We start from the raw sequence: 57,671 nt of genomic DNA on the forward strand, positions 1-57,671 counted from the left end.
CATACAACTGTGCAGGGATCATTGCTCCCAAAGCAGGCTCTACTCTCAAGGGGGAGGGTGAAACAACGACGAACCTCGTCTTCACCCGCGACGGTCGGATCAACGTCGACCGTGAGTACGTGACCCTGGACGGGTTCCACGTCAAGGGCAGCGGCTACAGCAGCAACGTCAAGTGGCTCGGCGTGCTGACCGTCCGGGCCAGCCACGCGAAGGTCCACAACATCACGGGAACGGCGGACGCGAGCATCCAGGCGGTCTACCTCCTGATCCACGACCCGACCGTGTATGCCCCGACCCTTCAGGACGTCGAGTTCGTCAACTGCAAGGCCGTGGACACCGGGACCTACGGGTTCCTCCACAACGCCTGGGGCACGACGAACAAGGTGATCCGGGACGTCCGCTACGAGAACTGTGCCGCGATCAACTGCGGCAAGTACGGGGCGTTCAACCCCTGGATCACCGGGTTTGACTTTGCGGAGTTAAACGATATGGACGGGCTCCGGGTGACGAACTGCCTGGCGGAGGGCACGCTGGAGTCCGGGTTCCACTTCGAGTTCGACCCGAAGGTGACAAACGCCGTCCTTGAGAACTGCGTGAGCAAAAACAACGGGCAGAAACCCTTCCCGACCCGGGCCTACAACCCCAACGACATGTCGACCCACTACTTCGGGTGCGGCTACTATGCCCCGAACTGTGACGCGACGTTCATCAACTGCACGGCGGAAGGCAACTCCATGAACGGGTTCTACACAACGAACGGCGGGAAACTCTACAACTGCGTTGAGAGGGAGACCGGCATCGGGCGGACCGACTTCTCCTATCGGGTGCCGGCCGGCTACTACAGCGTCCCGACCCGCTCGACGAACCCCTCCCTGGTGATGGAGAACTGCACGAGCATCAACTCGAACAGCTACGGCCTCCAGGTCGACCTCGCGAACAACGTGAAGATCCGTAACTTCCACCTGGTCGATCCGGTCGGATACAACGGCAAGGGCGCAAGCCTCGGCGGCACGAACGGTCAGTTCGACAACGCCGAGGTGAGCATCTATGCGTCGGGCAACCGTGTGGAGACGCTGGTCTGGGCGAAGGAGAACGTGAATACCGTCTTCTCCGGCCAGATCGTCTCCGATGCCGCAAAGCCGTTCGTGATCGAGGGGTATAGAACCAAAAACGTCCTCGTGAAGGATATGGAGATCGTCTCTAAGACCCTCCCTGCCGGATCCTCCGGCGTGACCGTCGTCAGCACGGTTCCGGCCGGCCAGGCGACCCTCCAGAACGTGAAGGTAGTATCCTCCGGCTCGCCGGTGCCAACCCCGACCGTTCCGGGTCCCGCCCCGACCCCCACGACACCGGCTCCCTCCGGGAAGCCGGATCTCGTCGTGACCGATATCTCCTGGGAGCCGGCGAGCCCGGCCCCGGGGAGCGCGGTGACGCTCCGGGCGACGATCAAGAACCAGGGCGATGCCCCCACGCCTGCGGGCACAAAGCACGGCGTCCTCTTCACGTTCGATGACGGGGCCGCCGGGCCCGGTGTCTGGTCCGACACCCACACAGGGTCGATCGCGCCGGGTGCATGGGTTACGGTGACCGCAAACGGCGGCTCGGCCGGCGCAACCTGGAAGGCGGTTGCCGGCACGCACACCGTGAAGGCCCACGTGGACGACGTCAACCGGATCGCCGAGAGCGACGAGGCGAACAACGTCAGGAGCGAGCAGATCACGGTCTCGGGCGCTGCAGCCACCCCGACGCCGACCCCCACGACACCGGCTCCCTCCGGGAAGCCGGACCTCGTCGTGACCGGCGTCTCCTGGGAGCCGGCGAGCCCGGCCCCCGGGAGCGCGGTGACGTTCTCGGCAACGGTCAAGAACCAGGGCGATGCCCCCACGCCGGCGGGCACAAAGCACGGCGTCCTCTTCACCTTCGATGACGGTGCGGCGGGTCCCGGTGTCTGGTCCGACACCCACACGCAGGCAATCGCGCCGGGTGCCTCCGTCTCCCTGACCGCGAACGGCGGTTCGGCCGGTGCGACCTGGAAGGCGGTCGCGGGCACGCACACCGTGAAGGCCCACGTGGACGATGTCAACCGGATCCTGGAGAGCGATGAGAACAACAACGTTATGAGGAAGGAGATCGTCGTCGGAACCAGCCCGGCTCCCGTCAGGGGAGACCTCAACGGAGATGGCAGCGTTGACTGGGCCGACGTAATGGTCGCCGCCGAAATGGCACATGGGAAGGCTAAACCCACTACGGCCGCTGATTTCGATGAAAACGGCGCCGTTGACTGGAAGGATGTCGCCCTGCTGGCCGACTTCTTCTTCGGCAGGACCGCCTCCCTGTAACGTCTGGAGCGGGGGACCGGGGACGATCCCCGCCTCCCGCCCTGTTTTTGCCGCGATCGTCACCCCGCGTTTTGCCGGTCCCCGGGAGATAGTGCGAACGATCCTGAATTATCAGGTCCTGCCTCGCGCTCGCCCTCACCCCAGATGCGACCTTCCGGAACGGGCCGGGAGGGTGTCAATCGTGCGAGAACCGACCGGTACCCTCTTCCTTTGAGTGCACCGGTTATCGGGAATCGATGCAACGTGGTCTCCTGTCCGGGCGAAGATCCCCGGGCTCGTGGCGGGGAGCACGGCCTCGAAGAACCCCCCTCGCGCGCCCCACAATCCGCAGGCGGCCGGAGCGGTGGATACATCTATATAGGTGCCGTCCGATAGTGGCGGCCGATGGCAGTAACCCTCCCTAAAAACTTCAACGAGGTCCGACAGCACTTCCAGGAGCCGCTCATCAGGAACTCGTTCTTCATCATGGCATCATCGTTCGTCGCGGCGGGATTTGGGTTCTTCTTCTGGATGATCGCGGCCCGGCTCTACTCGCAGGCCCAGGTGGGCGTTGCAACCGCCCTGATGTCGTCCATGGGGCTCCTTATCCTCATATCCCGGCTCGGCCTGGACCAGTCGGTGATCCGGTTCTTTCCCAGTCGCGACAAGAACAGGGTGCTCGGGACCGCCATCATCGTCCCGACCGCGGTGGCGCTCGGCGCGGGGCTGATCTTCATCGCCGCGATCGATGTCATATCTCCCGAGCTCGCGGTCGTCAGGACGGTCGCGCCACTCTATCTCATCTTTCTTGGGGCTTACTCCATCACCTGGGTGCTTGAGGGTGCGCTCAACGCTCTCCGGAAGTCCGAATACTATTTCACCCTGAACCTGCTCTACGGGTCGCGGATCCTCTTCCTCGTCCCCCTGGTCTTCCTCGGAGCGATGGGGATCTTTTCCGCCTTCGGTCTCTCGTTCGTCCTCGGGCTCGCCCTCGCCCTTGTCCTCCTCGCCCGGTGCTCCGTACGGCCGGCACCGGGTATCGACCGGGCCTTCCTGCGGGAGGCATGGCAGTTCTCTGCCGGCGCATACGTCGCCGGGATACTGATGTCCGCCCCGAACATGGTCATCCCGATCATGGTGCTCCACGTGCTCGGGGCCGAGAGCACCGCCAACTACTACATCACCTACGCCATCGTCTCGATCCTCTTCATGATCCCGTATGCGTTCACGACATCGCTCTTCGTCGAGGGGAGTCACGGCGGGGAGATGAAGAAGAGCGTGCTCCGGACGCTCGCGGGCATGTTCGCCCTGCTCATACCTGCGATCATCGGGCTCTCCCTCTTTGGGGAGCAGATCCTCGACCTGATCGGCAAAGACTACGTCGAAGGGGCGGCCCTGCTCCAGGTGCTCGCGCTGTCCGCCCTGTTCGTCTCCGTCTGCCAGACCTTCATATCCATCGCCAAGGTCCGAAGCGATATCCGGAGCCTCATCATCCTCAGCGGGTTCGTCAGTGTCGCCCTGCTCGGGCTCGGCTACACCCTGATGCACCGGTTCGGCCTCATCGGCATGGGGTACGCGTGGTTCGGCACGTATGCGGCAGGCACGCTCCTTGTCGGCCTGATCCTGAAGAGGAAGGGGTGGATGTAACTCCCTTTGGGGTGCAGGCCGGGAGGTCTCTTCCCCGTTGCCGGTCTGGCTCCCGGTCATACGAGCGCCAGACCGGCGCCGTCGGGGTCCGCGAGATCCCTGCTCCGGTCACCCCTCTCACCGGTAGTAGACGACGGAACCGGCGTTATCATAGATCCGGTTCTGGTTCCGGGTGAACCTCCCGGCATCGGCGTAGTCCGCCGCGGTCACAGCGTGCTCCTGCACCTCGATCCGGACGCTGTCCCGCACGAGGTTATACGTGCCGAAGTAGAGGTAGGAGCCCGGCTCCACAAGCGACGCACTTGCCGGGAGGTATCGCTGGTGATCCGGATTAAACCCGAGAAGGAGCCACCAGCGCGTACCATCGACGTAGATGGGACGCTCGTTCCCTTCCGACAGGAGCCATCGCGCTCCCTGCACCTCTTTGCCGTTGAAGACCGGTTTGTCCCCGGAGGTTTCGAGCGCCATCGATGTAGGGTTGTCGTCCGTGACCTGGTAGATGAGGCCGGTGTTGAAGAGGAGGAACACGACGAAGAATGCCGAGAGCGCCTGGAAGGCTGTTCCCATGAGCGGCAGGGCCGTGGCCGCACGGATCCTCCCGGCGACCGCCTCGTAGAGCGCTATGCCGCCGATGATCGCGAACGGGGCAAGGAGGATCAGGGTGATGTGATAGAGCCGGCTGGTGTTGAGCGAGCTTGCAAAGAAGGGGACGGCGATGCCGGCTATGTTGATGAGGAAGAAGACGAGCGAGACGGCGAGATACTCGGGCTCGATCCGCCACCGGTCGCGCCTGGTGAGGGTTGCAAACAGTCCCACGGCGATGAGCCCCTGGGTTGCGATATGGACGATCTTTGCCAGGCTGTGCAGGGGTGTGACGGACTGGCTGGTGAGGATGTGCATCCCCTGGACAGTCGCCGGGTTGAAGGACTCCGCAAAGAGGGTGCTTACTATCTTGTCCCCGATGCCGGCGATGGTGGCAAACGCCGTGCCTTCGGCTACCGTCGAGTACCAGAGGTAGGTGAGGACGGCAAAGACAAGGATGTAGGGGAGGACGAGCGTCCGGAGCCCTGATCGGGAGGCGGTTTCCTGCGGGGCAAGCGGGTCGCGCACCAGGGCGCCTGCCATCCCGCGGAGCCTCTCCAGGATGCCGGACGGCAGGTAGTCGGGGAGGATCAGCAACAGCCACGCCGGTATGAGCGAGAAGAGGTAGATGTACGAGAGGCCGTAGTGCGAGACGATCATGGCAAAGCCGAAGGTGACCATGAGGAACGTGCGCCGACCCCGGTCCATGGACTTGTCGACCATCGCAAGCACGGTCAGCGCGAGGAAGAGTTCCGCGATCTGCTGGCGGGCGAGGGAGATCATCTCGGTGTAGAACGTGAAGAACGAGACGAAGAAGAAGACCGAGAAGAACCCGATCTTTGAGTTCGTCTGCTTCTCGACCACCCGGTAGAGCCCGAGCGGCACGAGCGCGAAGAGGAGAGGGTAGAGGATCTTGAAGACCCAGACGGGGTCGAGATCGCATATGAGCGAGTAGGTGGGGACGAGCATAACGACCGAGAGCATCGCGTTTGTGTTGTAGGGGATGGTCATATCCCAGATCCCCGGCATCAGCACGTTGTTTGCAAGGTGGAGCTCGTGGTGGATGTCGTAGCCCCAGATGTACTCCGATATGAGCGAGGTATGGTAGAGGAGCGAGAGCGCGATGGTGTAGACAGCGAGCGGGTAGCAGGATGCCGGGATGAGCCGGTCGAACCCGACGGCGAGGCCGATGATGGCGATCAGGACGAGGAGCAGGAAGAGGAGCGTGACCATGTGGTATTCGTTGCGGATGTATGTCCCGACGATCGCAAAGAACGGGAGCAGCGCGAGAAACGGTGCCGCGGGCGGGGGGATGGAGACCTCCAGCCCTGCATGGCTCGCGCCGGTGTGTTCCCGGTCGCGGGTGAGCGCGAGGTAGAGCAGGACCTGTACGACGCCGACGATCGTCAGAAAGAGGATCTCAAAGGAGAACGGCCGTGCATAGCCAAGCAGCGGGTAGGCGGTGTTGGCGAAGAGGCCGGTGATCATGAGGACCGCAAGGCTCAGCCCGACCGAGTAGAGCGCCGTCTCGATCGTGCCGAGATCGTGGAGCCTGAGCGCCTTCAGTACGAGGATGCCCGGCAGGAAGGTGAGGTAGACGAAGGCCAGGACCTCCCGTGCGATCGGTATATGGTAACCGATGAGGTCGAGGCAGACTACGCCGACGAAGGCGAGCTGGAGCGCCTGGAATGCCCAGAAAAACGTCTTGTTGTCCCAGTCGTTCATCTGAAGCGGGTTAGGCAGGTGCATTGTACCTCCGGGGATTGATCAGGAACCAGCTTTGCGCGTGCAGGGGGCAACTCCCTCTTTCCGGTCTTTGTCGGGCCTCTGTATCGTGCACTACTACGGGCCCGCCTATTAATACCTTGTGCCGGATGGGCCGCCCCCCGGGGGCTGTCTCTGCCCCTATCGAGATCTGCCGGTACTCTGCCCGGGCTACCGTGCACCACCGGTCGAGCAGGGCCCCTGCCTGCGGTCATCGCTCTTTCCCGGCGGCCGGGGCCGTCCCGGTGAAGGTCCTGTCTGCAGGGGTCTTTCCCCCCTCCGGAGTGGGTGCGAGGTCGTTATAGACCGCGAGGATGGACCGTACGATTGTAGACCATGCCATATCCGTCTTCAGTTTCATGTAGCCCTGCTCTCCCATGCGCCGGCACGCGTCCGGATCCTTAAGCAGGCTCACGATCGCATTGGCGAGCGCCTCCGGGTTGCGGGAAGGCACGATATACCCGGTCTTTCCGTCGTCCACGACCTCGGGCAGACTTCCTGCGTCGGTGACCACCACCGGTTTCCGGAACCCGTATGCGGTCGGTATGACGCCGCTCTGGGACGCTTCGACATACGGGAGCACCACAACGCTCGCCTGCTGGAAGAGCCGGGCACCCTCTTCATAGGGTATCCTGTAGTTGTAGACCTCGAATGCGTCCCGGTTCGCCATCATAGCCTCGTACCTCCCGAAGTCTTCGCCTGTGCCGGCGATGACGATCCGGGCGCCCGGAACCTCCCGGGTGATGAGCGGTTCCGCCCGGATCAGGCAGTCGAGCCCCTTGTAGCGGTGGATACGGCCGAAGAAGAGGACCCGGGGGATACCGGGCTCCCGCCCCTCCTCTCTGAACTTCACAAACGGCGCCACCTCGTGCTCGCCGATCGGGATGACGTGCACTCTCTCCCCGGGAACACGGTAATTCTCTACCAGGGTCTTCTTGAGAGCTCTCCCGTGCACGAAGATCCGGTCGGTCAGGGCCCGTGACATGAACAGGGTGAGCCGGTAGAGCAGGGGACCGATATCCAGGAGGCGGTCTTCGCCGGGGTGCGGCTCGATGTCGTGGAACGTCGCCACCAGCGGGTACCTCCGGAGCATCGGGATGAGCGGGCAGAGCATGGGGTTGTTCACCTGGAAATGAACGATATCGGGCTCGAAGTCATGGATTGCATCGACGATATCCCGGATCAGCGGGTAACAGGACGGGCCGATCCTCCCCGCGTACCGGGAGTAGCCGAAGATGTGAACCTTCACCCCCGGGTCGATGCTCTCCAGGTACTCGTCCGTCCTGTAGTCCGGGAGGAGCAGCAGTACCTCGGTGTGCCGGGCGAGCTCGTTTGCCATCTGGATGGTGTAGTCGTAGAACCAGAAGGTCAGGCATGCCACTCGCATAGGGGCACTCTCTGCGGGGATGTTCTATATAGGTATTGCGTCCCGGGGGGCCGTTGGCCCGGACGATGTGCGACCGGTGGCGGTGAGCCCAACAGCGCCCATAGAGGGGATCCCTCGCCCCCCGGCGGTCTCCCGCACGCCCCCGGAGAGTATGGTCCCTGTATCCCGGTATACCGGGTAGCCCGGGGGTACCGGGGGATTTGCCGGGCCGTTGCCGGATGATAACGGTCGGAGCCCCCGGACCATGCCGGCGCACGAACCCGAATTTCCATCCGCTTCGCGTGAATGCTTCCCGGGGATGGCCGATCCCGGCAATCGGTGTCGAAAGGCGCGAATATTAATACGTTTTGATTTTAATTTTGATGGGCATATAATATTCTTTTGCATTACCCGGTCTCCTTTCTCGAATAACTCTCTCCATATAAACCGGTTATAATAGGGTTATATGGCCAAATCTCTCTTTTCAAGAATTTTATTTTCTCAAAAAAATATTTATAGTGTAATCAAAAGACGGTAGTTCTACCTCACAGAGAGGCTGAATGGCATGACAGATAGGCGAAAGATACCAAGACTCGTTGCACTGCTCCTGGTGTGCTGCCTTATCCCGGCATTCTCTCCGGTAAGTGCTGCCGGGTCTGCAACGGAGGCCACGCTCACCGTGGCTGCAAGCGATAGCACCGAACTGTCGAAGACCCAGGCAGACTATGTCTGTGACGGAGTCGACGACCATGCTGAGATCCAGGCAGCGCTTGCCGCACTGCCGGAAGGCGGTAAGGTCGTCCTCTCGAACGGTACGTTCAACTGTGCGGGTGTCATCGCTCCGGCAGGCGGCACGACGCTCTCCGGCCAGGGCTCCGATGCGACGAACCTTGTCTTCACCGGCGACGGTCGCATCAGCGTCGACCGTGAGTACGTGACCCTGGACGGGTTCCACGTCAAGGGCAGCGGCTACAGCAGCAACGTCAAGTGGCTCGGCGTGCTGACCGTCCGGGCCAGCCACGCGAAGGTCCACAACATCACGGGAACGGCGGACGCGAGCATCCAGGCGGTCTACCTCCTGATCCACGACCCGACCGTGTATGCCCCGACCCTCCAGGACGTCGAGTTCGTCAACTGCAAGGCCGTGGACACCGGGACCTACGGGTTCCTCCACAACGCCTGGGGCACGACGAACAAGGTGATCCGGGACGTCCGCTACGAGAACTGTGCCGCGATCAACTGCGGCAAGTACGGGGCGTTCAACCCCTGGATCACCGGGTTTGACTTTGCGGAGTTAAACGATATGGACGGGCTCCGGGTGACGAACTGCCTGGCGGAGGGCACGCTGGAGTCCGGGTTCCACTTCGAGTTCGACCCGAAGGTGACAAACGCCGTCCTTGAGAACTGCGTGAGCAAAACAACGGGCAGAAACCCTTCCCGACCCGGGCCTACAACCCCAACGACATGTCGACCCACTACTTCGGGTGCGGCTACTATGCCCCGAACTGTGACGCGACGTTCATCAACTGCACGGCGGAAGGCAACTCCATGAACGGGTTCTACACAACGAACGGCGGGAAACTCTACAACTGCGTTGAGAGGGAGACCGGCATCGGGCGGACCGACTTCTCCTATCGGGTGCCGGCTGGCTACTACAGCGTCCCGACCCGCTCGACGAACCCCTCCCTGGTGATGGAGAACTGCACGAGCATCAACTCGAACGGCTACGGCCTCCAGGTCGACTTCGCCAAAAACGTCCAGATCAAGAACTTCCACCTGGAAAATCCGGCCGGGATCAACGGCAAGGGCGCAAGCCTCGGCGGCACGAACGGTCAGTTCAGCGACTCATCGGTCGATATCATCGCCTCCGGCGACCGGGTCGACACGCTTGTCTGGGCAAAGAACAACCAGAATGTCAGGTACTCGGGCGAGATCACCTCCGACTCCCCCAGGGCATTCCTGGTTGAGGGCGGCGGGAACGTCCAGACTTCGGGCATGAAGGTTACGCCTGCCGGCGAGTAAAACTGATATCCGGACCTGGATCGAGTCCGACCCCAATTCTTTTTTGGTTTTTGCAGAGGGCGTTTTGCGTCTGCGGGAGAGCAGGTTTCAGTACTTTACTCAGTTGCCATCCGATATCGAGCACTGCAGCCTCGCGTGATGACTTAGAACGGAGTTAGTAGCATCTGGACACCGGGCTTCGCAGCTTCGTGCCCAACGCGAGAGGCTGTATTGTTATCCTCATCCACTACTGCATCGACTCTCAATTACCGGCACTCTCACCAGAGGAGATCATCGATCGTGTTTCGCACCGTCCGGGCGTTTGCATCCCCGGGCACGGATTTTCCCGGGTATTCCCATGCACCGTCCCTGCCCCGGGAGGGGGGCGGGGGCTTTGAGGAGGAACGCATGGTGCCCCGCCTGCGGGGAGGAGAAACCCTCCCGGTCCCCTACCCCATGGCGATAGCCACCACGGTCCACTCCATGGGGGAGATCCCGGAGGAGGACCGGATACGGCTCATCCCCGGGTATCCCCACGCACTGCCCCCGATCCTCGCGGTGGGGCGGGGAGGAGCACGAAGCGCGGGCGGGGTGGGGGGACAGAGGAGCGCTCTGTGGGGATGGGGCGAAGGCCAGATATGGCCCGTTCGTTTGGAATCACTGCACTAACTCTCGCGTTGCCGCGAAGTTCACGAAGTTCGGTAGATGGGTTTGCAACTCCCCTTCGCGGATCTTCGCGAGAGGCTCGATCGCTATGCACACCCGTTAACTCTCGCGTTGCCGCGGAAATTTGCGAAGGAAAGTCGATAGTTTGATCTCCTGAGGGTGGTCTCAAACAGGTGAGCGATACCTGGGTTTTCGGGCCTCTTAGAGGCTGCAGCATAATCAGATCCCCGCCGGTGAGCGCTTATCTGCCCCGCGGCCTGCGGCAGCCCGGTCGCCGTTTGCTACGGTCGTATACAGGGCCTCGATATCATGGACGATCGCCCGCCAGTTGTACCGTGTCCGGACGAGCTCCTTCGCCTGCTCGCCGAACCTGGTCCGCAGAGCGTCATCGGCAAGCAGGCGTCCGATGGCACCGGCAAGCGCCTCCGGCGTGTACCCGGTGTTGAACCCGACGGTATTGTCGACCCATCCAAGGAAGTCCCCGTATCCCGTCGTCACGATGGGCGTTCCGCAGAGGCATGCCTCGAGGAACGTGACGGGAAAGCCGGTGAAACTCGGCGTCACAAAGACGTCGGCGTCGGTGAACGCAGCCATCTTGTCCTCCCTGCTCACAAACCCGGTAAAGATCACCCGGTCGTCGAGGTTAAGCGACCGGACCCGCTGCCTGAACTCCTCGTTGTGACCCATGTCGCCGCCCACCAGCATGAGGACGGCATCATCGAACTCCCGCCTGACCTCTCCAAACGAGCGGATCAACAGGTCGATCCCCTTTGTTGGGTCGAGTCGCCCAAGGTAGAGCACGACCTTTGTGGCGTCATCGATGCCCCACGCTGCACGGAACCTGCCGCGGGTAGGAAGGTCAGGGTACTCGGCGAAGTCAATGCCGTTCGGTATGATGGCGATCCTCTCTTCATCGACGCCTAGCTTGCGGTAGCGCTCCGCCTCCGTCTCGTTGAGCGCGATCACCCCCGCGGCGCCGAGGATCACCTTCTTCGCCCAGAGGATGTCGAACAACCGCTTCATCCGCGCAGAGCCGGTGTCATCAGGGAGTGCCCCGTGCGCCTGGAGCACATAAGGCACGTTGTACTTCTGCGCGTAATGCGAGGCGATGACGGTGAGGAGGGTGCGGTGGTCGTGGATGTGGACAACATCAAACTGCGCAACCTCTCTCTTCGCGACCGCCGGCATGCGGTAGGGCATCACCGGCGGGGTCACGCCGGGGACGTACTTGCGTAAGTTCTCGAAGTAGTAGACGTTCATACCATCGACGCAGGTTGCCCGGTTTGTCGGCAGGTCGCTTGGGTAAATGCTCCGGTTCGTTGTATAGACCGTGACAGAGTGCCCGTTCTCGTGAAGATTCCGGGAGATGTCGTATGCAACCCGCGCCACTCCCCCCGACTCCCAGAGCGGTTTGAAGAACGGCGTGACCTGTAATATTTTCATGCATGTCCCCCTGCATATCTTTGTTTCAATCGTCTCCTGATCGCGCCCGCATAACAGTTCAGGCAGAACGGGGTCACCAGCCAGACCCCGCATTCGATCAGGGGGGCGAGCCCATGCCGCCGGATGCGGTAGCGGTAACTCTCCAGATTGTACACGAGATACTCCTCGCCGACCTCCTCAAACCACCACTTCCGGGTGACCTCACCGTTCTGGACACGCTCTGAACACTCCGTGATCCAGCGTTGCACCATCTCCCCCGTCCGCCCCTCCGCCACCTCTGGCTGGAAATCGTCGTTAATGAAACAGGGGATGACCATATAGTCCCGGATACCGTCACGGTCAAGGTCCACCGAGAGGATCATGGTGCTCTTGATCTTCTCCCTGAAAAGTTCGGTATCGAACTGGAAGTTCCCAAGGGAGTAGGCGATCAGGCCGTCCTTATACCGTTCCAGCCCCTGGATGGTATGCGAGTGGTGCCCGAGGATCAGGGTTGCCCCGTTATCGATGAGGTCGTGTGCGAGCCTGACCTGGGCCGGAGAGGGGTAGTAGACGTTCTCGACCCCCCAGTGCAGGGAGACAACGACATGGTCGCAGTGATCCTTCAGCCACCTGATATCGTCGATGACGGCCTTCCTCTTCAGCCTGGATACGGTGACACCCGGCGGCGACCGGAACATCCCGCTCGTGTAGCCGAGGAACCCGAACGTGACCCCGTTTCGCTCGACGATCAGGCCCCGCGGCGGCTCGTCGCCCCGTGCGCCGCCGATGTAGGCGATACCGTGGCTTTCAAGCACACTGAGGGTCTTCTCAAACCCTTCCTGCCCCATGTCGAGCGTATGGTTGTTCGCCACGCTCATGATATCGAATCCGGCCTCCTTGAGATATTTGCCCGCCTCCGGCGAGGTCGTATTGACCCAGCGCTTCCTGCTCGGGTCGCCGCTCTTGGAGAGGACTGTCTCCAGGTTCCCGAAGAGCAGGTCCTTCTTTTGGAGCTCGTGATGTATCAGGTCAAACGGCCTTTTTCCGTTCCTGGTCCAGAGCAGCACGTCTCCGACAGCCCGCAGCCGCACCGGCATCATACCACTCCCCCGGCAAAGGAAGGCCCGGGCCTGTAACCCGTCTTCATCGCCACCTCCTGCGGGTTCCGGCTCTCACCGGCCAGGACCTTCGTGTAGAGATCCCCTGGAATACTGTCTTCCTCCCTCGAAGCGTTGAGTTCCAGACAGGCAGTGCAGCGATATATACCTTTGCCCTGATTGCGGCTCCGGGCGGGCCGCTCCCGGCGCTTCCGGCGGTCCTGTGGGTCACCGGGCTCCATGTGGTGCACAGAACGGTTCCGGCATTGCACCGTCGGGGTGCCGAACCATTAACAGATCTTACGCCGATTATATGATCGACAGATCCCCCGGCAGATGATGAGAGTTACCCCCACTGATGATGTGATGAAGCAGGGGTCTGATGCCGTTCTGTATCCATCCTGAGAGCCGGTTTCTCGCACCGGGAAGGCGCGGCGCCCGGGTCCGGCCCCTCTCCGCCTCGAATTCCCCCCTTCCGGGGTAGCGGGGGATCGTAAGGACCGGTCGGGTGATTGCAGCCGCTGTTTCCTGCAGGATCCGCCAGAGTAAGACGGTATACCGGCGGTCTTCGATCCGTAGAGATGAACGGGACGGGGCATTCCCGCCCGAAAACATGGGAGAACCGGCTATGGCCGCACCCCCGATCCGTGCCGCCATACCTCGCCTGTCCGGTTCTGCACCCGGTCAATGAAAGGTGTTTTTCATTCCTCGAACCGGGTTTGGAGGGCGGAGCAGGTATTCCTGGTGTACGGTTGCTGCCGGTAAAGTACTTATACCAGGAACAGTATGACACAGTGCCCAGGCGATGCGATGGAACAAGCATCTCCCCCATGTACAGCATGGGTCTACAGTCCGGATGCTCCCGGCCACAGGAGGGAGTGGTTCGGCATCACACCGCGAGCGCTCAACCGGGGGGACAGGTAAGGTGCATCGATCTGGTTCAACGTTTTCTGTCATGGCCGGGATTCCTGCTTATCGGAGAGAGATCGTTATCAGGGAGGCGGTTCCCGGTCTCAGCAGGGCTTCCTGCTTCACGTTTCTTCCGGTGCCGGCCTCCGCCGGCTGCGCCTCCCGTCTGGCTTGCACCCCTGGCACGGGTGCAGGGTCACACGCCGGTCGTTGTGTAACCCCCGCGTACGGGCGGGCACCGGCTGAGAACCCCGACAGCACCTCTGTTTTGGCGGGTGGGAGCCGGAGTCGGCCGGGGTACTCCCCGCCTCTCTCCGACACCCTGAGAGGGGGTAGCTCCGACACCACGGGAGGCGATCTTACCTCGTCCATCGCATTCCAGGGCGGGTCGAGCGCCGGAATGGCAGACCCGGGAACCACAAAGGCCGGCATGGGCTCGTTTGCCGTCGTTGTCCCCGCCTACAACGAGGGCCTTGTCATCGGCTCGGTCGTCCTCCAGGCAAAGCGGCACGCCGACCGGGTCATCGTCGTCGATGACGGCTCGGCGGACCGAACCGCCGCGATCGCCCGGCTTGCCGGGGCAGATGTCATCAGGATGCCGGAGAACGGGGGGAAGGCGAAGGCGATGATGGCCGGGTTTGCCCGGGCACGGGACCTTGGCTACGAGGCCGTCGTGATGCTCGACGGCGACGGCCAGCACGACCCCGACGAGATCCCGGCCGTGGCAGCCCCGGTGCTTGCGGAGGAGGCGGACCTGGTCATCGGTTCCCGGTTCCTGGAAGGCGGGGCGGAGATTCCTGCTTATCGCCGGGCCGGCCAGATGGTGCTGAACAGGTTCACGAACCTCTCGGCGGACGGCGGCGACTTCGTGGCGACAGATTCTCAGTCGGGTTTCCGGGCGCTCTCCCGCCGGGCTCTTGAGAACCTCACCTTCGCATCAGAGGGTTACAGCATCGAGTCAGACATGATCGCCCACTTTGCCCCCCTCAACTTCAGGGTGACCGAGGTCCCGATCTCCGTCACCTACGGCGTCCCCCACAAGCACAAGAAGAACCCGATCTCCCACGGCTTCGGGGTGCTCACCCGGATCGTGGAACTTATCGGCCACCGGCGGCCATTGCTCTTCTTCGGCGTCCCGGGAGGCGTCATCGCCCTGTTTGGGATTGGCCTTGAACTCTATACGTTCTCCGAGCTCTTCCGGGCAGGCCAGTTCCACTACGTTGTGTTTATCCTCGGGATAACTGCGCTCATACTCGGGCTTTTGTTGATCTCGTCGGGACTGATCCTGAACTTCCTGGTATTGATAATGGGACGTCGTGCCAGTGAAACATGAATGTGAGGGGAGTGGCGCTCTCCAGCAACACCACCTGGTACCTGCAGCTCGTGATGGATCTCGCGCTTCAGGCCGCCCGGGCAGCATCCGTTCTCCCCCGATTTTAACCTGCGAGGGTGAAGCGGGACGGTTCGCACGACATTAGCAGCTCCGGCAAACCCGGGAGGCTCGTCCCTTCAGTCCGGCAGCTCTGCCCCCTTTGCAAGGGTATACTGAATCCTCATGCTGGGTGAGCGGACTGTTTCGTCCAGGACCACCTGGTTCAGGCTGACCTCACACCTGAGACCCTCAGAGATCATGCACGCGATCAAGCTGCAGATCGAGCAGGGGCAGAGCGTGCAGGACGCGGGAGACGCCTCCCTGCGGGAGGTGCAGCCGGAGAGGAGCAGATAGTTGTGCAGGTCGAACGTTACCGTGTCGCCTTCCTTCCTTACCTCCAGCCGGTCAGCGACCGAGAGAAGGTCCTCGCACACCTCCCGGATCGTCCCCATCAGCAGGCTGTACTCATGGGGGAGTATGAGGTCGTTGTCGCGTTTCAGATCGTCAAGGATGGGGCCCGCGAGGGGCGGCCCCAGGGTCCCCACACTCCCGCTATGATGCGTGAATCCTCCTCCGTCTCCCTGGGAGGGCCTGCAGTCGAGCCGGATCGGAATGAACTGTACCACTCTTCCGTCATCGCTCTCCGGCGGAAGAAAGATCGCGGCCCCGTTGCCGCCCAGATCAAGGATGATGTTGCCCAGGGCAGGGATGCCCTGCATGGAGAGCCGGCTTGCCAGCCGCGCATCTACAGAATCACCTCCACCGAGCGCAAAGAGGAAAATTCCCCCGATGAAACAGGTCGCGCTCAGCATAAGGAAGGGGCTTTGCAGGTACCCTTGTGGATCCATGAGCAGGGCTGCAAGAATGAGCAGGGGTGCAAAGCCGATGAGGAGGTATGCACCGGTCCTGTAGCGGTTATATTCGTTTATCTTCATGACTATCACCCGGATGGAGCCTGCGGCTGCGGTACGGTATCCCTTACCTGCCGTTCAGCTCCAGTACTCGATCAGCTCCAGTATCCTCAGGCAAATGACCAGGCCAAAGAGAGCTGCACCGGCTACTGCCATGCGATCTATGTTGCGGATGTAGTCCGGTTTTGAGAAGACCGGGCGAATCGTGTAAGTAATGGTGAAGAACCCCACAAGCGCGACGGCTATAAAAAGTCTCAAATCCGGGCCGTAGAGTACGCCCATAAGGTTACTTGCGGCGAGCATCCAGACCATGAGAACGACTGATGCTATATCCTTTTTATGCATCGCTGGACCTATCCAGACTCGTCCATATTATATATAATACCTGCGACGGCCTGAGCGGACCCCGGGGGGAGGCCTGCCGGTCCGGGGTGGTCCGTGCTCAGCCGGTCATCTCCCCGTGCAGGAGGTTTCCCGTGGTCAGTCTCGACCTGCAGAGGCGTCGGGCGGTTGGATGCCGCTCACCCCCGTATCCCGGCGGTCGAACAAAACATATATCATTGTTCCCGGATGTAGGTGGGAGGGTTTCATGCCGGGTTTCTTCAGCAATGTCTTCAAACTGACGACGGGCACCATGATCGCGCAGGTCGTTGGCATCCTCCTCATCCCGGTAGTGACGCGGGTCTATTCACCGGAATTTCTCGGGGTCTCCCAGCTCTTCCTCTCCATCGCAACGGTGATCGTGGTTATCTCATCGTTCTCCTACCATTTCGCCGTCATGCTGCCGGAGAAGGATGAGGACTCCATGACTGTCTTCGTGCTCTGTATCCTCTGTATTCTGTGCACCTCAACCGTAGCCGGCGCTGTTGTTGTCGGGTTTGCCGACAAGATCGGGGAGATCTTTGCAACAGCGGCTATCGCCGATTATCTCATATGGGTCCCGGTCTATGTCAGCCTCAGCGGTCTCTCACTGATCCTGACCGAGTGGCTCTCCCGGAAGGTGAAGTACGGCATCCTCTCCCGGGAGATTGTTACGAGTTCTATCTCGACACGGGTGTTTCAGATCGGAGGGACTGATCGCCGCCTCCCCCCTGGGCCTCATCCTTGGTTCGGTGGCGGGTCTGACCCTTTTGCTGTCCGGTACAATGAATTTCCCCTTTACGAGAACACTGCAAGCCTCGCAAACGGCATGTCCTGGGAGTTGCCTGCCTTCATGCTCAGTTTTTTCTTCAGCCCCATCATTCTCGGGTACTATGCCCTCGCTATGATGGTGGTAAGAATGCCCATGACGATGGTGGGGACGGCTGCCTCACAGGTCTTCTACCAGAGAGCGAGCGAGGAGAAGAGCCTGACCGGGGGTGTGCAGACCGTCGTCCAGGCGATCCATACGCGGCTCATCGCCGCCGGGATCTTTCCCTTTATCCTCTTCATCATCCTCGCCGAGGAGCTCTTCACCTTTATCTTCGGCACAGACTGGCTCACTGCCGACACCTATGCGAGGATCCTTGCCTCCTGGCTCTTCGCCGTCTTTGTCGTCTCACCAATTACAACCTTGTTCGGTGTTCTAGAGAGACAGAGGGTCTTTTTGCTCGTCGAGGCCATGATCCTGTGCGCATGGGTAGTCGCCTTTTATGTCGGCGGCACTTCCGGCAACCCCCTCCTAACCCTCACCCTCTTCTCCATCGGCGGCATGCTCATGTGGGGAGCGAAGAGGGCTTACCTCATACGGGAGTCGGGGGCGGGATACCGGGGAGCGTTCTCAGCCTGACCCGGCACTTGCTGCTGAGCATCATCATCTCTCTCCCCCTCGCGCTTGCGATGTTCATGGAGTTCCCGTTCTTCCTCCTTAGAATAGCCGGCATAACTGCGGTTGCCTACTACTTCCTGATCTTCTTCACCGATGCCCTGGTTCGCAAGAGATCATCGGGATGGTCCTTCCAGAGCATATCGATAGGATGAAGCGATTGGGCCTGTTGTGATGAGGGGCTCGGCGGAAGTTACTTTAGGGTCAGTAGAGGGAGTCCGCATGCCGTTCTTCCGCCACCATGCCTCAACCTCTCTGCAACTTGTCATCCAGGCGCCCTTCTCACGACCATACTCAAGGATCTTCCGGTAGAATTGAAGCGACGCACCAGTCATGTATGTGTTATGCCAGAGGACGGTGATCACACCGTTATATCGTTCGACGGTATCGAGAAGACGTTCCGTCTGGGCCCAGGCCTGCTCCATATTCAACCGCATATTTAAGAGCAGCGTCTGGTCCATTATTGCAAGCGGAATTTCCAGGATCTCCATTTCCTGGTTGGTATTCATGTTGAACGGCTGGAACGGGTGGCACATCCCGTTCCGAAATCCAGTGCAGTCCGGATAACCGAGGGTGGTGTCGTAGCGAAACCCCGCTCGCTCCAGCAGTTCCCAGGTATCCGGCACCCGGAACTTGAGGAAATGATTCCTGTACCCGCCTACCTTCTGGTTCAGTACTTTCTCAAGGTGCCGCTTCTCCCTCTTTAACTTCTCAAGGTCCAAGTAGGCCTCACACCCCCCATGCAGGCCGATCTCCCACCCCCTGTCCTGGAGCATACACATCTCCTGCTCCAGATCCCCGAGTACGTATGCGTATCCTCTATCTTCCTCCTCCTCAAGGGCCAGGAAATAGAAGCTGGAGGATGCGCCATAGGACGCCTCGAGTTCGGTGATCTCCCTGAAGTTCCAGAAGGGGAATTTTTTCGAGCGCAGTTGCGGAATGATGCGGCTGGCACGCGCGAGATCCCGATCTTTCAGCGCTTTTATGATCTCAAATCCCTTGGTATGGAGGGGTCGGTATACTGTATCGATGTCATGCGTGAGGCAGATAGCAAAAGGCTGCGACTCCGGGTATTCAAAGCACAACCCACCTTCTATCAGGGCCTGCGATGCCCAGGGCACTGCTATGTCCCGATGGCGACTCCTGTAGTAGGGGAATCGATCGTATCGATCCCGATTGCGGATCTCGTACTCTTCCTCTCTGGTGAATAGATCCCAGATCTCTCTGTCTCGCTTGAGCAATTCTATCATATGCGGCCGTCTTCTGCTGATACCTGATTTTGATTATATATACTTTTCCTGTGAGCCGTTGTATTCAGCCCTGCTCCCGAGCGGTGGAACAGTCGCAGGTTTAACCTCCTGCCGGTAACAGGAGACGAACGCCTTAATTGCACGGCGGCACTATCCGGAGAATCGCCAGGGTACCTGCTCTCCTTTAGTCTCTTGAGGGTACGGTACCCGAGCCGGGTAAAGTCTACACCATAGTAGGGGAACAAGCCCGGGATTGAAACCGGAGTTGAATGTGCTCAGGCGAGGGTGGTTTCCTGCCATCAGGTTTATTGCTCTGAAATCACGCTCTTTGAGCGAGGTAAAGAATCATAGCAGAGGAGCGAGGCCGCCCCGGTGGAGAGGTGTTCCGGGGCGGCTGCGGCGGACCAGCTGTGAGCCATCTTTGCGTCCCACACGGTGACTTCGGCCGCAGCGATCTCTCCTGAGGGGGTGCTGGCGATCCGCATCTCCCCGATTCCCTTCTCCTCTATCATAGCCAGCATGCCTGTAAAGTGCCTCTCAGAGGTTGTTTACCCTGCTTTGCGAATGTGCGCGCCATGAGCTCCCAGAAGATGCCGAAGTCAAATTTCCTGGTCGATTGGATGTCCTGCTTCTGGGCCTTGCGTATATTCTGTCGCACATCCTTTGAGACTGTCTTGAGGATGTTGCCCTCCAGCGGGAGTAGATAGGTGTAGTAGATCGTCGTGTTCCATCCCCCTCTGGACAGACGCCCGAATATTGGTAAGACCCAGGGAGTTTACCAGGTTCACACAATCGAATTCCTGCCAGGCGATATACTCCAGGAGCGCGGTGATGATCCGGTTCGCGTGCGCCTCCCTCCTCCGCTGTTTCGCACCCTCGATCTCGGTTACTATCATCCCGCCATAGGGAGTCAGGGCCGCGGTTGAGGTAGCCGGCCCGAGAAGGTTGTAAGGGCGTGACAGGTAGAGGGGACAGCCCCCGATCAATTCTTCGCCTTCATAGCATCCCAGCGGGACCAGATCCTGACTCTGCAGGGAAGCATTCTTAACCAGCCAGTTACTTGAGTGAAAGACCGCTCCCTGCGCTGAACCGGCGACCAGCGTATCCCACGCGCAAAGATCGTCGCCCCCGAGTTCTCTTACCTCCAGTTGCAACATCAGACAGATCTCCCGGCCTGTATTGGAATGTTGCACAGTGTTATATATTTCGTTCTTCGGTGGATATTTTCAAATTTATGGCCACCAGCACCGATCCTGAAGCTGAGATCAGTCCAGATCAGTCCGGCAGAAAGTTCGTGTCCGAGAGTGGCCCTGGAAAAGACGCTAGTACTCTAAGAAACAACTGGTTATGGGAAAAACTCTCACTCTGTGAGTTTTCGCTATGGCTGCAGGCCATCGCTCAACGTAATTCGGTCAGATTCTCTGAAATTGGTTTTCAGTTACATCCTGGAGCACTGCTGCGATGGCCGGCCTGTATCTCCATAAAGACCTATTCTAACAGATGCTCTACACACCCATGGGGTGGTTTTCATACCGCCAATCAGAACGAAAAGTATATTGCCTCCCCTCGATTGGATAGGGGGACAAGGAGATCCCGTGGTGAGCTTCCTCAGCAACATCTTTAAAATGACGACCGGCACCATGATCGCGCAGATCGTTGGCATCCTCCTCAGCCCGATAGTGACGCGAATCTACTCCCCGGAATTTTATGGGATCTTCCTGCTCTTCTTCACCATATCAAGCATACTTGTTTTCCCCTCCTGTTTATCCTACCAATTCGCTATCATGCTCCCAAAAGAGGACGAGGACTCGGCCAACATCGTCGCCCTCTGTCTCATCCTCGTCTGCGCAACCTCAGTGGTAAGCGGGGGGGTCTTCATCCTCCTCTCTGAATGGGTCGGGGAGGTGCTCAACACCCCAGAGATATCTCAATATCTCCTATTCCTGCCTGTGGTCGTCTTCTTAAACGGCCTTATAGTGGTGATAAACTACTGGTTGTCCCGGAGGGTGCGATTTGGCGCGCTCGCCACCGCACAGGTGGTAAACTCAGTCTCAAGCAAGGCCGCCCAGATCGGAGTCGGGATCGGGTCAGCATCACCACTGGGGCTAATTCTTGGGCTGATCGTCGGATGTGGGGCAGCCCTTCTGGTCATGCTCAAGGGGATCCAGGAGGATTTCTCTCTCTTCAGGAAGGCTGTCAATCTTGGCAGGATAAAGCGATTGGCCAAAAGGTACCGGAGGTTCCCTCTTTTTACCTCTTGGTCAACCATGGCGAACTCAGTCTCGCTCCAGATTGCCCCCCTGATGCTCACCACATTCTTCAGCCCCACCGTCGTCGGGTTCTACGGTATGGCTCATATGGTCGTCAGCATGCCCATGAGCCTCATCTGTTCCGCGACCGGGCAGGTCTTCTTCCAGAAGGCAAGCGAGGAGAGGAACCAGACCGGGAGTGTGAAGACTGTTGTGCATGAAGTCCACCAGCGGCTCGTCTCCATCGGGATATTCCCGATCCTGATCCTGATGATCATCGGGGAAGAACTCTTCACCCTTATCCTCGGGGCACAGTGGGCTACGGCGGGGGTTTACGCCCAGCTCCTTGCGCCCTGGCTCCTTCTCGACTTTATCGCCGATCCTCTCTCAACGATCCTCGTCGTGTTTGAAAAACAGACCGTTGCACTTGCCTTTCACCTGACACTTCTCTTCTCGCGTATTGCTGCTCTCTACGTGGGAGGGATCTATGGCAATCCGGTCATCACCATCGTCTTATTATCGCTCACCGGGGTCGTCTTCTGGGGCTGGATGGACCTTTATATCCTCAAGGTCTCCGGCATAGCGTACAGAACCGGACTGGAGGATTTCCTCAGATTCCTTCTGGTCGCCCTCGCGGTGGCGACTCCATTGATCGTTGTCGAGTATTTATCACTGCCTCTATACATACTCCTCATCGTCGCCGGGATCGTGACTTGCATCTACTATGCGGTCGTTATCTCCGGGGATCCTATCTTAAAGAAGGAATTTACGGGGGTCCTACAGGGTATGGGGGTCCTACGGGAAGTCCGGCCATGAAGGTTGAAATGGATTTCCATAATCACTGCTACCAATGGACCGAAGTTCACGCTGATGGCGTTACATGCTGGCTGAAGGGAACGTTCTTCTATGAGAATGAACCCCTCCAGGGTGTTGATGTCGTTCGCCTCCTCTCTTCAGCCCTTGAGGATTCCCAGATCGACCATGAAGCCCTGAGGCCCCTTCTCCCAGCCCTGAACGGGAACTTCGCCCTTGCCCTGGAGACTCCCTGGTACATTTTCTGCACGGTTGATCGTGTCAGGAGTATTCCTCTCTTCTACGTTGTGGACGAGGATGAGGCTCTCTTTTCAGATGATGCGAACTACCTCCGGGACCGCCTGAACCCCCTTCAACGAAGTGAACGGTGCTGAGTTTCTGGTCACTGGGTATGTCACCGGCCCCGACATCCTCTTTGACAGGATATCCCAAGTCCAGGCGGGGGAGTATCTCGTCTACGATAAAAGGGATGGATCTCTCGCCAAACATTTTTATCACCGTTTCTGGCACGGGAGTTACTTCTTGGACTCTGAAGAAGACCTGTTGGACCGGCTTGACGAAATCTTTGTGTGCATCTCCCAGCGGCTTATCGAATCCACGGAGGGTCGCCAGATCATGGTCCCTCTGAGCGGGGGACTGGACTCCCAGACTGTTGTTGCGATGCTGAAATGGCTCGGCGTGGAGGACGTGATCTGCTTTAACTACGGGAAGAAGGGTAACAGAGAGGCAGATATCAGCAGGCAGGTGGCGGAGGCGTTGGGGTACCAGTGGTACTTTGTGGAGTACACTAAGGACAAGTTGTATGACAACTATTACTCAGATGAGATGCAGCGCTACCGCGAGTACGGAGGAAATCTGGTATCGCTTCCTCATACCCAAGACTTTTTTGCCATCAAGGAACTGGAAGGAGAGGGGAAAATTCCCGAAAATGTGGTCTTTGTGCCGGGACATAGTGGTGATATGATTTCCGGTGGTTATATTTTCACGGGATTATGACCAAACCCAAGCCTATACCTTCGAAAAATTCTTGGTAGATAATCTAAAGATACAATATAATCGCTGGAAGTGGAATGAGGCTGAAACTGGGCCTCTTTTCAGAGACAGGATTCGGAAAAGTGTAGGGGATATCTCGGTCCATGGTAATGACTCCTATGCGAATGCGATAGAATTGTTTGACCTCAATGGGCGGCAGACAAAGTTCATTGTTAATTCTGTTCGAGTCTATGAGTTCTTTGGATTCCAGTGGCGGATCCCGCTGTGGGATACAGAATTGATTGATTTCTTTTTGCAGGTTCCGATATCGTGTAGAATAAACCAATTGTTGTATAAAATTATGCAAAGAAACTTTTTACCCCGCAATTGCAACCATTGTCTGAGATTGAATGTACCACAGGCACATCGAGCAATTCAGAGGGTATGAGATCATCCCCGGGTTTAGCACGTACATCCAGGATTCCCGGTAATACATAACGAGCCTGATCAATCTGCATCATTATCATCCTACAAATCCTAATCGCTCCTCAAAATCAAAGCGATAGATTTGCACCTCGTTATGTGTTACACATAACGGACATAATTATACATGTCAATAAAACTCATTCTGTTTTGAATTTCGAGTGAAATGCAACCGCTTTGAACCTGGCACGTTATGAGTTCCGGGAATATAGGAGGAACACCACGTTCCTCGCATGGTGGATATACTGCAATGAGGCGAGATCCCGGATCGCCGCTGGATCCAGCGAAGGCTGGAAGCTCATATCAAAGTCTTCCAGCCGCTTCAGGTCCTTGCCGTGACGACCTCCCGCCGGCTAGGTAGGAGGTGGCCAAATGCGGGCTCACCCCGGTCGCGAAGATGGGTTCCGCCCTCCAGGTGCTGCTCATCGCACCCATCTTCTCCTCGGTGATCACCTATCTGGTGGACGAGCCTCGAAATCCCGCGGACCTCCGGCGGTTTGCCCATGTCGACCAGGTCCCCTCAGCCGACGTGGTGTACCGGTCTCTCGGCCGCAGCACCGAAGACCTGTTTGTCGTGGTGGTCAACGCGCTGCTCTGGACCCGGTACGGGCAACCCCGCTGGCGCACCCGGGAGATCTACTCCATTGACGGGTCGACAATCACCCTGGGTCTCAACATTTTCAAGAAACGTTACCGGAAAACCGGCTTGGTAAATCAGGACTACACCCGGGGCCACTCCCCCACCAATGGGTATTATTTCGGCTACAAACTGACGCTGGTCATCGAACACCCATCCTTGATTCCAGTCGCGTTTCTTTTGCACCGGCGGCCGTCGGGCGATGCCCGTTTCCTTCCGACGGTGCCTGTCGACCTCAACCGCAAGATCCTCCGGGCGGAGGACACCGTCATACCATCATCTGTGATATTGCAGCAGGCGTTTGACGAAAAGAGGAAGTTACAACGGGTTGCAGAGGCTAAGAGTTATGGGTTCATGCATCACCCCAGAAGACAGAATACCATGTTGCCAGCGCGTAGCACCGAAACAGTAGCGCAAAAGGGTATTTCTGGAACATGTCCTCTTCATGCAGCCCAGAAAGATCGATGCCGCAATGTGATACGAATCTGGAGGTGATAATAGTCCTTTTAAAGTGCTCCTTGAGTTCCCCTTGGAACCAGAACTCATCGGGAACGGACCACGCCACTTTATCCCTCCTCCAGCAGATACTGTCGGGGAGTTTGCCATCAAAGGCTTTTCTGGCGAGATATTTCGTCCAGCCTCCGTGAAGTTTGTAGGCGGCAGGCACCGTTGCCAGAAATTCAACGAGTCGATGATCCATGAACGGCATTCGTGATTCGATGGAGGAGGCCATGGATCCACGGTCTCCCCAATGAAATAACGTTCCAAGAGATAGAGTGAGGGCATCAGATAAACTCTGGTTAACGGGAGTATAGTTGAAATTCTTCCCAAGGCGGCCGAGAATAGACAATGAAAGTCTCTCCCCAAGGAGGCGTCGCGATAGATTCAGTATGGAGCCGTGAGCAATGAGTAATGATGCATTTGGTATTTGCCTGTACAGCGGCGCTTCTTGAATCAGGGTGCCCAAGGGAACCGCTGAGAAGTAATTCAACAGATATTCAAGATACCCCGCCAGCTGTTCATCGGCACCCTGCCCGTCCAATGTGACCGTCGCACCACGCGCTTTCGCCAGCTTATAGACATACCAGTTGGACATCAAGGAATTCATTACAGGTGTATCTAGGTAATACACACACTTCCTGTGTTCTTCAACAATGTCTTCGACCTTAGGTTCTATCGTATTTGACCGAACATCAAGAAACTGGGCCATCTTGTCAATATAACGGCTCTCATCGCAGTATTCCGATCCAGGTGTTCGATAGACACTGGAGAATGTCTCGTGCTGACATTCGCATCCAACGACCTTTAAATGCTGATTCACAAGGTACGCAATAGATGAACTATCGAGGCCTCCAGATAAGGCAGATCCAACTTTAACATCAGCACGCAGCCTGAGCCTGACGGCGTCAGCGAGGAGATTGTAGTACCGCTCTGCATATTCTGATGCCTTTTCCTCGTCGTATGGCTCATTTGAGAGGTTAGGCTGAATCGACCAAAATGCCGTCTCTGTGAATGGCCGAAAGAGCTCTTCAATTCTGCACTTCAAAAAACTGGCACATTTAAACCGGTAGATATCTTCAAATGCGGTCTCACGGAGATGATCCTTCGATCCCTCTTTGAGGAAGAGTTTGCAGTATTCGATATTGGGCTCCTTGGTGACAGCAGGGTGTTTGAGGAGTGCTTTGATCTCAGACCCAAAAATGAAGTTCTGTTCGTCCTGATAATAATATAACGGCTTGATCCCGAAGCGATCCCTTGATATGAAGACCTCTTCTGTTTCACTATCATACAGCACAAAGGCCCACATGCCATTGAACCGGTTCAGGCAATCGACACCCCACGCATCGTAACTTGCCATGATGATTTCGGTATCGGTCTGTGAGCGGAACGTATGCCCAAGTGCCTCTAGTTCCTCGCGAAGCTCGACGTGGTTGTACACCTCGCCGTTGTAGACAATCCAGTAGCGATCACGATAGCACATCGGCTGGTGGCCCAGCTCGCTCAGGTCTAGGATCGCGAGACGCCGGTGACCGAAGGCGAAGGGGACGGGGGAATCGACGAGATCCCACTGTGGGGGGGTGATTTCGGGCTTATGCGTGCCGCCAAGGAGATAACCCTCGCCGTCCGGACCCCGGTGGATGAGAGTGTTGTTCATCGACTGTATAGCAGAAGCAGAGGGGATCTGTTTCGAAATAACTCCAACTATGCCGCACATTGTGTACCTCCGCTCAGCATGTTACCGTTGATCCCACCTGGTTGTTACCAGATCATGGACATGAACTGCCTCTCTTCAATTTATAGTTGCCGGCTCAACTGCTGATATGAAAACCACCCTTTGGATATAGAAAGCATCCGCTCGAATAGGCCGCTTCTCATCGCCATCAGATAGCTGCGCGGCGTTCAGTTTCCGCACACCGTATCCTGCCTGCGTCAGGAGTTGGATTATCTCGTCATAATCCATTTCCTGGTCTGGCCTGACCTTGGGCAGGTTCACTGTTCTCAAGATCCCCCGCACTTCGTCATACTGTTCGCGGTTGGTGAGCAGGTGATGGATCAGTGCTAATACCTTTCGCGCCAACGCGACAACCGCCTTTTTTATACCCTTTCTGTGCCCCGATCTGAAGAAAGAACTGTTTCAGCCAGTTTGGTTTGCCACGGGCAATAACTTGAGCCGCTTTGATGAGTACTGTCTGGAGGTATTTTGACCCCCGTTTGGTGATATGCCACGCGGTTTTTCCTGCCGACTCATAGGCTGCCGGGGCGAGTCCCGCCCAACCCATCAGGTGCTTTGGACTGGCAAACTGGCTGATATCCCCGATCTCGGCAAGAATTGGGGTAGTAATCTACTTTACAACTGAATTGAATGGCCTAAAAATTCTCTCTATGTCCAGATATGATCCGTAATACCTTCCCTCATTGCCGGTGTTGTGCCCTTCTTTGCGCCGATGAAGTTGTTCATGGACTGGAACATGTTCAACGCGCGATATATGCCACGATCTTTTTTGCAAACGACGCGGTTTTTCTTCGGAACCGACTGATTCTCCGCCGAATCATGTTGTTGTAGCCTTCAACAACCGAGGTTGAGACTGTCTTATATACTGGGTTTTCCCAGATTGCCTCCTGGATCACGGCAACCAGGCGATTTTCCTCCCGTTGCTTGATCACCTGACCATAGCTGATGCAGGGTTCCCAATACAACTTTGCTAAGCCTTCGCGATACTGGGAATTTTCATCCGTGGCGACGGACGATCGGGGCAGATGGCATTGGCAACGGAAGCTTCTCAAAAACCGGGTCGAGGAAGTGTGTGCAGGTTGCCTCCATTCGTTTTCCGCCGAAATGGGCAAGGATAAACCCTGAACTGCTCTTGACAGCAGGATAGGTCCAACAATCACCGCACTCCTGATCTTTCGGTCTGTCACAGTGCTTTTTTGAACAAAGATCCAGAGTTCATCCAGTTTAATCCCTCCGAGGGAGAGACTCTGCTGAAAGAATTCACTCAAGTGTTCGGCATGCTCGCCGATCAACCGGTAATACCGAGTAATTGTTCCCTGATGATGACCCGTTACCTGCGCAACACCGCGGATCGAGGTTTTTTCCATGCTATAAAGGGTCTAGGGAATGTGATACCAGTAGTTTGATAGGGCACTACCGAATTTTCCGGGAGTTTAGGGTTCAGTTACCGTATCCTCTAGCGATTAAAGGAGAGTAGGTACCCAGGCGGCTCTACCGGATAAATCCCGACGTTGCGCCTTTACAACCCATCGGGGGGGTGCTGCCACATGATTAAGGCACGCATCTCCTGTTACCGGCATATATCCCCAAATGATGTGCTCGGCCGGGGGTTAATACGGCGATTATTCCACTGCCCGGAACGAGGTTGAGTAGGCGAAATATTCTGTGTGATCCTATGTCTAACATTTTACCTCGAAGTACATCTGATATCAACGCAGTATTGAGGGACTCTTACTGACAGCGAAATAAGGATGCAAATACGGGTTAAACCCAGTGATAAACTTAGCAAGATGGGGTGTGTTGGCTGCCATCAAATTCACAGTACTCATACCTTTGTCTAGATAATTATTGAATACTGTATCTAAGAGTAAATAGCTCCCCCCATCTTTTCTTAAATCTGGATCAGTCACAGCTGCCCATCGGTGGAGATAATTATTGTCGCGCAGAAAAATATCTGCTGCTATCCATTGTTCGTCATGTGTCTTTGCAATCCACATCTCTCCCAGGCTATTATTTGCTATATGTTCGCATAAGTTTTCCAAATACCCTTTGGGGACAGGGGCCTTCAATCCTTGATGCTCAAAAGTCTGTTGAAATAGTGAGTAATACGCTTCAATATCCCAAGATCTGCTCACAGAGATTCCATCTTCCGTTGCATTCGTAATATTACGCCTTACATTTCGTGAGTAATTAAGATTTTCGAGATCTAAGAAATAGGTATATCTGGTTTCACTCTTCCACCCTCTTTGAGTGAAGGAACGGATATCAAATAACTTCGGAGGATTGCACACTTCAACTTGGATAGTCCCCATTTGTTCAAAAAACGCCGCTATAGATGTCAGGATATTATTCTGCTGTCTTTCAAATCTTCTGACGCTGCTATCTGATATGTGTTTGAGTACAACTCCACTGTATGGCATCAGTCCACATGTGTTTGATGCAAAATTCAATAGTCCAAAACGCTTCTTATGGAAAAGCGGGCAGCCACCAATAAGTTGACCTTCAGAAAAGCAACCATATATGGCAAAATCGATCTTTAATGCATTAGAGGTTATAGAAAGCCAGTTTGAAGTTGAAAATATCGTTCCCTGTGGGGATGATTCTACCAACTTATCCCACTCAGAATATTCTGTTTTTTCAAGTATCCTTGTCACAAGTTTTGGCTCACTCATTGTTCTCCCACCATCCCCTTATTTCCTTCCCGCTCGCCATCCACGCCACCTTCTCCTTACAGCACCGCAGAATCTTCTCGTAGAATGTAGATGTTGTGCCGGAGAAGGGTAAAACCCCATGACAGAGCATGGGTGTGTCGATGAGGTAGCGGGTAACATCCCAGGTTTCCCCAGCGCCGAGCCGCATGCACCGGTAGAGCGTGCGATCCATAGCTGCAAGAGGAATCTCCAGGATATTAATCTCTCGGCCAACCCGGAGGTCATAGGGCTTGGAAGGATGGCACATCCCGTTCCTGAACCTGACACAGTCGGCATACCCGATGGTGGTGTCGTAGCAGAACCCGGCACGGCTGAGGTGCTCCCGGCTCTCTGGGACCGGAGCCGAAGGTAGTGGTTCCGGTAGCCGATGACCGGCTGGCCGAGGGGCGCCTCCGGTCTCTGCTTCTCAGCCGCGGGGGCTTGCGGGTCGCAGTAGATCCAGTGATCACCGTGGAGCCCGATCTTCCAGCCGACTTCAGCGATAATCCCGATCTCTCCTTCAACTCACTATTTTTCAGATGTAAAATAACTTCCTGTTCAACACACTACGACTCTTAGTCAGTAGTAATAGTTTTGTACTTTCTGCTTAGCAACATCTGGATCTTCTTTAATTCTGGTGCTATATTGGGGATAATAATCCTCGCTGATTCTTCTGCGCTGAGCTACATCTCAGTATTGTTCCGCCACCCGGGGTGAATAGTATCTCAAGGAGCCGAGATATGGATTTCCCCACTTCGTTCTTCCGGGGTTACCGATCTTATTTGGTTGAAATGAGATTGTATAGGGTTCTTCAGCCACTTTTAACGATCTCCCGTCCACCCCCCGTTGCCAATTATCCCTTTTCAGACATCTTCTCTCGGCGAACGCTACGTCGTCCATCTCCAAGGAGCCCCAAAACGTTGGACAGGCGCCCTGTAAGATGTGTACTGCTCATCCACACTTGGCTTCTGTGTTGGATAGGCAAGTTTGCATCAGCCGGTACGACACTTCGCATCATAGCCAACTCTATCGAGACCTGCATAATCTACAACCGTTTTGTATTGAATCATGTTGAGCTGCTCCTGCTTCAGCTCAGACGTTGGTTCATATCGATTAGAATCTCGAAGCATCCCATGAGTGCCCCCGTTGCTTTATCGAGTTGCGCACCCGGACCCTCTCTCCTTCTCTGGCCTTCCCCTCTCATTTGAAGGTGCTGTCCTGACACTCGAACGAACCGAGATCTGCCCCAAGAAACGTTTGTTGCGCTCATTCGGTCAAATTCGCCTGGTTTTTGAGCGTTGCCGCTCAGACCAGCGTGCTCAGCACACCCGGGCTCTCGATCCCTGCCATATACCCGACCACGAGGACAAGTCGATATACGATGAAGTTGGGGAGTATGAAGATTTCTTGACTCTTGTGTCGGATCCCTTTGAGATGGAACACGACGGTTGCCGGATGTGGCTGTACGCGTGTTTGAAATTGTTGCGGCGTTGCAGGAGTGTTGGGAACTCAAGGGTTCGCGGATTTTTTCGTTCCGAAAGAACATCCTGACAGACCTGTTTCGCTCTTCCCTGCTGGAAGAGAGAAGAATGTCAACTGCTCTTCCAGAGGAGCGTGCACACCTCCTCCTGCTTTCCAGTGTTTATCTTGCGGGGGTGAAAGGGGCGGAGCGGGAAGACCCCCTGCGCACGCGGGGGGATGAAAGTGGCGCCCTTTCTTCACTTTCACTCCGCACGGCTCTTCTTTATAGCAAAAGAACTGCAGATACCCCATGGGATACCCGACAGGAGAGTATCCAGATGCACCTTGCCACCAAGATCAAGATTCAGGTGACACCCGATCAGGCCGATGTGCTCTGGCACCTCTCCGAAAAATGCCGGTTACTCTACAACTTCGCTCTTGCCGAACGAAACCAGAACTACCAGGAGAACAAGAATCGGGCCGACAAGCAGTACATCGGGTATGTGCAGCAGGCGAACGCTCTTCCCGACCTGAAGAAGCAGTATCCCGAGTACCGGTGGGTCTACTCCAAAGTTCTGCAGACCACCCTCAAATCGCTGGACGACAACTTCAAGTCGTTCTTCGCGCTCCGGCAGAACGGCGACGAAGATGCCAACCCCCCGGGGTTCAAGGGGAGAGATCATTTCTGCACGCTCCGCTACAACCAGAGCGGGTTCAAGATCCCCGATGGCCGGATCCGGTTCTCGCACTTTTACAACGACATTCCGCTGGCGTTCGATCTGCCCGAAGATCGGACGTTCCTCAACGTCAAGCAGGTGGATCTCTTCTACGACGATCTGCAGGAAGCGTATTACGTCTCCCTCGTCCACGAGGTTCAGCCGGACCAGAAGTACGTTGACAACGGGATCTACCAGGCCTGGGACCTCGGGGTCACGAAGCACGTCGCAGTCAACACCTCCGGCAAGTTCCTTGAAGTCAGGAATGCCCGGCCGGACAGGTATTGGAACCCGAAGATTGATGCCGTGCAGGCCCGGAGGGACCACTGCAAAAGGAAGAGCCGGCAGTGGCAGCGGCTCAACCGCGTCAAGCGGACGATGGAGCGGAAGCGGAGCAACCAGCTCAGAGACTTCCAGCACAAACTGAGCAGGAACCTCGTTTCGAACACCCGGGCCGCCACGATCCTGGTTGGCGACCTCTCCGTCAAGCAGATGCCCAAGTCAAAGCAGGCCACGCCCGGACTCAACCGGGCCACCCAGAACGCGGGACACCTCTCACGGTTCATCGGATTGTTAACCTACAAGGCAGCCCTTGCAGGTAAGAGAGTAATACCAATCGATGAACAGTACACGACGAAGACCTGCTGTGTCTGCGGAGCGGTTCACGAGATGCCGCTCGGGAACCGCGTTATGGACTGTGCCTGCGGGAACTGCATCGATCGCGACCACAACAGTGCGGTCAACATCATGGTACGGTTCCTATCACAGAATGCCCTGTGGACGGGCTACCGGCAGTTCGCCGGTAATCTGCGACAAACAGGTCCGAGGATCCCCGAGACCCCCGGGCACTCGCAGGAAGCCCCCTGCGCAAGCGGGGGGTAGTTCACTCGCCCAGTAACGAATGCGGTTCACTGTGTCTTCCTCCTGCACGACCGTCCCCGCTCGGAGAACGATCGTGGCCTGGCATGCGGGCGATACCGGACCTGAGAGCATGTGCCTCGAGATTATACGCGGTATCAAGCAACATCCAGCCATGGTGCGGTTGTATGGGTTCAACGATCTCGATGAGTGCCGGAAGGCGCATGACGTCGGCATCAGTTTCCGGAGAATACACCATCCGTAGCGGGTACCTGCCCAGATGGGAGATGTGTGCTTTAGGAGATGATACCCGACATACTTGCTGTACTGTGATGCTTCCAGCGTGGTGGAATCGATGATGCCGATCCGCTCGTCATCAAGGCAGCGCGCGAGCGCGGTACCGATCAAGGCCATAACCGGTTCAGACCGTCGACCCCAAGACGGTACTTCACAAAGTGGTGAAGCGTTGTGGGATGTGGCAGAGGATCCTCTGGGGTGAGGAACAGGATGATGCGGGCATAGAAGAGGCTGCGAAAACACTTGATGACCAAGAGTTTGAGCATTAACGAGACAGAATATTGATGGCGGGGGATTTCCAGAGCATAATAGTCACGCTCGATGGTTGCCGCGACGGTCTCCAGGAAAGGAGAACACAGGAAGGATGAGATGAGGGCATGAAACTTGGGAGAAAGAATTATGTAGTATAATGCCCTGAGCCTAGCACATCAGGAGTCTATGCCAGTCATAGGATTGGGTGAGAAGAAAAGGGTGTGGTTGGTCCTGCATCTTTCTGAGACAACTACCCAAAATATACTGGCAGAATCCCTGATAAGTGCAAAAGGCACGTTTAAATGTGCAGCTGTTGGTCAGAGGTGTCTGAAATCTGATTTATCGGTGAAAAAGTGGGGGGAGTAATATGGAGGACAACCATGCAAAGCCCTGTACCTTCATGGCTCAGGAGGTATATGGATTTACGCGGCCATCATACGAATTTCTCGCGCGGAGGGCCTGGAACGATTCTATCAAGGCTCCTCTGATACCTGTTGTTAAACAGGTCCCATACGTCGTTTCATTGTGGCAACAGGTTCGGCCGGAGATTTTACCTACTAATGACAACATTTGCGACACAAATCGACTGACAATTACCCAAAAGGAGGTTATATCTGTGAAAGAGGCACTTGATCTGCAGCCTGGTGAATTTGTCCAGGTCCGGTCTTTGGATGAGATACGCTCCACGCTCGATGAAAGAGAGAGATATCAAGGCCTATACTTTATGCCGGAAATGGAGGATTTTTGTGGGAAAAAATACCGTGTATTTAAAAAGGTACGTTCAATCACCCTTGAATCGAATGGTGAAGTAAGGAAACTAAGAAGTCCTACAGTCTTTCTGGAGGGAGTATACTGCGATGGGAAGAGGCACAATGATTGTGACAGGTCTTGCTTGCTCTTCTGGAGGGAAGCCTGGTTGAAACGGACTGAACCCTGACGCCTTCCAGTCGTTCCTGCACTCCGGATGCACGACTCTCACTATCCCCTGGTGGATAAGTGCGGAGAGTCTGCCTCTCCTTGTGCCGTCAGAGCAGTGCATATTTGCGGCAATCTTGAACCCAAACTCCTCACACATTAGGGAATGTATCGAGGTTGAGTTTCTCGGCGATCTCCCGTACCTGCTCCGGCACCTCGGTCATCCGTTTCTCCTCCTCGTAGACCACTGAATACACCTTTGAGAGTTTCAGGAGCAGCCCCTGCGGCGTGAGATGGGCTGACAGCCCCGCCTGCTTGATCCGGTCCAGAATCCAGCAATGGAGGTAGAGGCAGAGGTATCCGACGAAGACATGGCCGAAGATCCCCGTGGCATCCCGGAGATAGAGTTTATCCGCCTGGATCAGGCCCTTGAATGCCGCAAAATGGTTCTTAGCCTAGGTCCGGGACCTATACCGTTTGTAGATCTCCTGTGGCTGTGCCGCGATCGAGGAGAGGAGCTGGATCCTGCCAGCACGTTTCAACCGCTGGTTCAGCGCTTCCCGGTCGATCGCTCCTCCCCCCAGCAGGCGGTAGAACGTCGTCTGCTCTTCGACTGCGAAATCGGCACCCTCGTAGAGGTAGAGTATCAGACCATCGACTTCGTGTTTCCCGGCATGAATGGGCTGCTTGTGGTAGAAGAAGTGATCAGTGAGAGGGATCCACGTCGCATACCGGGTGCTGTTGCGGTGCTGAGGAGGGCGATGTTGACCTGCGGCAACCAGGCACCTTCGGCGTTGTAGCCAAATTCGGCGAGGATCTCGGGTTTTACGGTGAGTGAGAGATCCCGGCGTTGGATCCGGCGGAAGAGGGTGGTATAGTCTGCCGCCATGAGATTGGGGAGGAAGGGCGCGAGTTTCCGGACAAACCCCTCCATCTGGTGGTAGGGCATCTGGAGGAAGACGTGAATGCAAGCCATCCATGCAATGAACGGCTCGGGATATTGATATGGCCGACCGCGCTTGTCGGCGTTCATCTGGGCGAGAGGTCCTCCCACTGTTCGACGAACTAGAGTGAGAGGTAGAACTCCCCGCGCCGCACCAGGCGCTCATTCTATAGACTCTAGTCGCGAGTGTCAGGGTACGGGCGTCCCCAGCGTTCTTTCTTGGGCATGAAAGGGGCGGAGGGGACGTCCGGCAAATTCTCTGCTTGGGTCGAAGGACCAGATTTATGCAACACAGCAGACCCGGCAAACCGTACTGGCCGAGTTCCCTCTCAACAATCTTGAGTTCAACGAGGGTATCGGCAGGCAACTGTAAGGTCCTGCGTGATCGCCCCTCCAGCGGGGTGCTGCAGGCAAGCGTGATGAGCCGGGCCTCCTTCTCACCGTCGAGGATGGGGGGTTGGCGGGGTGTCGCGCTGTTTGCGCCCCAGAGCACCTTCCAGCCCCTGCTCGACAAACCGTTTCCGGACGTTTGAGACGGTCTTGGAGTGACAATGAAGATACGGCGGGATCGCTTGCATCGGTATTCGGGGACCGCCATCTTCAGCAGTGATATCGGCGTTCAGGAGGGTCTGGGCATTGCGGATACGATAGGCAGGAGCGGTCCCGCGCTTAATGAGGGCCATGAGTTGGGAGCGCTCAGATTTGGTCAAATCAACACGATAAATTTTATTCATGCCGCGTTATGGGATGCACCTCAATAAAAAAGTTAGGATGCATGGGAGAAATTAGGTGAAATGGTCCACTAGAGTTGTTTGGGGACAACCATTGTACTTACGGGGACTTTTGGAAACTCTCTCCTGTGCATTACGTTCAGCGAAAATGATGAAGTACGGCGCTACAAATAAACCGCGCCTTCCTAATAGATGGATTAAATTATCTAAGAGAGAACAGATGATCCTTTTAGGTAATGATAGGGATCGTGAACAATGATAATACCCGCTCATGATCTCAACTGAGTAGCCTGATTCTTTAAGAATACCTTCGAGCCATTCGGTTTCCATCAGGTGTTCACACCAATTTCCGGTAGAGGGGTCACAGGTATTTGTTGGATGGTCATTACTGTAAGAGATATATCCTTGATGCAGGTATTCATCTACACAGGCTATGATATCAGAAGTCATGAGCCCCCTAGTGGCTCTGGCTATTCGTTCAATCTCATCAGAATCTAATCCTGATGCATGGGATGTAATAATCTCCTTCCTCATATCATAATAGGCGCTGAGTGAGTCTCTTTCTTTGTGTCCCCACATCTTTTCTCTGCTCTCGTGCTCGGCTCTCACTTGCTGTTTTTGGAGATACCTTACTATCCGTGGGTTTTTGATATTGGCGCCTGACGCGTACACAATCCGGAAATAGTCTTCCTGAAGAGAAGCTAACTTATTAAAATGGTCTTTTACATCATAGAGGTGCTCTAAAACATCATAAGAGGCCATTGAATTGATAGTGAGTGAGTTACCCTGAACGAATGATATCAGATCCTCAACGTCTCCGCAGATGATAGAGTCTAGTGGTAATCCTAGGGCATTTGAAAGAATTCCTACATCATTGCAGGATCCATCATAAATATCGTTATATATGACTTTTGCTATCCCCAATTCCTTTGCCAAAAGAGATAATATCCCCGATCCCCCCCCGTAATCGACAAACGCTGACTGCTGAACCGATAATGAATTATTGGATAAGCACAGTCTGAGTAGATACCCATATAAATCCAACTGTCCACCAATATTTTCTAGTTTATCTCCTAAATATCGCTGATTGTATTCTGTAATACCCAGAGATCCAATGTCAAGCGCCAGTAACTTTTTATGGAGTCGTTCTTTCGCTAAGGAAATCTCCTGGATTAATTCGTTATCTCCCCGATTTCGCATAAACTTGGTGTTTCGTGTGTTGATAAATATACTTTTGCCAGATCGGCAACATCAGCCCGCTGTTGTCAACCAGCGGGCTCGGCTCAGGCGACTGGGTGTGTCTTTGATACAACTACCTCGACCTCACTGCGAGATCCGCCGCGATGAGCGACCTCCAGATGTTGCCAAGCAGAGGGGCGTTGGCTATCTATGAGTCACATATCTGATGACGACCTACACACTCGACCTCGTCGTGAATCCTAAAGGGAGCGGCACCGTCACCCGGGCCGGCACCTACACGGCGGGAGCCACGATCCTCGTCACGACCACATCAAACGACGGCTACACGTTCGTCAGCTGGACTGGCAGGGAAGGCAATACGGTGAGCACCGAGGTGAGCTTCGAATATATCGTGCCGGAGAGCGACGCGACCCTCACCGCAAGCTTCGGGAAGGGTATGCTTGAGGTTCGGTGGCTGTCTTCGGTGACGAACGAAGGGTTCGTGCTTCAGGGCGGAACCGCCCTGCTGCTGAAGTTCCAGCTCATCAACAGGAACGGAGAGGTTGTCAGAGAGGTGCAGGAAGGTATATCCCTCAAGATTTAAGGTGTTGAGATCCGGGAGCTGGGAAAAGGCAAAACCACTTTCCGTTTTAGCGACGGTCAGTACATTACTAGTTTCAACGTCCGCGACTACGGCAGTCTTGAAAGCGAGTTAACCCCAAACTCCTCACATATTAGGGATTAGGAATTATGATCATGTAGATCTTCCCTTCTGCAGCAGGGAATGCTGAAAAGGAGCAGAGAATAAAATATATCCCCTAACTCATGCGGAGTTCAGGATAAAACTCGCGGACACCTGCCCCAACGGGGGACAACGGGGGAGGGAGAAGCGGTGCTCTCACGAAACCACCGAATGACCGAAAAAGGAGAAACCATTATGCTTCAAAAGCCTGGTTTTATAGGCTCTAAAGAACCTACACCCGGTAAGGTAAAAGTTTATTAGATACGAATACCGAAGACGGTCTCCATTCAAATTGAGGAATGAAATTCGGAATGAAGATCCGCTTGTTGGAAAGGATAGCCAATATCTCCCCGTACCTCATATTGCTCACCTATATCGCAGGTTGTATATTCTGTCTCCTGGTCGGCAAGATGAGCACCCTTATCAACGGCTCAATTATGGCGGTTTCAGCAATCTTGGGTTCGTTCGCGTTCATTCTCATTAAAAGACAGGATCTCGATCCCTCAGGGAAGACTGAAGTATTTTCATACAACCGCTCAAAGTCCCTGATGCTGTTCCCGCTATTCTACACGCTCACCATTCTGGTCCTTCTAATAACTCCTGCCGAATCAAAATGGGGCCTGCTGGTGATACTTGTCCTGTACGCCATAATTTTTATCCAGATTTTATCCCGGGGGCTGATACCCGGGGTAGTGCTCCTCGAGATCATGCTCACCCTTGCCGTCACGATCTACAGTTATACCCTGCGGTCGGCCCTGTACTTTGGGTGGACGGATATTTTGCCACATACCTATATGTCCACCGTCACCTACCTATCAGGGCATGTCATCCCGGGAGAACTCGGGAATTACACTTACTTTCCCCTGTACCACGTGTTTGTTGCCATCTCTTCGCATGTCCTTGGACTGGATATTCAGACTTCCCTCTTTGTCATCACAGGCTTGATTTTCTCCTCGACGGTGTTGTTCCTGTACTGCCTGGTCAACATCATATTCCGTAACGAGCAGATCGCGCTCATAACTGCTCTTATGTACGCTATGAACGCCGACGTCGTATTCTATGGCAGGTATATGGTGACGAGGACCATGGCCTATGTTGGATTTCTCATCCTTCTGTACCTGCTCTACTCCCTGACAAACCCAGGAACAGATGTAGGATATGCCGTCGCCAGACCCACTATCAGGAAAATTTTTGTTGTGATTACGGTCATTTTCATACTTTTGGTCCACCAGATATCTACACCCATAATCATCATCCTGCTCGGCCTCCTCTTCGTCTTCGAATTATATATTCACGATAATACTCACGTGACTCCGGTCTTCTTGATGGTGCCCATTACTCTATGCGCCTCCTATTGGCTCTTCATAGCCTACTCCTTTCTGGGAGAGCTGTTCCCACGCACCGATCCGTCACTATATCAGAGTATCGTCTTCATCGGCGGGATGTCCTCCTCGGGCCTGAGTTATCTAGTGAACCAGATCGACATCTTACTTATCGTATTCTTCGCTTTGACAGGGGCGATCTATCTTGTATGGAAGCAGCAACCGAGGTGTTCTATTGTATTTGGCGTGTTAGGGCTCTTGGCAATCCTCCTGAGTGTTCCCACCGTTCTTACCATGATGTTCCAATTAGTGACCATTCTTAATATCGATCGATTTGCGCTGCTATTCCTACCGTTTCTTGCCATTGCTACGGGTTTTGGACTATATACCTTCAGCCGATACCTGACCACTGTGAAGGTGCCGAAAAGAGTGGTCGGGGTACTGCTGGTCGCTCTGGTCGTCCTCTACGGCATCGGTTCTCTTGTGTTTGTTAAAGCTGAGGCTGATGAACTGAGTTACGAACGTGACTCCTTCGACCAGGTTGAAATAGCCGGGTTTGACCATGTACTGAGGGCGGTGCCGAGTGGGTCTTCTCTGCACGCGGATTACTACACGTGGCGATTCTTCACAAGACAAAAACTCGATCAATCTGAACGCTTGGGGTTGCCCTACTACACTAGTCACTTGATGGAGGATGATCTGGAGGCATCAGGGGAAAGAGGGTATATCATTCTTCCGGATAACCAGTTCAGGTGCGATGGTTTAGTCTTCGGGAAGGGCGATGAGTTTGATCCAGAGAGCGTTCAACCCTACCTCCCGACAGAAGAAAATATTCGGAAGATGACAAGTAGATTGTCTACAGAGGATAAGATTTACTCAAACTATGGGGTCGATATATACTACTTCGCAGACTGACGGATCTTGGGAAAACGCACCGGCCGATCTGCCATATAGCACCGCCTCGAAGCGCTCGCCGGGCTTAGTTAAGGGTGCCGCATCTCCATCAGGTCGTTGAAGGGGTTGACACTACATAACTTATGTTTTCGAACGATTTTCGTCTCGGAAGAGAGCGAAAAGATGCTGAAACTTGCTGGGCTGGAATGTCGTTCATTTTTCCCTAATCTGCGGTTGAAACCCTGTTTCGGTCCAGCTGGTCGTCCTTATCCACGATGAGGTGACGGGAACGGCTCTGTTGGAACCTCTATCTGTCCGCTCCGGAAGGTCGCATCCAGGATCCCGCCCAGGCACGGCTCCCCCGGTTTTTCACCGCGCACTGTCCCTTGGAGAGAGGCTGGAGGCCGGGCGGGGGAGCTGAGGAGGCACCTGAGTTTCGGTGAGTTTCGGAGTCTTAAGCGCACATCTATCCAAAACACGGTCAAATCCCAATATGGCCGGACATTTGACGATATTTAGGTTGATCGATGTGCTTAATAATTAAGCAAATTAGCCCCCTGTTTAGATTGTTGGAATATAGTCATTTTGTTGATATTTGGGATAAATTTGACCAAATTGGAGGGGAGTGCTCAGGGTAAAATGGCGCAGGTGCTTAACTCACGGGGGAGTCAGGTCGAGGAGGGCTTCCATCGTCATCAGTTTCAGGTTCTCTAGGTGCTGGTGCACCTGTTCAAGGAGGGGCATCGTCGCGCCTCCTCTTCCCAGAGAGCGTCGTACAGAGTAAGACTCCGTTCTTCAACAGGATACTCCCCACAACGATACAGTTGTGCGATCCGCTTGTTCTTCGGGCTCCGGCACGGTTCATCGAGGAGCTGCTTGAGGAGACCTTCTAAGTGTTCGTTCTGCCGGGAACGCTGATGGTTACCTTCAAGTAGGGGATGCGAGCAGATCGCGGTGTCGTCGACAGAGACCTGAACCGTGGCATCCCGGGCAACAACATCAACGTATCGCCCGGCATATCGCTAGGGAACGGAATAGAGGTTCCCGTACGGTGAGAGGCAACTGTTCCGGGAAACTTTGCACTGGTAGGTTTTCTGGAAGATATATGGGGGATAGGATGAGAACGGGCGAAGGTTTTCCCGGGGAAGCCGGTCATACGGGATCTCTCTCGTGGGTCGTCCCGTGCACCTTGCTGTTGACGACGTCCAGCCACTCCCAGGCACGAAGGTTCGGGTCGTCAAGCGAAGCAAATTCCCAACCATACAGGAAGTTGTCTTTGGCGTAGTCGATCGACCGTTAAGCTTTGTCCTTGGTCTTAGCCCGGTAGACCTTGCAGAGCCGGGCAGTGAATCCAAAGTGGTCCCGAAGGTCAACAAACACAGGATGGAACTCTGAGGCAGTCGAAGGATACTTCCGGTTCAGAACGACGCTCCGGAGGTTGTCGTAGAGGATAACCTCGGTTACCCCGTTGAACTACTCAAAGGTGTGCAGGTGACATTCGAGGAACGTCGGGAGGTTCTGCGACGGCGTGAGCTCAACATATCGCATCCGGGAGTAGCCAAGGACCATCGAGAAACAGTTGACCCGCTGCTCAGGACCGGCGGGACGGGAGTAGCGACATTCGGACCAGTCGCACTGCGCCATCTCTCCAGGTTTGGTTTCATACCGGAGCTCGGTGAGGACAGGGACCGTCGGCCGAATCTGGCGGAGATAGTCGTCGAGGATGGTGGCTTTGCCGGTGTAGCCCTGATCCTGGAGTTCCTCAAGGAGACGTACCCGCCTCTATCGGGGGTATTTCGCCGGTCGCTCCTTGATATACAGTTTTTAGGGGTCCAGCTTGCTGGGTTTTTCCGGGTGCGGGAAGTCTCGGGAGGGCTGGCACAACTGAGGTAACGCCTTACAGTCTTGCGATCAAAGCCTGTCTCGCGAGAGAGTTCGCTGATATTGACCTGTCCTGTGATCTGTTTCCGTTCACGAGCGAGATCCTTGAGTATAAACCAATCCTCCAGTCGACCATTTGACTTCAACCCGGTACTAATTGGGATCAGGGTGGGGGAACCTTATTCCGACGTTGATAGGTTCGGCAACGATTGCAGGAATATTGCTGATTTCCCGCGGAATTCTTCCCATTCTTGATGAGGCTTTTCTTCTCTTCGATCAGAATGAATTGGCATGCTGAGGTCTGACAGGTGGTTATGGTGGCACTCCGAGGGGGCATAAACAATATAGTTCAATTGGAATTGCATAGATTATGGCATACAAAGTGCGAAATTATTTGTTTAATGTATTACCAGTTGACTACTGGGCCACTACCATCTGAACCTTTTGAGATGGATGGTAGTTTTCCAAGTTACTCTCATCCAGAGCAATGTTTAAGCAGTCATATAACTGTGGGGCGGGTTCCTGCTGCGTTGTATAACCCATACAAGATGGTGGTGTAAACGGCAGTACAGCACCCCAAAATCCCAAAGGAACATACCGATCGCTTCTTTGGAGAATCTTGCAATCCTGGATCATGGGTCTCAGATAGGCAATCAGGGGAAGCAACAATGGTTTTCAATATTTATGCAACGTAGCACGGGCCCCCAAATCTTTATATGGGATGCCCACCCCCAAAAGGCGCGGAGGTTGCCCTCCATGTCAGGTGTAGAACTTGTCGAACCAGTGGCTCTCCTGAAATTGGGGGAACATCTATTTGTTCTAGGACCGGATGGCGGCATACACGCTGAGCAGGGGGCTAGTTATTATGTCTACCGCTCGTGAGAAGCTGGTTCCAGACCTTACTTTCATGCCGTGGCACCCAGTTCCGAGAGATGGGATCATGGGATCGCGAGCCCCCCTGGGATCGTTCTGCCCCGAAGATCAGCGCTCTCAAGGAGTTCGTCCATGACGAAATCGGTCAACCTCCACGTCTCCCCCGTCGGGGGGGGTACCGGTATGGCACCCTCGATGGAGCTGGCCGTGGCCATCCCGGCGTATAACGGGATGTTGGTGATCGGGAGTATTGTCCTCCAGACACAGCAGTACGTCAACCGGGTGATCGCCGTCGACGACGGTTCAACCGATCGGACCGCCGTGATCGCCCGGCTCGCCGGTGCCAACATCATCAGGTTTGAGGAGAACGGCGGCAAGGTGAAGGTGATGATGGCCGGGTTTGCCCGGGCACGGGACCCCGGCTACGAGGCCGTCGTGATGCTCGACGGTGACGGCCAGCACGACCCCGACGAGAGCCCAGCCATGACGGCACCGGTGCTCACGGGCGAGGCGGACCTCGTCATCGGCTCCCGGTTCCTCGATATCAAGGCCGATGTCCCCACCTATCGCCGGGCTGGCCAGGCGGTCCTCAACGGGTTCACGAACCTCTCAACCGATGGCAGGTTTGCGACGACCGACTCCCAGTCGGGCTTCCGGGCGCTCAGCCGCCGGGTTCTTGAGAACCTCACCTTCTCTTCAGAGGGCTCCATCATCGAGTCCGACATGATCGCCCACTTTGCCCCCCTCGGCCATCTTCTGGCCGAGGTCCTGATCTCGGTCACCTACGATGTCCCTCGCAAGCACAAGAAAAACCCAGTTCCCCGCGAGGTTGGGGTGCCCGCCAGGATCGTGGGGCGGGTTGAGTATCGGCGGCCGCTGTTCTTCTTCGGGATCCCGGGTGGTCTCCTCACCCTGCTTGGGTTCGGTGCTGAGATCTATACCTCCTCGGAGTTCTACCGGAGCTGGCAGTTTCACTATATCATATTTACTGTAGGAATAACTGTGCTTATTCTTGGACTTTTATCAGTTGCGTCCGGATTGATCCTTAACTCCACGGTATCGATAGTACAGCCCCAGACAAGAAAAGAGGTGTGAATACTATGGAAATTGCATTCTTTGACGTTTACAATCCCATACCCATTAACAGTGGTGGAGATTGGTATCGATTCCAACTGCTTAGCGACATGGGGCAGATGTATGAGGTGACAGAATATTTTACCTACAATCTAGAAGATAAAACTGGATACTCGCCCCCGGTAGTGCCATTCAGAACGCGGCACATCCCTTCGATAATCCCCTGGCGTAAGTGCTCGAAGATCTTAGAGATGTTTAAACCGGAGTATCTGTTCCCTCTAGGTTTTGGTAAAGATATTCATGCGGATATTATTTTTGTCAGCACTGTATGCTATCATCTTGGAAAAATAGTGTCAGCTATTCGGAACATCCCGATCGTGCTCGTAATGCACAATATCGAGTGGCAGTATCTGAAAGGGAATGGATCTTCACTATACCTGCCGATGAAGATCTATGAACATTACGTAATGAAACATGTCGATGCGATCATTGCTCTTTCACCAAGGGACTATGAATACGTCAAGAGCAAATTCCCTGAAAAAAAGTTATTTTATATCCCCCCAGTAGTCGACACAGCGATATTCAGGAGCGATGGACCCAAATATGATTTTGGGGAGGATAAATTCAACCTTCTCTTCTATGGTAGTTTAGATAGAGAGCAAAATATTGAGGGGCTGAAATACATTATCACTTCGCTGATACCTGCACTGAAGCAATCAGGGGTAATGACTGGTGTTCGGGTGAATATTTTTGGGTCAGGGATCCCTCCGGAGGAACTTATGCTAGAAAGTAATTCGGATATTAATTACTTGGGACAGGTAGAAAACCCTGGGGAGTATGTTCGAGGTGCAGACCTAGTTCTTGTCCCGCTAAAAAATCCAGGTGGTATGAAAATCAGGTTGCTCGAATCCATGGCGTGTGGAAAAACTATTGTAGCGACGCCTGAAGCGAAAGCAGGACTGCCAGATGGCTTAGCCAAATATGTGCATACCGCTACCTCAACGGCTGAATTTATTGAAACTATCAACAAAATACGGACAGGAGAATGCGCTAATATGGTCGATGGCGACGTAATTCAAAAGTACTTTTCGGGGAGCTCGATAACAGATGTTGTCGATAATTTTAGGAAGTGACCGACCTGCTATGCGTATGATGTCGTCTTCTATCCATCTAAAGAAGAGCATCGAGCATGCATCTATGAGTTGTTCAGAGCCTCAGGAACCCACGCAGAGCAGACCAGCAGAAGCAATGACAGGTATTGAAAAAATTCTGATGAAAGAAAAGCCAGAGGTCGCCCTTATTCAGGGAGATACAAATACGGTTCCTGTAGGTGCCCTTGTAGCCTCGAGGCTCCACATCAAAATCAGTCGTATAGAAGCAGACCTCAGGAGTTTCGACCGTCAGATGCCAGAAGAGATCAACCGGTTTGTCACCGATCACATTTCAGATCGTCTCTCCGCCCCGACTGAAACTGCATGGCAAAACCTAATCAAAGGAGGGATTCGGGAAGAGGAAATTTTCATCACCGGGAACACTATTGTGGATGCGGTCCTGCAAAATCTTGTGATGGTCCGAAAGAAAGTAAGCATTCTTCAGAAAATGTGCCTCGCCTCACAGGAGTACTTCCTTGCCACAGCTCACAGGGCTGAGAATGTCGACATTAAGGAGCGATTTAAGGGAGTCTTAGAGGGCCCCTTTATCATCTGCAATGAGTTTTCCCTTCCAGTTATATTTGCCATGCACCCTCAGACAGTGAGGGTTCTTCAGACCTTCAACCTATCAGTCGATAAGATCCAGAACATAAAGCGCCTTGAACATCTTGAGTTCCCTCAGTTTAAGTCAAATGCAAGGCTCGTTCTTACTGACTTTTGCGGGCTTCAGGAGGAGGCATGTATTCTTGGTGTTCCATGTGTGACTCTCCGGGACAACACTGAGCGGCCAGAAACCCTAGAGGTAGGGGCAAATGTACTGGCAGGGACAAATCCAGGTGAAATGGTTAGTTGCGTCAAAAAATCCTTGGACTCCAGTCTTAATTGGAGAAACCCCTTTGGGGGATGGTTGTGCCGAGCAGAGGATTGGTAGAACTTAAAATTGTAGATGAAATATGAAAAACATAATTATGTTAAGATCCCACTATCCGGATACAAGGTTGGAGAAAGAGGCCATAGCTCTCGTAAAATCTGGATATAACATAACATTGCTTGTTTGGGATAGGGGGAGAACCAGCGAAATTCAAGGGTCCTGCCTGTATCAGGTAAAGAGATTTAAATTAACGGTTTCACCAGATAGCCTCAAGGTCTGTTTTTATTTGCCCTTCTGGTGGCTTTACATAGTGTTTCAATTGCTGATTGAAAAATGGGATGCCATACATGCCGCCGACTTTGATACTTTTGCCCCTGCGCTTATTGCAGCGAAGGTCGCAAAAAAGCCCATTATATATGATATCTTTGATTTCTACGCGGATATGATCAGATTCCCTATATTTCCAAAAATTTCTAGGGCTTTCTTTGCGAGAATTGATCGTTTCCTTACGAAGTTTGCAGATGTCGTTATCCTACCCGACGAGTCGCGAAGAGAGCAGATTGGTTTTTCTGAAAATGAAAACGTCGTAACTGTCGTTAATGCGCCACCAGATATTTTCTCCAATAATAGCGTAGTTCTGGATTCTATTTCAGAAACCTTCACCATTTCTTATGGCGGGAGTATCAGTGATGATCGAGGCACAGATGCTATTTGCAAGGCGGTCAGGACTCTCTCTGATGTTAGATTAGTGGTCATGGGGCCGTGCCCTGAGACATACGGCGCCCATTTAAAGAGCATTTGCCAAAATACACTAAATATTGAATTATGTTTAAAGTGGACTCTACATGAAGAAATACTAAAGCAAGCAGTGGCTGCTGACATGCTGTTCGCTTTTTACGACCCAGATGTCCCTAATAATAAATATGCCAGTCCCAATAAGCTGTTTGAGGCTATGATGTGTAGCAAACCGATTTTGGTCAATGATGGCACTAGCACAGCCAAAATTGTGAGGGAGGAAGACTGTGGCCTTGTTGTGCCGTATGGGGACATTGACGCCATCAAGCATGCAATTCTTACGCTCAAAAATGATCCGGCCTTCTGCAAGTGCCTTGGGGAGAATGGCCGGAGGGCCTATGAAACAAAGTACAGCTGGGAAATTATGGAGGGCCGGTTGCTGGAACTCTACGAGAAATTGAATCCTGAGCAGAGGCAGGTGCGGCAGTTTATTCGTCACCTTGCACAGCCCGACACCGGTTGTAGGGAGGACACCTCAAAATGAGCTAGGAGATCGAGGAGTTGATGTCTTTGTTGGGCCATTTCCACGGGGGTGCGGGAGGAGATCTTCCCCCTCCCATCAGAGCGTCCCGAGACGAGAGTTGGGAGAAAAGAAGAATGTTTAGTAAAGATTTGATAATATGGATCAAGATGTCTGGTACAGATTCTGAGCACAAACGGTATTGTTCCTCTGTATCCTGGCGGTAGACTACCTGTGATCGCGATTATCCTCGGCATCCGCCCAGAAATCATCAAAATGTCTCCGATCTTCCGGGCTTGTGAAACCCTGGGAGAGAGCTACTGCACACTCCACAGCGGCCAGCACTACTCCTACGAGATGGACCGGGCATTCTTCGAGAACCTCGAACTCCCTCAACCAGAGCACAACCTCGATGTCAGTTCAGGTGCCCATGCCAAGCAGACGGGGGAGATTATGACGGGTATCGAGAGGGTCCTGGACAAGCCCATGGTCGTACTCGTCCGGGGGATAGGAACACGGTGCTTGCGGGTGCCCTCGCCGGATCGAAACTGCATATTAAGGCCAGTCATGGGGAGGCAGGTCTCCAGAACTTTGACCGGCGAATTTCGGAAGAGAACAACCGGTTTGTTGCGGATCACATCTCAGAGGCCCTCTTCCCACTGACTGAAACAGTCGTGTTTACCGACTCCGGGGATCTGTAGGAAGAGTCCTGCATCCTCGGCGTGCCTTATGTCATCCAGTGGGAAGACACGGAATGACTGGAGACGGTCGAGGTCGGGTGAACATCCTTGCCGGGGCTGATCCGGGTGTAATGTCAAACCGTGCCAAGGAGATGCTAGCACAGGGAAGGTCATGGAAAATCTCTTTAGGGATGGAAGAGCAGGGGAGCATATTACTCAAGAGGTTTTGAGATGCTCTCTGTAGGTATTCTCAGGATCGGATGCTACGAACCTCAGGTGCAATCTCTCGCTTCCGTAACATATCCTCTATTCAGAAACCTGGGGTGTGAGACATGTGAAAGGCGCCATGCCTCGCTCTAACCTGGATAGCATTTGCTGTGTATGTTTAGTGGAGTTCCTCTAAAATGGAAGAAATTGATTTGTGTGGCGTTTCGGTGGTTTCTTTCTTCGCTGGCACAGCCTTTAGTGTTCCGATATCCAACCTGTCCGATATATTATCGGCCACCAGTGAAACATATGTGATTGTCGGTGCATATGAGCACATTCACTTTCAAAAGTCGAACGATTTGGTGCATATATACACCGTTCCTTATCAATCCGGGGCATCAATAATTCGGCAAGCATTTAGATATAGTATGTTGCAGCTAAAGATTATCATCAGATTATTTTCATTAAGGAAAAAATTTTGGAGTGTTGTTTTCTTCATGGAATCCCCTCCCCTACTCCCCATAACCGCTGCGAAGATATTCAATAATAACGTGTACTGGTTATTACCATCTAAAATTTCACTTTTGTCCGAGGATATACCATCCAAACTAACTACGATTCTCTCGGAAATCTGTTACAACTTGTGCAACGGTATCATCCTATATTCTCCAAGCCTGGTCCCGTATTGGAACCTCGAACCCTACCGTCACAAAATCCTTATCGCCCACGAACATTTCCTCGATTTCAAGATCTTCACCGTCACCACTCCCCTGCCTGACCGCCCTCTTCTCATTGGCTACATCGGCCGGTTAAGCGAGGAGAAAGGCGTCCAGCACTTCGCCCAGGCTCTCCCTGCCATCCTCGGTTACCGGCAGGGCCTCCGGGTGCTCATTGGTGGGGATGGGCAGTTGAAAGAGACGATCGCGATCTCCCTGCAGGAAGAGGGACTCACCCCCTGTGTCGACCTCCCGGGCTGGATTTCTCACGACGACCTTCCCAACTACCTGAACCAGCTCCGCCTCCTCATCCTCCCCTCCTACACCGAAGGGCTCCCGAACATCATGCTCGAGGCGATGGCCTGCGGGACCCCGGTACTCGCGACGCCGGTCGGGGCGATACCGGACGTCATAATAGACGGCAAAACCGGATTTATTATGGAGAATAACACGTCGGAGTGCATCGCGAAGAATGTGATCCGGGTGCTGAACTCCCCAGACCTGGAGCAGATCGCGGAGGATGGAAGGCGGTTTGTGGAGGAGCATTTTACGTTTGAAAAAACCGCAGAGAACTGGAAGAGAATTCTTCAGAGGAACAGGTAACCTCACTTCTAACAAGAGTCCGTGAGATTTATATACTATTTGAGAAATTCAACATTGCGGTTTGGTAAAAATCGGATCAAAGGGTTAGCGCAATGGAGGGGATGTGTGAAGCATGAAAATTAGACATTTTCTCTCTCTTGTGGCATATTATGGGGTTGCTATCCATCTGCCAGTCAGCTCTATAGGCTACTTTAGGATTGGGGACTATTGTAGTTATATAAGACGATACCTATGTAAAAATATATTCAAAAAATGCGGAAAAGGTTGTAATATAGAACATGGGGCAAAATTTGGTTTAGGCGATAAGATCATTATCGGCGATTACTCTGGTATGGGAATTAACAGTAGCATAGCAAATGGAACCATTATAGGAAAAGGGGTCTTGATGGGACCAAATGTTACGATACTCAGAGCAACACATGTATTTGATAGGACAGATATATCAATAATCGATCAAGGGTCTGTAGAGCATCCCCCTTTAGTGATATGTGATGACGTTTGGATTGGGCACAGTTGTCTGATCCTGCCAAAATGCCAAAAGATTGGCACCGGAGCGATTATAGGGGCAGGGTCTGTGGTTACCAAGGATGTTCCTGATTATACCATTGTAGGAGGCGCTCCTGCTAGAGTCATAAAAAAACGGAAGTGACCCAAAGTTTGTCCCAAAACCTTCAAGGTCTGATTGCACATGCCAGATGATTCAAGCTAAGAATTGAGGCTTAGTAGCGTTCGTATCGGCGATCAATCTTCTCGAACCCCAGACTCTGCATGATTTAGGGATTATGCTCTCCATCCTGACCTTTTTTCCTGTTTTCGTGCCGTACCCCGCAAGATCTTTATATTTCTAACCCCCTGATATTATGTCCTATGGAAAACTGGGCTCGTACCTGGCTGCTCGACCGGCGCTGGAAGAATGAGATGTGTCTTGAGAGCAAGGAGATCCAGAGGAAGCCCCTACCGTCTACTGGTCGATGAGTGTCTATGACATGGCCACCACATCGCCGAAGAAAGTGAGCGTGTATCTTGGCCGGCTCACGCAGGGAGCGGGGCTCATCCCCAAAGGGATGCAGGATGCACGTCTCCCCCGTCCTCCCCCGATCATCCAGGAATGTGGGAACGCTGCTCTCCCGACAACTGGACAGCGTTCCGGGACCTGCTCCCGCCCCTCTAGCGGCCCTCTAGGATGCCTTCCTAGGCTGCTGGCAGGAACTCATCGCCCTGACCACCACCTGGATCGCCGGGTACACGCCACTCTCCTGGGTCGGGGACATCTAGGAGAAACTTGACAACGTCCCCCGCGATCGCCCCAAACTGTGATCCCCGCACACTCTCCAGGATTCTCACCGCAGTCCGCGGGGACCAGGGCATCCAGCAGATCGTGTTCCGGTACCTTGCCTCTCCTGACCCGCCGACTCATCTATGGCCTCTTGTTCGCCATCTCGTACTCCTAGGCCGCTGACATTGCTGAGTTCCGCTACAAAGCTGATGGTGTCTGGCTGCCGCAGGTCAACATTGCGCTCTTCAGCGCGATCGATACCGGGCTCCTGGTGATGCTCCGGGCCATGCCCGGTTCTATCCGGGATGCTGCCACCTTCGTTGGGTCACTACAGAAGGCTAGGACCCCGCTTGTCCTTTCTCGGCGCCACACCAGCACCCGGTACGAAACCCGAATCCCTCTCACCGACTACTTCTTCTACCACAAGCGGCTCATTCATGCCGGGAAAGGAGAGATGGGCGGGGTAACGCACTACCTTTACGAGGATATTGATCTGGTAGCGGATAAGGAGAAAAATGCTCTACCGGTTGCTGAGGAAGACCAGATCGACTGGGAGACGCTGAACCGGCGGCTGAAGCGCGCCGACCGGATCCTGATCGTCTCCTCGCTCACGGCGGAGTTCCGAGAGATCCATGACCTCTACAAGTCCTGGAACCTGGTTGAAGACCATTTTGCCGCACTCAAGGGCCTGATCCAGGTGGATAAACTCTATCTCTGGGGGCAACGATGGCCTTCGGCCACGTCTTTGTTGGTACCTCTGCCTCTCCCTCCGTTGCTGGATTCTGGACCGGATCCAGCAGGCGGGGCTGACCGCGCACCCATCACCCCAAGGGATTGCTCCTGGAATTCTCAAAGGTCTATGCAGCGGAGAGTGGTGAGGAGAGGTGGATCACCGTGGTGCCCAAACAGATACAGAAGATCCGGGAGAAACTCGAACTCGGCATATTCCCTAATGTGAGGATTTAGGGCTTGAACGCCTCAATCCGCTGAAGGAATATTCAATGGACTGCGCCTCCTGAACCCGCTCTAAATTCTTGTCCTCCCCTCCTACACCAAGGGGCTCCCGAACATCATGCTCGAGGATGGCCTGCGGAACCCCGGGTGCTCGCGAACCGGTCGGGGTGATACCCGACGTTATCGTGGACGGGATAGCAGCAGGGTTTATTATGGAGAACAACTTCTTGGAGTGCATTGTGGCATATGCCCGGGTGAGTACATTGAAGATAAAGTATTTCATCTCCGGTTATAACTCCGATAGTGGCGTAAATAAGAAGTCATTCAGCCAGGTATCGGAATTGAGCCGGTTAGGGCTGGACATCGAACTGATACTCGTCAGTGTTGAAGATGCTCATTACCCCTCCTACGACTTTTTAACAACCTACAGGGTAGATAATGTTCCAAAGGGTGATTTTTTTGGATGGCTCAAGTGTTCCCGCAAGATCAGCAAGGTATTCGGTGAAACAATAGAATCCCTGGGCCCTGATGATATATTATATACTAGATATTCGATTCCTTTTCCTCTATATTACCCGAGTAAATACCTCAAACGGTTTAGAACCTGTAAGATTGTGATAGAGCATCAGGCAAAAGAGATAGATGAATTTAAATTAAACGGTAAAAATCTCCCTTATTGGTCTGAATATATCTTTGGAAAGTTTTTCAGAGAACAATCTGACGCCATTGTCGGTGTCACCAACGAGATCACCCAGTATGAGATTGCCCGCGCCGGAGATCCTGAAAAGCCCCATCTTACAATAGGAAATGGCTTTGCGGTCCAATCAGTCCCCGTGAGGGAGGCCCCGCACTACACCGACAATGATCTCCATCTCCTCTGCGTCGCCAGTGTCAGCCGCTGGCACGGGCTCGATCGGCTGCTCCAGGGCCTCGCCACCTATAATGGAACACCAAAAGTCACACTCCACATTGCCGGAGATGGAGCAGAGTTACCCCATCTCCAGAAACTGGCTGGCGACCTCGGTATCAGCGATCGTGTGGTCTTTCGCGGCTTCACCACCGGTAAGGTTCTCGACGCCCTCTTTGACCAGTGCCATATTGCGGTGGGGAGCCTTGGGATCCACAGGATCGGTCTGAAGGAGGCATCGGTTCTCAAAGCCCGTGACTACTGTGCCAGGGGAATACCCTTCATCTACGGAATACCTGATCCAGACTTCCCCGCTGACTTCCCGTATATCTTCCACCTCCCCGCCGACGAGAGTCCCATCGACATCGAACAGATCCGGGCATTCGCGAAGATGGTCTGCGCCGATCCCGACCACCCACAGAAGATACGCCGCTACGCTGAGGAGCACCTTGACTGGTCGGTGAAGATGAAGAAACTCAAGGATTTCCTGGAGACGCTGGTCGGGGAGGGTGAAGATAACAACCCTCCGGAACCCGGCATGTCTCCTCTTGCCGGAAAAGGACTGAAGGTCCCCGTTGGCACTGCGCTGTCCGGTGCAGGCCAAGGTGTATCAGTGCATCACCTTCAAGGATGTCAAGAGAATGGGGACGCTGGACCCGGCGAAAAGATGCCTGAATGATTGTCGCCAGCAGGCTCCTTCTCGTTCATGGCAATCTCCCGGAGATCTAGTTCCTGAGATCTATAAAAACTGTGTAACTGTTCAGCCCTAACTACTGTGTTGAATAAGTCCGGTCACCCGACCACAAACGTGAAGATGACGGGTGCCCCTGCCGGTCTTCCATGCCACAGAAAGAACGCTGGGGACGCCCGTACCTTGACACTCGCGACTGGAGTCTATAGAATGAACGCCTGGTGCGGCGTGGAGAATTCTCTCTCGCTTGACTTCATCGAGCAGTGGGCTTCATCGAGCAGTGGGATGATCTCCTTGGCCAGATGAACGCCGGCAAGCGCGGTCGGCCATTCCGCTGTCCCGAACCGTTCATTGCGTGGATGGCTTGCATTCATGTCTTCCTCCAGATGCCCTACCGCCAGATGGAGGGGTTTGTCTGGACGCTCGCGACATTCATTCCCTCTCTCCGGGCAGCCAACTATACCACCCTCTTCCGCCGGATCCAACGCCGGGATCTCTCGCTCACTGTAACACCCGAGCTCCTCGCCGAGGATATCATCATCGCCGTCGACAGTACCGGGATCAAGGTCACCAACCGGGGCGAATGGCTGCGGGAGAGGTGGCAAGTCCAGCGCGGCTGGAACAAAGTCCATGCGATGATCGACGTCGAGACCAACCAGATCCTCGGCCTGGAGGTCACCGATGAATCGGTCCAAGTCGACTGGATGCTCGTCCCCCTGCTCGACCAGGTCCAGCAGCACTGCGGCGAGGAGCGCCCGGTACACAGGGTGCTTGGCGATGGAACCTATGACCGAAACGAGATCTTTGCGACGCTCGAACACCGGAATATCCTCTCAGGGATCAAGACGCGGGCGAATGCAGCAACCCACTCGACTGGAGCACCCTATCGTGCCGAGTGTGTCAGAGACGGGATCCGAGTGGGAGGATATCAGCTGTGGTCGTGGCTAACCACCTGTGGGATGCGATGGAAAATCGAAGGGACTTTCTCCAGCCTCAAACGGATCTTCGGCGAAGGAGTGCGAGCGACGTCCCGGGAAGGGATGTTTCGCGAGATCCGGATGAAAGTAAACGCCTACAATATGCTGATAGCGATGGTGGCCTGAGCGAGGGCGCAGCAGATACCGGCAGGGGAACCACGTCGGATATTATGCAACACAGCACCCTAACCCAAATATTTTCTTATAATTGCGGCGAAATAGAATTCAGTGGCTGCTGATATCCTCAATCCTTTAAAGAGTGTCGAGAATCGTTCATTCAGCTACACCGTTGCGGATATCCCTGTTCTTCTCGCAACCATCGACGGCCTCAAACGCATCATCACGGAGCAACAGCGTACCATCACTGAACTCCGTGACGACTGAACTCCGCGACGAGAATGCTCGCCTGAAGGCTTGGATTGCCGATCTCGAAACCCGGTTGAACCAGAGCAGCTGGAATAGCAGCTGTTCTCCATCGCTGGAAGGATGCGATCTCCGGGTGGACAGAAAGGGTATGCAGGGCCACCCTTCAGCCTACCGCTATCCCGGATGCGATCCTCTCATTCTGTCTCTGTCTATCTCACGTATGGTACATCCCTGGAAGACGCTGACCCGATTGCTGTGGAACAGCGTCAAATTTATGATAACCCTCCCATACGGGTTATCGTGACCGAGCATCGTGCAGAATACAAATGGTGTCCTCACTGCAGGTGTTCCCATCAGGTTGCATTTCCCGCCGAGGCGGCTCATTCCGTGCAGTATGGCACCCGCCTGAAGGCGTTCCGGGTCTACTCCGGCACCTACCAACTGCGTTCATGTGATCAGGTCTGTGGAATGGTTTCTGGGCTGTTCGGAGTTCTTTGAGCGGGCAACCGTGGCCGCGGCCGTGGGGGAGTGCTCCCGGAACCTGACGGGAGTGGACGAGCGCATCCGGGAACTCCTGCACGGAGCACGAACCCTCCATGTCGATGAAACCGGCATGCGGGTGAACGGCAACCAGCACTGGTTTTATCTCTGCGGGGTTGAAGGGGCAGAGCGGGAAGACCCCCTGCGCAAGCTGGGGGATGGGAGCGGAGCCCCTTCGCCCTGCGATCCTCGTGTCCTCTGATCCCATATCTCTATGACAAATGACAGCGCATACTCATGCGAGAGTCCGCAGGAGAGTATTCAGATGCACCTTGCCACCAAGATCAAGATTCAGGTGACACCCGATCAGGCCGACGTGCTCTGGCATCTCTCCGAGAAGTGCCGGTTACTCTACAACTTCGCTCTTGCCGAACGAAACCAGAACTATCAGGAGAACAAGGATCGGGCCGACAAGCAGTACATCGGGTATGTGCAGCAGGCGAACGCTCTTCCGGAACTGAAGAAGAAGTACCCCGAGTACCAGTGGGTCTACTCCAAAGTTCTGCAGACCACCCTCAAATCGCTGGACGACAACTTCAAGTCGTTCTTCGCGCTCCGACAGAACGGCGACGAAGACGCCAACCCCCCGGGGTTCAAGGGGAGAGATCATTTCTGCACGCTCCGCTACAACCAGAGCGGGTTCAAGATCCACGATGGCCGGATCCGGTTCTCGCACTTTTACAACGACATTCCGCTGGCGTTCGATCTGCCCGAAGATCGGACGTTCGTCAACGTCAAGCAGGTGGATCTCTTCTACGACGACCTGAAGGAAGCGTACTACGTCTCCATCGTCCACGAGGTTCAGCCGGACCAGAAGTACGTTGACAACGGGATCTACCAGGCCTGGGACCTCGGGGTCACGAAGCATGTCGCGGTCAACAGCCACGGGAAGTTCCTTGAAGTCACCAACGCCCGACCGGATAAGTACTGGAACCCGAAGATCGATGCCGTGCAGTCCCGACGAGACCACTGCAAGAAGAAGAGCCGGCAGTGGCAGAGACTCAACCGTGCCAAGCGGACGATGGAGCGGAAGCGGAGCAACCAGCTCAGAGACTTCCAGCATAAGGTGAGCAGGAAACTCGTGGAAAACACCCGGGCCGCCACAATCCTGGTCGGTGACCTCTCCGTCAAGCAGATGCCGAAGTCAAAGCAGGCCACGCCCGGGCTCAACCGCGCCACCCAGAACGCGGGACACCTCTCACGGTTCATCGGATTGTTGACCTACAAGGCAGCCCTTGCAGGTAAGAGAGTAATAACAATCGATGAACAGTACACGACGAAGACCTGCTGTGTCTGCGGAGCGGTTCACGAGATGCCGCTCGGGAAACGCGTTATGGACTGTGCCTGCGGGAACTGCATCGATCGCGACCACAACAGTGCGGTCAACATCATGGTACGGTTCCTATCACAGAATGCCCTGTGGACGGGCTACCGACAGTTCGCCGGTAATCTGCGACAAACAGGTCCGAGGATCCCTGTGATCCCCGGACACTCGCAGGAAGCCCCCTGCGCAAGCGGGGGGTAGTTCACGTCGCCGGTACCGAACTTCTCACCTGCTATGGGCACCGTCGAATACGAGGATAGCAGGCAATCGATGCATGCGGATTCTGCCCGCGTTTCGGGGGACGATGATCCATGGCTGCTGGGTGCTGTATTTCGGGTATTCCAGTGACCATCCTCTCTGTCACGCTCATCTTCTGCGCGAACTGCAGGGGGTCTCGGAGAACTCCGGGCATCGGTGGAGCGAAACTCTTCGTGCTCTCCTCATCAAGATGAATACAGCTGTGGATGCCGCCAAGCAGAGCATCGCTGCTCTGCTGCCGGGCATCCGTGCTGCCTTTGGAGAACGGCATCACACGATTCTCGAAGCAGGGAGGAAGGCAACGGAAACCACCGGAGTTCCCGAGGATCAGGGGGAAGCGCGGCAGAAAGAAGCAGTCCAAGGCGAGGAATCTCCTGGACGACTGTCACAAATATCATCGAGAAATCTTGGCATTCCTGAGGGATTTCACCATGCCCTTCACCAATAATCAGGCCGAACGGGATCTCCGGATGATGGGACTGTAGCAGGAGATCTCCGGAACATTCAGGAGCGACGAAGGGGCTCGGAACTTCCCCATGTGGAGTACTCGATTGGACCCGATTTGTAGTATGCCCTATCTTCTCCAATGAGATTATCTGTCACGTAGACGTTTCCTACTTCATAAATCTGCCAGACGGGCGGCGATTGGGTGTAATAGAACCAGTTGTGGTCGATGTACGCCCCGACACGGGGCTTGCCCCGGATAGCTATTGGATACGCTGTATAAGGCTCTGTGGCAAGGAATGTGTTGTGGTGAATCTTAATGAGGTCACCTGCAATCAGTTTTCCTGGGTTTTCCGGGTCGGGTTTCTCGTGCATGTCAACGCTATGGAACCCATTGGAATTTGGACCAAATACATTGTATCTCGCCTCGTACCCATCTCCGGCGTTTCCACCTCCACAAATCTCATGTGCGCAATTGTCAAGATAGTTTGCCTCAATTAACGCCGTCGTACCTCCGCCCCCTACAAGAATGCCGTATCCGTAATTTGCGCCTCCACCCGAAATATATCCTTTACACTCATGAATATAGTTGTGATGGATGTATCCGCCATCTTCTAATTCAGGTCCACTACTTGTGACTTGGAAGGAAATTCCGGCTCCGCTCCAGCCCCATATCTCGCAGTTGTCTACTTCCATCGGATACCGGGTATAAATACTAGTTCTCATTTCAGTGTTTTTATCACCTTTGTCCGGTCCCTCGATACGTAGACCCGTAAACCTCACCCAATCCCCGGAGGGGAGAAATATACCTTCCCCTGGCCAGGGGGCATCACCGGGAAGTCTTTTTTGATAAATTCGTCCCCCAGCAGATCCGTTCTCGCCCCGGTTGCTCGCGATGGTGACTCCGGCCGGCACCCGAATGTTGAAGTAGCCGCTCATGTCGATGTTTGCGGTGCCTTCGATATAGATGACATCCCCGGACCGTGTGCTCTGCAGGGCGAAGAGGAGTTCATCCCGTGTGTCGACGATGTACTTGACGCGGGGGTCGTTCCGGCTGATGATGTCGGTATACCCGTCACCTCCACCGATGGGGTTTCCGGTCGGGTTGGCAGCCGCCCCGCATTCAC

General features: G+C 54.8%; 50 protein-coding genes and 4 pseudogenes (2 of these 54 running past the window's edge). 34 read left to right on the top strand and 20 right to left on the bottom strand.

Translation table 11 applies throughout. The features are described from left to right. On the top strand, positions 1–2,339 hold the 3' portion of the coding sequence (locus tag QZ408_RS09635) for a CARDB domain-containing protein (RefSeq protein ID WP_292491197.1). 238 nt of this gene lie to the left of the window's left edge; only the last 2,339 of its 2,577 coding nucleotides appear in the window; its start codon lies beyond the left edge, outside the window; its stop codon occupies positions 2,337–2,339. Positions 2,340–2,723: 384 nt separating this feature from the next. Then, positions 2,724–3,965 carry a polysaccharide biosynthesis protein gene (locus QZ408_RS09640; protein ID WP_292491198.1) on the top strand — a complete coding sequence of 414 codons (1,242 nt, stop codon included), beginning with the start codon at positions 2,724–2,726 and terminating at the stop codon, positions 3,963–3,965. Positions 3,966–4,082: 117 nt separating this feature from the next. Here QZ408_RS09640 and QZ408_RS09645 read toward each other — a convergent pair whose 3' ends face one another. Together QZ408_RS09645 and QZ408_RS09650 are read right to left on the bottom strand one after the other, a co-directional pair. Further along, positions 4,083–6,296: a DUF2206 domain-containing protein gene (locus QZ408_RS09645; protein WP_292491199.1), complete on the bottom strand. Its 2,214-nt coding sequence runs from the start codon at positions 6,294–6,296 to the stop codon at positions 4,083–4,085. A 226-nt stretch (positions 6,297–6,522) separates the two neighbouring features. Further along, entirely contained in the window at positions 6,523–7,698 is a 1,176-nt protein-coding gene (locus QZ408_RS09650; protein WP_292491200.1) for a glycosyltransferase family 4 protein, read from the bottom strand. Positions 7,699–8,242: 544 nt separating this feature from the next. Here QZ408_RS09650 and QZ408_RS09655 point away from each other — a divergent pair. From QZ408_RS09655 to QZ408_RS09665, 3 genes are all read left to right on the top strand, one after another. Next, positions 8,243–9,229: a glycosyl hydrolase family 28-related protein gene (locus tag QZ408_RS09655; protein WP_292491201.1), complete on the top strand. Its 987-nt coding sequence runs from the start codon at positions 8,243–8,245 to the stop codon at positions 9,227–9,229. After that, entirely contained in the window at positions 9,142–9,699 is a 558-nt protein-coding gene (locus QZ408_RS09660; RefSeq protein WP_292491202.1) for a hypothetical protein, read from the top strand. The genes QZ408_RS09655 and QZ408_RS09660 overlap by 88 nt, the downstream gene beginning before the upstream one ends. A 387-nt stretch (positions 9,700–10,086) precedes the next feature. Further along, the gene (locus QZ408_RS09665) at positions 10,087–10,347 is read left to right on the top strand and encodes a hypothetical protein (protein ID WP_292491203.1); all 261 of its coding nucleotides are present in this window, start codon (positions 10,087–10,089) and stop codon (positions 10,345–10,347) included. Positions 10,348–10,563: 216 nt separating this feature from the next. Here QZ408_RS09665 and QZ408_RS09670 read toward each other — a convergent pair whose 3' ends face one another. Then, complete coding sequence (locus QZ408_RS09670) at positions 10,564–11,787, bottom strand: glycosyltransferase (RefSeq protein ID WP_292491204.1); 1,224 nt, start codon at positions 11,785–11,787, stop codon at positions 10,564–10,566. After that, on the bottom strand, positions 11,784–12,866 hold the full coding sequence (locus QZ408_RS09675) for a CapA family protein (RefSeq protein WP_292491205.1): 1,083 nt from the start codon (positions 12,864–12,866) through the stop codon (positions 11,784–11,786). The genes QZ408_RS09670 and QZ408_RS09675 overlap by 4 nt, the downstream gene beginning before the upstream one ends. A gap of 1,306 nt (positions 12,867–14,172) precedes the next feature. On the opposite strand from QZ408_RS09675, the gene QZ408_RS09680 reads away from it, so the two are divergent. Continuing rightward, complete coding sequence (locus QZ408_RS09680) at positions 14,173–15,105, top strand: glycosyltransferase family 2 protein (protein ID WP_292491206.1); 933 nt, start codon at positions 14,173–14,175, stop codon at positions 15,103–15,105. A 176-nt stretch (positions 15,106–15,281) separates the two neighbouring features. Here the strand turns inward: QZ408_RS09680 and QZ408_RS09685 are convergent, their stop codons facing one another. Then, positions 15,282–16,079: a hypothetical protein gene (locus tag QZ408_RS09685; RefSeq protein ID WP_292491207.1), complete on the bottom strand. Its 798-nt coding sequence runs from the start codon at positions 16,077–16,079 to the stop codon at positions 15,282–15,284. A gap of 54 nt (positions 16,080–16,133) precedes the next feature. Next, entirely contained in the window at positions 16,134–16,400 is a 267-nt protein-coding gene (locus tag QZ408_RS09690; RefSeq protein ID WP_292491208.1) for a hypothetical protein, read from the bottom strand. Positions 16,401–16,644: 244 nt separating this feature from the next. On the opposite strand from QZ408_RS09690, the gene QZ408_RS09695 reads away from it, so the two are divergent. Then, a complete protein-coding gene (locus QZ408_RS09695; RefSeq protein ID WP_292491209.1) occupies positions 16,645–17,823 on the top strand; it encodes an oligosaccharide flippase family protein in 1,179 nt (392 codons plus the stop codon). An 8-nt stretch (positions 17,824–17,831) separates the two neighbouring features. After that, positions 17,832–18,014 (top strand): hypothetical protein, encoded by a 183-nt coding sequence (locus tag QZ408_RS09700; protein ID WP_292491210.1) that lies wholly within the window; start codon positions 17,832–17,834, stop codon positions 18,012–18,014. Here QZ408_RS09700 and QZ408_RS09705 read toward each other — a convergent pair. The 3 genes from QZ408_RS09705 to QZ408_RS09715 all read right to left on the bottom strand — a co-directional run bounded on the left by QZ408_RS09705 (position 17,976) and on the right by QZ408_RS09715 (position 20,266). Then, entirely contained in the window at positions 17,976–19,109 is a 1,134-nt protein-coding gene (locus QZ408_RS09705) for a polysaccharide deacetylase family protein (RefSeq protein WP_292491211.1), read from the bottom strand. The two genes, QZ408_RS09700 and QZ408_RS09705, sit on opposite strands and share 39 nt — an antisense overlap. Positions 19,110–19,414: 305 nt before the next feature. Next, positions 19,415–19,630, bottom strand: coding sequence for a hypothetical protein (locus QZ408_RS09710; protein ID WP_292491212.1), 216 nt, complete (start codon positions 19,628–19,630; stop codon positions 19,415–19,417). Positions 19,631–19,708: 78 nt separating this feature from the next. Further along, the gene (locus tag QZ408_RS09715) at positions 19,709–20,266 is read right to left on the bottom strand and encodes a hypothetical protein (protein WP_292491213.1); all 558 of its coding nucleotides are present in this window, start codon (positions 20,264–20,266) and stop codon (positions 19,709–19,711) included. 441 nt (positions 20,267–20,707) lie between these two features. Here QZ408_RS09715 and QZ408_RS09720 point away from each other — a divergent pair, with 441 nt between their 5' ends. The 4 genes from QZ408_RS09720 to QZ408_RS14895 are packed head-to-tail and all read left to right on the top strand — an operon-like array spanning position 20,708 to position 23,591. Further along, positions 20,708–22,174, top strand: a complete 1,467-nt coding sequence (locus QZ408_RS09720) for an oligosaccharide flippase family protein (RefSeq protein ID WP_292491214.1) — start codon at positions 20,708–20,710, stop codon at positions 22,172–22,174. Then, the gene (locus QZ408_RS09725) at positions 22,171–22,545 is read left to right on the top strand and encodes a hypothetical protein (RefSeq protein WP_292491215.1); all 375 of its coding nucleotides are present in this window, start codon (positions 22,171–22,173) and stop codon (positions 22,543–22,545) included. The genes QZ408_RS09720 and QZ408_RS09725 overlap by 4 nt, the downstream gene beginning before the upstream one ends. Then, on the top strand, positions 22,532–23,167 hold the full coding sequence (locus QZ408_RS09730; RefSeq protein ID WP_292491216.1) for an asparagine synthetase B family protein: 636 nt from the start codon (positions 22,532–22,534) through the stop codon (positions 23,165–23,167). Before QZ408_RS09725 ends, QZ408_RS09730 begins: the two co-directional genes overlap by 14 nt. Continuing rightward, positions 23,142–23,591 (top strand): asparagine synthase-related protein, encoded by a 450-nt coding sequence (locus tag QZ408_RS14895; protein ID WP_365995925.1) that lies wholly within the window; start codon positions 23,142–23,144, stop codon positions 23,589–23,591. Before QZ408_RS09730 ends, QZ408_RS14895 begins: the two co-directional genes overlap by 26 nt. 226 nt (positions 23,592–23,817) lie before the next feature. On the opposite strand, the gene QZ408_RS14900 is transcribed toward QZ408_RS14895, so the two are convergent. The 7 genes from QZ408_RS14900 to QZ408_RS09755 all read right to left on the bottom strand — a co-directional run bounded on the left by QZ408_RS14900 (position 23,818) and on the right by QZ408_RS09755 (position 29,379). After that, positions 23,818–23,952 (bottom strand): ATP-binding protein, encoded by a 135-nt coding sequence (locus QZ408_RS14900; RefSeq protein WP_365995954.1) that lies wholly within the window; start codon positions 23,950–23,952, stop codon positions 23,818–23,820. A 663-nt stretch (positions 23,953–24,615) separates the two neighbouring features. Beyond that, on the bottom strand, positions 24,616–26,478 hold the full coding sequence (asnB, locus tag QZ408_RS09735; RefSeq protein WP_292491217.1) for an asparagine synthase (glutamine-hydrolyzing): 1,863 nt from the start codon (positions 26,476–26,478) through the stop codon (positions 24,616–24,618). A gap of 75 nt (positions 26,479–26,553) precedes the next feature. After that, positions 26,554–26,841 (bottom strand): hypothetical protein, encoded by a 288-nt coding sequence (locus QZ408_RS09740; protein WP_292491218.1) that lies wholly within the window; start codon positions 26,839–26,841, stop codon positions 26,554–26,556. Continuing rightward, positions 26,783–27,106, bottom strand: a complete 324-nt coding sequence (locus tag QZ408_RS14905) for an IS110 family transposase (protein WP_365995956.1) — start codon at positions 27,104–27,106, stop codon at positions 26,783–26,785. Before QZ408_RS14905 ends, QZ408_RS09740 begins: the two co-directional genes overlap by 59 nt. A 130-nt stretch (positions 27,107–27,236) precedes the next feature. Continuing rightward, the gene (locus tag QZ408_RS09745) at positions 27,237–27,863 is read right to left on the bottom strand and encodes a hypothetical protein (protein WP_292491219.1); all 627 of its coding nucleotides are present in this window, start codon (positions 27,861–27,863) and stop codon (positions 27,237–27,239) included. A gap of 342 nt (positions 27,864–28,205) precedes the next feature. Continuing rightward, positions 28,206–29,168: a GNAT family N-acetyltransferase gene (locus QZ408_RS09750; RefSeq protein ID WP_292491220.1), complete on the bottom strand. Its 963-nt coding sequence runs from the start codon at positions 29,166–29,168 to the stop codon at positions 28,206–28,208. Continuing rightward, positions 29,161–29,379 carry a hypothetical protein gene (locus QZ408_RS09755; RefSeq protein ID WP_292491221.1) on the bottom strand — a complete coding sequence of 73 codons (219 nt, stop codon included), beginning with the start codon at positions 29,377–29,379 and terminating at the stop codon, positions 29,161–29,163. Before QZ408_RS09755 ends, QZ408_RS09750 begins: the two co-directional genes overlap by 8 nt. A gap of 1,606 nt (positions 29,380–30,985) precedes the next feature. Between QZ408_RS09755 and QZ408_RS09760 the strand changes: the two genes are divergently transcribed. After that, the gene (locus QZ408_RS09760; RefSeq protein WP_292491222.1) at positions 30,986–32,245 is read left to right on the top strand and encodes a transposase; all 1,260 of its coding nucleotides are present in this window, start codon (positions 30,986–30,988) and stop codon (positions 32,243–32,245) included. Positions 32,246–33,137: 892 nt separating this feature from the next. Beyond that, a complete protein-coding gene (locus QZ408_RS09765) occupies positions 33,138–33,707 on the top strand; it encodes a hypothetical protein (RefSeq protein ID WP_292491223.1) in 570 nt (189 codons plus the stop codon). A 783-nt stretch (positions 33,708–34,490) separates the two neighbouring features. On the opposite strand, the pseudogene QZ408_RS09770 reads toward QZ408_RS09765, so the two are convergent. The 3 genes and pseudogenes from QZ408_RS09770 to QZ408_RS09780 all read right to left on the bottom strand — a co-directional run. Then, positions 34,491–34,794 (bottom strand): annotated as a pseudogene (locus tag QZ408_RS09770) (transposase); the annotation flags it as partial. A gap of 271 nt (positions 34,795–35,065) precedes the next feature. Further along, on the bottom strand, positions 35,066–35,362 hold the full coding sequence (locus QZ408_RS09775; protein WP_292491224.1) for a hypothetical protein: 297 nt from the start codon (positions 35,360–35,362) through the stop codon (positions 35,066–35,068). A 51-nt stretch (positions 35,363–35,413) separates the two neighbouring features. Next, positions 35,414–36,559, bottom strand: a complete 1,146-nt coding sequence (locus QZ408_RS09780) for a hypothetical protein (RefSeq protein WP_292491225.1) — start codon at positions 36,557–36,559, stop codon at positions 35,414–35,416. Between the two features lie 205 nt (positions 36,560–36,764). Here QZ408_RS09780 and QZ408_RS09785 point away from each other — a divergent pair, with 205 nt between their 5' ends. From QZ408_RS09785 to QZ408_RS09865, 20 genes and pseudogenes are all read left to right on the top strand, one after another. Beyond that, a complete protein-coding gene (locus QZ408_RS09785) occupies positions 36,765–37,142 on the top strand; it encodes a hypothetical protein (RefSeq protein WP_292491226.1) in 378 nt (125 codons plus the stop codon). A 449-nt stretch (positions 37,143–37,591) separates the two neighbouring features. After that, complete coding sequence (locus QZ408_RS09790; RefSeq protein WP_292491227.1) at positions 37,592–39,517, top strand: hypothetical protein; 1,926 nt, start codon at positions 37,592–37,594, stop codon at positions 39,515–39,517. A gap of 1,470 nt (positions 39,518–40,987) precedes the next feature. Then, a complete protein-coding gene (locus QZ408_RS09795; protein ID WP_292491228.1) occupies positions 40,988–41,389 on the top strand; it encodes a hypothetical protein in 402 nt (133 codons plus the stop codon). Between the two features lie 993 nt (positions 41,390–42,382). Then, complete coding sequence (locus tag QZ408_RS09800; protein ID WP_292491229.1) at positions 42,383–43,345, top strand: glycosyltransferase family 2 protein; 963 nt, start codon at positions 42,383–42,385, stop codon at positions 43,343–43,345. A gap of 5 nt (positions 43,346–43,350) precedes the next feature. Continuing rightward, positions 43,351–44,457, top strand: a complete 1,107-nt coding sequence (locus tag QZ408_RS09805) for a glycosyltransferase family 4 protein (RefSeq protein ID WP_292491230.1) — start codon at positions 43,351–43,353, stop codon at positions 44,455–44,457. A 19-nt stretch (positions 44,458–44,476) separates the two neighbouring features. Beyond that, the gene (wecB, locus tag QZ408_RS09810) at positions 44,477–45,406 is read left to right on the top strand and encodes a UDP-N-acetylglucosamine 2-epimerase (non-hydrolyzing) (protein WP_292491275.1); all 930 of its coding nucleotides are present in this window, start codon (positions 44,477–44,479) and stop codon (positions 45,404–45,406) included. A gap of 67 nt (positions 45,407–45,473) precedes the next feature. Then, positions 45,474–46,625, top strand: coding sequence for a glycosyltransferase family 4 protein (locus tag QZ408_RS09815; protein ID WP_292491231.1), 1,152 nt, complete (start codon positions 45,474–45,476; stop codon positions 46,623–46,625). 333 nt (positions 46,626–46,958) lie between these two features. Continuing rightward, positions 46,959–47,302: pseudogene (locus QZ408_RS09820) on the top strand (UDP-N-acetylglucosamine 2-epimerase). Between the two features lie 383 nt (positions 47,303–47,685). Next, entirely contained in the window at positions 47,686–48,807 is a 1,122-nt protein-coding gene (locus QZ408_RS09825; protein WP_292491232.1) for a glycosyltransferase, read from the top strand. A 112-nt stretch (positions 48,808–48,919) separates the two neighbouring features. Then, positions 48,920–49,456 (top strand): hypothetical protein, encoded by a 537-nt coding sequence (locus tag QZ408_RS09830; RefSeq protein ID WP_292491233.1) that lies wholly within the window; start codon positions 48,920–48,922, stop codon positions 49,454–49,456. Positions 49,457–50,357: 901 nt separating this feature from the next. Then, positions 50,358–51,041: a hypothetical protein gene (locus QZ408_RS09835; protein ID WP_292491234.1), complete on the top strand. Its 684-nt coding sequence runs from the start codon at positions 50,358–50,360 to the stop codon at positions 51,039–51,041. Positions 51,042–51,249: 208 nt separating this feature from the next. After that, the gene (locus QZ408_RS09840) at positions 51,250–52,623 is read left to right on the top strand and encodes a glycosyltransferase family 4 protein (protein ID WP_292491235.1); all 1,374 of its coding nucleotides are present in this window, start codon (positions 51,250–51,252) and stop codon (positions 52,621–52,623) included. Positions 52,624–52,845: 222 nt separating this feature from the next. Next, positions 52,846–53,738, top strand: a pseudogene (locus QZ408_RS09845) (IS5 family transposase). A gap of 102 nt (positions 53,739–53,840) precedes the next feature. Continuing rightward, positions 53,841–53,996 carry a hypothetical protein gene (locus tag QZ408_RS09850; RefSeq protein ID WP_292491236.1) on the top strand — a complete coding sequence of 52 codons (156 nt, stop codon included), beginning with the start codon at positions 53,841–53,843 and terminating at the stop codon, positions 53,994–53,996. Further along, positions 53,986–54,282, top strand: coding sequence for a DUF6444 domain-containing protein (locus tag QZ408_RS14910; protein ID WP_365995936.1), 297 nt, complete (start codon positions 53,986–53,988; stop codon positions 54,280–54,282). The genes QZ408_RS09850 and QZ408_RS14910 overlap by 11 nt, the downstream gene beginning before the upstream one ends. Continuing rightward, positions 54,234–54,476 (top strand): IS66 family transposase zinc-finger binding domain-containing protein, encoded by a 243-nt coding sequence (locus QZ408_RS14915; RefSeq protein ID WP_365995938.1) that lies wholly within the window; start codon positions 54,234–54,236, stop codon positions 54,474–54,476. The genes QZ408_RS14910 and QZ408_RS14915 overlap by 49 nt, the downstream gene beginning before the upstream one ends. Next, on the top strand, positions 54,442–54,720 hold the full coding sequence (locus tag QZ408_RS09855) for a transposase (protein WP_292491237.1): 279 nt from the start codon (positions 54,442–54,444) through the stop codon (positions 54,718–54,720). The genes QZ408_RS14915 and QZ408_RS09855 overlap by 35 nt, the downstream gene beginning before the upstream one ends. Positions 54,721–54,783: 63 nt before the next feature. Beyond that, entirely contained in the window at positions 54,784–56,043 is a 1,260-nt protein-coding gene (locus QZ408_RS09860; RefSeq protein ID WP_292491238.1) for a transposase, read from the top strand. 28 nt (positions 56,044–56,071) lie between these two features. After that, positions 56,072–56,311 (top strand): annotated as a pseudogene (locus tag QZ408_RS14920) (transposase); the annotation flags it as partial. A gap of 46 nt (positions 56,312–56,357) precedes the next feature. After that, the gene (locus QZ408_RS09865; protein WP_292491239.1) at positions 56,358–56,585 is read left to right on the top strand and encodes a transposase; all 228 of its coding nucleotides are present in this window, start codon (positions 56,358–56,360) and stop codon (positions 56,583–56,585) included. A 19-nt stretch (positions 56,586–56,604) separates the two neighbouring features. Here QZ408_RS09865 and QZ408_RS09870 read toward each other — a convergent pair whose 3' ends face one another. Continuing rightward, positions 56,605–57,671 carry the 3' portion of a carbohydrate-binding protein gene (locus QZ408_RS09870; RefSeq protein ID WP_292491240.1) on the bottom strand. The gene runs 628 nt beyond the window's last position, so 1,067 of the gene's 1,695 nt are visible here — the last part of the coding sequence; its start codon lies beyond the right edge, outside the window; its stop codon occupies positions 56,605–56,607.

Source organism: Methanoculleus sp. 10 (assembly GCF_913757945.1).
In the GTDB taxonomy this organism is placed as follows: domain Archaea; phylum Halobacteriota; class Methanomicrobia; order Methanomicrobiales; family Methanoculleaceae; genus Methanoculleus.

Coding starts and splice junctions, on each gene's coding strand:
- QZ408_RS09640 (WP_292491198.1), top strand. CDS start 2,724: ATGGCAGTAACCCTCCCTAAAAACTTCAACGAGGTCCGACAGCACTTC.
- QZ408_RS09645 (WP_292491199.1), bottom strand. CDS start 6,296: ATGCACCTGCCTAACCCGCTTCAGATGAACGACTGGGACAACAAGACG.
- QZ408_RS09650 (WP_292491200.1), bottom strand. CDS start 7,698: ATGCGAGTGGCATGCCTGACCTTCTGGTTCTACGACTACACCATCCAG.
- QZ408_RS09655 (WP_292491201.1), top strand. CDS start 8,243: ATGACAGATAGGCGAAAGATACCAAGACTCGTTGCACTGCTCCTGGTG.
- QZ408_RS09660 (WP_292491202.1), top strand. CDS start 9,142: ATGTCGACCCACTACTTCGGGTGCGGCTACTATGCCCCGAACTGTGAC.
- QZ408_RS09665 (WP_292491203.1), top strand. CDS start 10,087: ATGGTGCCCCGCCTGCGGGGAGGAGAAACCCTCCCGGTCCCCTACCCC.
- QZ408_RS09670 (WP_292491204.1), bottom strand. CDS start 11,787: ATGAAAATATTACAGGTCACGCCGTTCTTCAAACCGCTCTGGGAGTCG.
- QZ408_RS09675 (WP_292491205.1), bottom strand. CDS start 12,866: ATGATGCCGGTGCGGCTGCGGGCTGTCGGAGACGTGCTGCTCTGGACC.
- QZ408_RS09680 (WP_292491206.1), top strand. CDS start 14,173: ATGGCAGACCCGGGAACCACAAAGGCCGGCATGGGCTCGTTTGCCGTC.
- QZ408_RS09685 (WP_292491207.1), bottom strand. CDS start 16,079: ATGAAGATAAACGAATATAACCGCTACAGGACCGGTGCATACCTCCTC.
- QZ408_RS09690 (WP_292491208.1), bottom strand. CDS start 16,400: ATGCATAAAAAGGATATAGCATCAGTCGTTCTCATGGTCTGGATGCTC.
- QZ408_RS09695 (WP_292491209.1), top strand. CDS start 16,645: ATGCCGGGTTTCTTCAGCAATGTCTTCAAACTGACGACGGGCACCATG.
- QZ408_RS09705 (WP_292491211.1), bottom strand. CDS start 19,109: ATGATAGAATTGCTCAAGCGAGACAGAGAGATCTGGGATCTATTCACC.
- QZ408_RS09710 (WP_292491212.1), bottom strand. CDS start 19,630: ATGCTGGCTATGATAGAGGAGAAGGGAATCGGGGAGATGCGGATCGCC.
- QZ408_RS09715 (WP_292491213.1), bottom strand. CDS start 20,266: ATGTTGCAACTGGAGGTAAGAGAACTCGGGGGCGACGATCTTTGCGCG.
- QZ408_RS09725 (WP_292491215.1), top strand. CDS start 22,171: ATGAAGGTTGAAATGGATTTCCATAATCACTGCTACCAATGGACCGAA.
- asnB (WP_292491217.1), bottom strand. CDS start 26,478: ATGTGCGGCATAGTTGGAGTTATTTCGAAACAGATCCCCTCTGCTTCT.
- QZ408_RS09745 (WP_292491219.1), bottom strand. CDS start 27,863: ATGGAAAAAACCTCGATCCGCGGTGTTGCGCAGGTAACGGGTCATCAT.
- QZ408_RS09750 (WP_292491220.1), bottom strand. CDS start 29,168: ATGAGTGAGCCAAAACTTGTGACAAGGATACTTGAAAAAACAGAATAT.
- QZ408_RS09755 (WP_292491221.1), bottom strand. CDS start 29,379: ATGGATCGCACGCTCTACCGGTGCATGCGGCTCGGCGCTGGGGAAACC.
- QZ408_RS09760 (WP_292491222.1), top strand. CDS start 30,986: ATGCACCTTGCCACCAAGATCAAGATTCAGGTGACACCCGATCAGGCC.
- QZ408_RS09765 (WP_292491223.1), top strand. CDS start 33,138: ATGGAGGACAACCATGCAAAGCCCTGTACCTTCATGGCTCAGGAGGTA.
- QZ408_RS09775 (WP_292491224.1), bottom strand. CDS start 35,362: ATGAATAAAATTTATCGTGTTGATTTGACCAAATCTGAGCGCTCCCAA.
- QZ408_RS09780 (WP_292491225.1), bottom strand. CDS start 36,559: ATGCGAAATCGGGGAGATAACGAATTAATCCAGGAGATTTCCTTAGCG.
- QZ408_RS09785 (WP_292491226.1), top strand. CDS start 36,765: ATGACGACCTACACACTCGACCTCGTCGTGAATCCTAAAGGGAGCGGC.
- QZ408_RS09790 (WP_292491227.1), top strand. CDS start 37,592: ATGAAGATCCGCTTGTTGGAAAGGATAGCCAATATCTCCCCGTACCTC.
- QZ408_RS09800 (WP_292491229.1), top strand. CDS start 42,383: ATGACGAAATCGGTCAACCTCCACGTCTCCCCCGTCGGGGGGGGTACC.
- QZ408_RS09805 (WP_292491230.1), top strand. CDS start 43,351: ATGGAAATTGCATTCTTTGACGTTTACAATCCCATACCCATTAACAGT.
- wecB (WP_292491275.1), top strand. CDS start 44,477: ATGTCGTCTTCTATCCATCTAAAGAAGAGCATCGAGCATGCATCTATG.
- QZ408_RS09825 (WP_292491232.1), top strand. CDS start 47,686: ATGGAAGAAATTGATTTGTGTGGCGTTTCGGTGGTTTCTTTCTTCGCT.
- QZ408_RS09830 (WP_292491233.1), top strand. CDS start 48,920: ATGAAAATTAGACATTTTCTCTCTCTTGTGGCATATTATGGGGTTGCT.
- QZ408_RS09835 (WP_292491234.1), top strand. CDS start 50,358: ATGCTCCGGGCCATGCCCGGTTCTATCCGGGATGCTGCCACCTTCGTT.
- QZ408_RS09840 (WP_292491235.1), top strand. CDS start 51,250: ATGGAGAACAACTTCTTGGAGTGCATTGTGGCATATGCCCGGGTGAGT.
- QZ408_RS09860 (WP_292491238.1), top strand. CDS start 54,784: ATGCACCTTGCCACCAAGATCAAGATTCAGGTGACACCCGATCAGGCC.